Origin of the sequence: Blautia sp. aa_0143 (genome assembly GCF_004167315.1) — a bacterium.
In the GTDB taxonomy this organism is placed as follows: domain Bacteria; phylum Bacillota; class Clostridia; order Lachnospirales; family Lachnospiraceae; genus Blautia_A; species Blautia_A fusiformis.
The window spans coordinates 1-57,671 of record NZ_RCXU01000016.1 but is presented as its reverse complement, the minus strand read 5'-3'; the positions used below and the strand labels follow the sequence as shown (position 1 = coordinate 57,671).

The 57,671-nt window shown below is 43.6% G+C and carries 50 protein-coding genes, 2 pseudogenes and 1 riboswitch (1 of these 53 running past the window's edge); of the genes and pseudogenes, 9 read left to right on the top strand and 43 right to left on the bottom strand.

The annotated features are described in order from the left end of the window. A protein-coding gene (locus tag EAI83_RS09725; RefSeq protein WP_129975227.1) for a D-alanyl-D-alanine carboxypeptidase family protein crosses the window boundary here: on the top strand, positions 1–1,063 show its 3' portion. It extends 227 nt beyond the left edge of the window; 1,063 of the gene's 1,290 nt are visible here — the last part of the coding sequence; the start codon falls outside the window, past its left edge; the stop codon is at positions 1,061–1,063. On the opposite strand, the gene EAI83_RS09720 is transcribed toward EAI83_RS09725, so the two are convergent. The 24 genes and pseudogenes from EAI83_RS09720 to EAI83_RS09600 form a co-directional block, all read right to left on the bottom strand. Next, entirely contained in the window at positions 1,040–1,996 is a 957-nt protein-coding gene (locus EAI83_RS09720; protein WP_021650273.1) for a 3'-5' exonuclease, read from the bottom strand. The two genes, EAI83_RS09725 and EAI83_RS09720, sit on opposite strands and share 24 nt — an antisense overlap. A gap of 113 nt (positions 1,997–2,109) precedes the next feature. Next, on the bottom strand, positions 2,110–3,072 hold the full coding sequence (locus tag EAI83_RS09715) for a nucleoside hydrolase (RefSeq protein WP_129975225.1): 963 nt from the start codon (positions 3,070–3,072) through the stop codon (positions 2,110–2,112). A 489-nt stretch (positions 3,073–3,561) separates the two neighbouring features. Further along, positions 3,562–3,999 carry an Hsp20/alpha crystallin family protein gene (locus EAI83_RS09710; protein WP_015526401.1) on the bottom strand — a complete coding sequence of 146 codons (438 nt, stop codon included), beginning with the start codon at positions 3,997–3,999 and terminating at the stop codon, positions 3,562–3,564. A gap of 418 nt (positions 4,000–4,417) precedes the next feature. Then, positions 4,418–5,164, bottom strand: coding sequence for a YibE/F family protein (locus EAI83_RS09700; RefSeq protein WP_114002476.1), 747 nt, complete (start codon positions 5,162–5,164; stop codon positions 4,418–4,420). Next, positions 5,161–6,261, bottom strand: a complete 1,101-nt coding sequence (locus EAI83_RS09695; RefSeq protein WP_129975223.1) for a YibE/F family protein — start codon at positions 6,259–6,261, stop codon at positions 5,161–5,163. The genes EAI83_RS09700 and EAI83_RS09695 overlap by 4 nt, the downstream gene beginning before the upstream one ends. Before the next feature lie 191 nt (positions 6,262–6,452). Continuing rightward, positions 6,453–7,925, bottom strand: a pseudogene (locus EAI83_RS17870) (PTS transporter subunit EIIC). A gap of 113 nt (positions 7,926–8,038) precedes the next feature. Further along, complete coding sequence (locus EAI83_RS09685; RefSeq protein ID WP_015526406.1) at positions 8,039–8,518, bottom strand: PTS sugar transporter subunit IIA; 480 nt, start codon at positions 8,516–8,518, stop codon at positions 8,039–8,041. Positions 8,519–8,769: 251 nt separating this feature from the next. Beyond that, positions 8,770–9,729, bottom strand: coding sequence for a transcriptional regulator (locus tag EAI83_RS17260; protein WP_173741659.1), 960 nt, complete (start codon positions 9,727–9,729; stop codon positions 8,770–8,772). Between the two features lie 75 nt (positions 9,730–9,804). Continuing rightward, positions 9,805–10,572, bottom strand: coding sequence for a Spy0128 family protein (locus tag EAI83_RS09675; protein WP_110103067.1), 768 nt, complete (start codon positions 10,570–10,572; stop codon positions 9,805–9,807). Between the two features lie 7 nt (positions 10,573–10,579). After that, positions 10,580–11,353 (bottom strand): class B sortase, encoded by a 774-nt coding sequence (gene srtB, locus EAI83_RS09670; RefSeq protein ID WP_022426560.1) that lies wholly within the window; start codon positions 11,351–11,353, stop codon positions 10,580–10,582. A 30-nt stretch (positions 11,354–11,383) separates the two neighbouring features. Next, positions 11,384–12,409, bottom strand: a complete 1,026-nt coding sequence (locus tag EAI83_RS09665) for a DUF7601 domain-containing protein (RefSeq protein WP_129975221.1) — start codon at positions 12,407–12,409, stop codon at positions 11,384–11,386. 104 nt (positions 12,410–12,513) lie between these two features. After that, on the bottom strand, positions 12,514–13,059 hold the full coding sequence (gene lepB / locus EAI83_RS09660; RefSeq protein WP_129975219.1) for a signal peptidase I: 546 nt from the start codon (positions 13,057–13,059) through the stop codon (positions 12,514–12,516). A gap of 42 nt (positions 13,060–13,101) precedes the next feature. Then, a complete protein-coding gene (locus EAI83_RS09655; RefSeq protein WP_129975217.1) occupies positions 13,102–13,431 on the bottom strand; it encodes a hypothetical protein in 330 nt (109 codons plus the stop codon). 11 nt (positions 13,432–13,442) lie between these two features. Beyond that, positions 13,443–15,233 (bottom strand): DUF7601 domain-containing protein, encoded by a 1,791-nt coding sequence (locus EAI83_RS09650; RefSeq protein ID WP_129975215.1) that lies wholly within the window; start codon positions 15,231–15,233, stop codon positions 13,443–13,445. 181 nt (positions 15,234–15,414) lie between these two features. Next, positions 15,415–16,557, bottom strand: a complete 1,143-nt coding sequence (locus tag EAI83_RS09645; RefSeq protein ID WP_022426555.1) for a tyrosine-type recombinase/integrase — start codon at positions 16,555–16,557, stop codon at positions 15,415–15,417. A 359-nt stretch (positions 16,558–16,916) separates the two neighbouring features. Beyond that, positions 16,917–17,885: a PD-(D/E)XK nuclease family transposase gene (locus EAI83_RS09640; protein WP_129975213.1), complete on the bottom strand. Its 969-nt coding sequence runs from the start codon at positions 17,883–17,885 to the stop codon at positions 16,917–16,919. A gap of 302 nt (positions 17,886–18,187) precedes the next feature. Further along, entirely contained in the window at positions 18,188–20,188 is a 2,001-nt protein-coding gene (locus tag EAI83_RS17255) for a CHAP domain-containing protein (protein ID WP_161206357.1), read from the bottom strand. Positions 20,189–20,219: 31 nt separating this feature from the next. Next, positions 20,220–20,741, bottom strand: coding sequence for a cysteine hydrolase family protein (locus tag EAI83_RS09630; RefSeq protein ID WP_129975211.1), 522 nt, complete (start codon positions 20,739–20,741; stop codon positions 20,220–20,222). Between the two features lie 101 nt (positions 20,742–20,842). Beyond that, positions 20,843–21,235, bottom strand: coding sequence for a beta-galactosidase trimerization domain-containing protein (locus EAI83_RS09625; RefSeq protein ID WP_044960345.1), 393 nt, complete (start codon positions 21,233–21,235; stop codon positions 20,843–20,845). 75 nt (positions 21,236–21,310) lie between these two features. Beyond that, positions 21,311–22,606, bottom strand: coding sequence for an aminotransferase class V-fold PLP-dependent enzyme (locus EAI83_RS09620; protein WP_129975209.1), 1,296 nt, complete (start codon positions 22,604–22,606; stop codon positions 21,311–21,313). 540 nt (positions 22,607–23,146) lie between these two features. Then, positions 23,147–23,776, bottom strand: coding sequence for a YczE/YyaS/YitT family protein (locus EAI83_RS09615; RefSeq protein WP_306557266.1), 630 nt, complete (start codon positions 23,774–23,776; stop codon positions 23,147–23,149). A gap of 353 nt (positions 23,777–24,129) precedes the next feature. Further along, positions 24,130–24,762 (bottom strand): L(+)-tartrate dehydratase subunit beta, encoded by a 633-nt coding sequence (ttdB, locus tag EAI83_RS09610; RefSeq protein ID WP_015526421.1) that lies wholly within the window; start codon positions 24,760–24,762, stop codon positions 24,130–24,132. 20 nt (positions 24,763–24,782) lie between these two features. Continuing rightward, positions 24,783–25,688: a L(+)-tartrate dehydratase subunit alpha gene (ttdA, locus tag EAI83_RS09605; RefSeq protein WP_021651209.1), complete on the bottom strand. Its 906-nt coding sequence runs from the start codon at positions 25,686–25,688 to the stop codon at positions 24,783–24,785. A 217-nt stretch (positions 25,689–25,905) separates the two neighbouring features. Continuing rightward, positions 25,906–27,171: an SLC13 family permease gene (locus EAI83_RS09600; protein WP_021977661.1), complete on the bottom strand. Its 1,266-nt coding sequence runs from the start codon at positions 27,169–27,171 to the stop codon at positions 25,906–25,908. Between the two features lie 331 nt (positions 27,172–27,502). On the opposite strand from EAI83_RS09600, the gene EAI83_RS09595 reads away from it, so the two are divergent. Both EAI83_RS09595 and EAI83_RS09590 read left to right on the top strand, forming a co-directional pair. Then, the gene (locus EAI83_RS09595; protein ID WP_022427019.1) at positions 27,503–28,402 is read left to right on the top strand and encodes a LysR family transcriptional regulator; all 900 of its coding nucleotides are present in this window, start codon (positions 27,503–27,505) and stop codon (positions 28,400–28,402) included. 170 nt (positions 28,403–28,572) lie between these two features. Then, positions 28,573–28,680: riboswitch (glycine riboswitch) on the top strand. Between the two features lies 1 nt (position 28,681). Then, positions 28,682–30,094, top strand: coding sequence for an alanine/glycine:cation symporter family protein (locus tag EAI83_RS09590; protein WP_173733168.1), 1,413 nt, complete (start codon positions 28,682–28,684; stop codon positions 30,092–30,094). A 126-nt stretch (positions 30,095–30,220) separates the two neighbouring features. Here the strand turns inward: EAI83_RS09590 and EAI83_RS09585 are convergent, their stop codons facing one another. From EAI83_RS09585 to EAI83_RS09550, 8 genes are all read right to left on the bottom strand, one after another. Continuing rightward, positions 30,221–32,740 (bottom strand): beta-mannosidase, encoded by a 2,520-nt coding sequence (locus EAI83_RS09585; protein WP_092070965.1) that lies wholly within the window; start codon positions 32,738–32,740, stop codon positions 30,221–30,223. A gap of 80 nt (positions 32,741–32,820) precedes the next feature. Continuing rightward, positions 32,821–33,378, bottom strand: coding sequence for a TIGR00730 family Rossman fold protein (locus tag EAI83_RS09580; protein ID WP_015526428.1), 558 nt, complete (start codon positions 33,376–33,378; stop codon positions 32,821–32,823). Further along, on the bottom strand, positions 33,375–33,581 hold the full coding sequence (locus EAI83_RS17395; RefSeq protein WP_199868609.1) for a hypothetical protein: 207 nt from the start codon (positions 33,579–33,581) through the stop codon (positions 33,375–33,377). Before EAI83_RS17395 ends, EAI83_RS09580 begins: the two co-directional genes overlap by 4 nt. Before the next feature lie 214 nt (positions 33,582–33,795). Continuing rightward, the gene (locus EAI83_RS09570) at positions 33,796–35,265 is read right to left on the bottom strand and encodes a S1C family serine protease (protein WP_129975207.1); all 1,470 of its coding nucleotides are present in this window, start codon (positions 35,263–35,265) and stop codon (positions 33,796–33,798) included. A gap of 96 nt (positions 35,266–35,361) precedes the next feature. Continuing rightward, positions 35,362–36,159 (bottom strand): metal ABC transporter permease, encoded by a 798-nt coding sequence (locus EAI83_RS09565; RefSeq protein ID WP_015526431.1) that lies wholly within the window; start codon positions 36,157–36,159, stop codon positions 35,362–35,364. Continuing rightward, the gene (locus EAI83_RS09560) at positions 36,156–36,818 is read right to left on the bottom strand and encodes a metal ABC transporter ATP-binding protein (RefSeq protein WP_015526432.1); all 663 of its coding nucleotides are present in this window, start codon (positions 36,816–36,818) and stop codon (positions 36,156–36,158) included. Before EAI83_RS09560 ends, EAI83_RS09565 begins: the two co-directional genes overlap by 4 nt. Before the next feature lie 38 nt (positions 36,819–36,856). Further along, on the bottom strand, positions 36,857–37,807 hold the full coding sequence (locus EAI83_RS09555) for a metal ABC transporter substrate-binding protein (RefSeq protein WP_021651217.1): 951 nt from the start codon (positions 37,805–37,807) through the stop codon (positions 36,857–36,859). Beyond that, a complete protein-coding gene (locus EAI83_RS09550; RefSeq protein WP_015526434.1) occupies positions 37,804–38,220 on the bottom strand; it encodes a Fur family transcriptional regulator in 417 nt (138 codons plus the stop codon). The genes EAI83_RS09555 and EAI83_RS09550 overlap by 4 nt, the downstream gene beginning before the upstream one ends. Positions 38,221–38,430: 210 nt before the next feature. Here EAI83_RS09550 and EAI83_RS09545 point away from each other — a divergent pair, with 210 nt between their 5' ends. Next, positions 38,431–39,195, top strand: coding sequence for a DeoR/GlpR family DNA-binding transcription regulator (locus tag EAI83_RS09545; protein WP_015526435.1), 765 nt, complete (start codon positions 38,431–38,433; stop codon positions 39,193–39,195). Positions 39,196–39,347: 152 nt separating this feature from the next. On the opposite strand, the gene EAI83_RS09540 is transcribed toward EAI83_RS09545, so the two are convergent. From EAI83_RS09540 to EAI83_RS09520, 5 genes and pseudogenes are all read right to left on the bottom strand, one after another. Next, positions 39,348–40,865 (bottom strand): CoA-acylating methylmalonate-semialdehyde dehydrogenase, encoded by a 1,518-nt coding sequence (locus EAI83_RS09540; protein WP_092070973.1) that lies wholly within the window; start codon positions 40,863–40,865, stop codon positions 39,348–39,350. Positions 40,866–41,528: 663 nt separating this feature from the next. After that, positions 41,529–41,660, bottom strand: a pseudogene (locus EAI83_RS17865) (AzlD domain-containing protein); the annotation flags it as partial. Positions 41,661–41,686: 26 nt separating this feature from the next. Continuing rightward, the gene (locus EAI83_RS09530; RefSeq protein WP_092070976.1) at positions 41,687–41,962 is read right to left on the bottom strand and encodes a hypothetical protein; all 276 of its coding nucleotides are present in this window, start codon (positions 41,960–41,962) and stop codon (positions 41,687–41,689) included. Then, positions 41,950–42,162: a hypothetical protein gene (locus EAI83_RS09525; protein ID WP_015526438.1), complete on the bottom strand. Its 213-nt coding sequence runs from the start codon at positions 42,160–42,162 to the stop codon at positions 41,950–41,952. Before EAI83_RS09525 ends, EAI83_RS09530 begins: the two co-directional genes overlap by 13 nt. 2 nt (positions 42,163–42,164) lie before the next feature. Then, positions 42,165–42,386, bottom strand: coding sequence for a hypothetical protein (locus tag EAI83_RS09520; protein ID WP_015526439.1), 222 nt, complete (start codon positions 42,384–42,386; stop codon positions 42,165–42,167). Positions 42,387–42,692: 306 nt separating this feature from the next. Between EAI83_RS09520 and EAI83_RS09515 the strand changes: the two genes are divergently transcribed. Continuing rightward, the gene (locus tag EAI83_RS09515; protein WP_129975205.1) at positions 42,693–45,512 is read left to right on the top strand and encodes a bifunctional diguanylate cyclase/phosphohydrolase; all 2,820 of its coding nucleotides are present in this window, start codon (positions 42,693–42,695) and stop codon (positions 45,510–45,512) included. A gap of 84 nt (positions 45,513–45,596) precedes the next feature. Here EAI83_RS09515 and EAI83_RS09510 read toward each other — a convergent pair whose 3' ends face one another. Together EAI83_RS09510 and EAI83_RS09505 are read right to left on the bottom strand one after the other, a co-directional pair. Next, on the bottom strand, positions 45,597–46,934 hold the full coding sequence (locus EAI83_RS09510; protein ID WP_161206356.1) for an MATE family efflux transporter: 1,338 nt from the start codon (positions 46,932–46,934) through the stop codon (positions 45,597–45,599). Between the two features lie 31 nt (positions 46,935–46,965). Continuing rightward, the gene (locus EAI83_RS09505; protein WP_129975201.1) at positions 46,966–48,321 is read right to left on the bottom strand and encodes an MATE family efflux transporter; all 1,356 of its coding nucleotides are present in this window, start codon (positions 48,319–48,321) and stop codon (positions 46,966–46,968) included. Between the two features lie 254 nt (positions 48,322–48,575). Here EAI83_RS09505 and EAI83_RS09500 point away from each other — a divergent pair, with 254 nt between their 5' ends. Then, the gene (locus tag EAI83_RS09500; RefSeq protein ID WP_129975199.1) at positions 48,576–50,336 is read left to right on the top strand and encodes a diguanylate cyclase domain-containing protein; all 1,761 of its coding nucleotides are present in this window, start codon (positions 48,576–48,578) and stop codon (positions 50,334–50,336) included. A gap of 60 nt (positions 50,337–50,396) precedes the next feature. Here EAI83_RS09500 and EAI83_RS09495 read toward each other — a convergent pair whose 3' ends face one another. Continuing rightward, a complete protein-coding gene (locus tag EAI83_RS09495) occupies positions 50,397–50,867 on the bottom strand; it encodes a GNAT family N-acetyltransferase (RefSeq protein WP_022427007.1) in 471 nt (156 codons plus the stop codon). 157 nt (positions 50,868–51,024) lie between these two features. After that, positions 51,025–51,717 (bottom strand): Crp/Fnr family transcriptional regulator, encoded by a 693-nt coding sequence (locus EAI83_RS09490; protein ID WP_092070988.1) that lies wholly within the window; start codon positions 51,715–51,717, stop codon positions 51,025–51,027. Between the two features lie 149 nt (positions 51,718–51,866). Here EAI83_RS09490 and hcp point away from each other — a divergent pair, with 149 nt between their 5' ends. After that, positions 51,867–53,441 carry a hydroxylamine reductase gene (gene hcp / locus EAI83_RS09485; protein WP_092070991.1) on the top strand — a complete coding sequence of 525 codons (1,575 nt, stop codon included), beginning with the start codon at positions 51,867–51,869 and terminating at the stop codon, positions 53,439–53,441. A 69-nt stretch (positions 53,442–53,510) separates the two neighbouring features. Here hcp and EAI83_RS09480 read toward each other — a convergent pair whose 3' ends face one another. After that, positions 53,511–54,398 carry an AraC family transcriptional regulator gene (locus EAI83_RS09480; RefSeq protein WP_242872583.1) on the bottom strand — a complete coding sequence of 296 codons (888 nt, stop codon included), beginning with the start codon at positions 54,396–54,398 and terminating at the stop codon, positions 53,511–53,513. A gap of 151 nt (positions 54,399–54,549) precedes the next feature. Between EAI83_RS09480 and EAI83_RS17250 the strand changes: the two genes are divergently transcribed. Together EAI83_RS17250 and EAI83_RS09475 are read left to right on the top strand one after the other, a co-directional pair. Then, positions 54,550–54,702, top strand: coding sequence for a hypothetical protein (locus EAI83_RS17250; RefSeq protein ID WP_021651232.1), 153 nt, complete (start codon positions 54,550–54,552; stop codon positions 54,700–54,702). 3 nt (positions 54,703–54,705) lie between these two features. Then, positions 54,706–55,902, top strand: a complete 1,197-nt coding sequence (locus EAI83_RS09475) for an MFS transporter (protein ID WP_021651233.1) — start codon at positions 54,706–54,708, stop codon at positions 55,900–55,902. A 232-nt stretch (positions 55,903–56,134) separates the two neighbouring features. On the opposite strand, the gene EAI83_RS09465 is transcribed toward EAI83_RS09475, so the two are convergent. Continuing rightward, entirely contained in the window at positions 56,135–57,490 is a 1,356-nt protein-coding gene (locus EAI83_RS09465) for an MATE family efflux transporter (protein WP_129975197.1), read from the bottom strand. Positions 57,491–57,671 lie beyond the last annotated feature (181 nt).

Sequence of the window (57,671 nt, the reverse complement as noted above, 5' to 3'; positions counted from 1 at the left end):
GTGGCCCAAAGGTCCCAGCATCGAAGCACAGGCTGCAGTCCTTATGGACGTAAATACAGAAGCCGTTCTTTATTCCAAAAATGCGGACACACAGCTCTACCCTGCCAGCATCACGAAGATCCTGACTACACTGCTTGCCTGCGAAAATCTGAATACTAAGACAAACATTACCGTATCTGAAAAAGCTTCCACCAGTGTAACTGCCGGAGATTCCAGTATTTATGCTGCTCCCGGTGAAAAATTCACCAGGGATCAGGCCCTGATGGCTGTCATGCTCCAGTCCGCTAATGAAATGTCTGTCGCCGTTGCGGAAGAAGTTTCCGGCTCTGTAAAGAAATTCACAGAGCTCATGAACTGGCGCGCCAAGCTTTTTGGCTGCAAGAACACACACTTTAACAATCCCAACGGTCTTCCGGATGAGAATCATTACACTACAGCCTCCGACATGGCAAAGATCGCCAAATCCGCCTGGCTGAATCCTCTTTTCCGGCGATACTGCACCAAACGTTATTACGAGATCCCGCCTACCAATAAATTTGCGGAAGCCCGCCAGCTACTCAATCATCACAAGATGATGAAAAACGGCGAATATTATTATGAAGGCGTCCGTGGCGGAAAAACAGGCTACACGGATGCATCCGGCAACACACTTGTCACCTACTGCAAACGAGGAAATATAACGCTGGTAGCCGTGATCCTGAATTCTACTTCCGCGGCAAATGCTTACAGCGATACCGCTTCTCTTTTTAATTATGGTTTTGAAAATTTTGAAAAGGTGGATATGAAGGTGTCCATGGAGCCAGTCCCGTTTAAGGTACTCCCTTGTGACAAATATATCCTTAAGAATAACGGAAACACCTATCCGTTTTATTATCAGACAAAGGTTTATGTGACTCTTCCAAAAGATATCAAAAAATCACAGCTTAACAAACGCCAGGCCGTTCTTCAGAATGCTGTCGGCCCATTGCGTCTGAAAAGCAAATATTATTATAAGAAACAAATGGTCGGATGGGGAATGCAATACGAACGAAACATCGTATCAGATCTTCTCCTGACTTCGTAACATTTTCCTGCGGCGGAGAGATTCGTGCTTTTCACGGATCTCATCCGCCGCTTCTGTATCTTCTGCTCTCAGGGTCTTCACCCCGAAATATTTTCCCTCATCGGTTTTTCGGATCCGGATCTTTCCGGCAACAGGTCCATGCTCATGGCAAAGGGCAAGGCTGTAATATACCTTGGAATTGTTGGTACTGAACCAGCGGATCTTCCTCTTGGCAGGGCATCTGCAAATGGGACACATGGTACTTACCATGGTACGGTCCTTCATCAGACGCTCCTTTGATACAAATTCCCTGGACACAAACTTGTCATGGTCTGTATAGGAAATATAGATCTCGCTGTCTCTGGATTTTGGATTCTGATATACATCCAGGGACGGATGGCGGATCATGCAGGCTTCATCGATCTCCAGGAGTATCCTGGCCGTATAGCTGGCGTCTGCCAGTGCCCGGTGAAAATCCCGGTTTTTGGGAAGCTGCAGGTAGTCTGTAGCATATTCCAGGGAACGCCGGGATATTCCATCCTCGAATTTTATGCTGAAAAGTTTCTGCACATCGTAGTAATGCACCGGCCCTGGCATCAGCTTCAGAAGATTATAGTATTTCATATTGCGCTGAAGTTCCATCACATCCTGGTCTCCCCAGGTAAAAAAGCGATACTCCTCCCCGCACCATTCCAGAAATCTGCGGATTGCCCTTGGAAAAGGGATTCCTTTTTCCAGTTCATGATAATCCACGTGGATCACTTCATGGATACTGTCGTGGATCCAGTGGTACACTTTGGGCTTGATCAGGCACTGAAAGGTATCAACGATCTCTCTTTTTTCATTTAATTTTACTGCCCCGATCTCTATGATCTCAAACGGGAGCCGACTATCCGGATGTCTTCTTCCATCCGGATTCTGGTTCCATTCCAGGTCAAATACAATATAGTTCATGGGTTTTCTGTCCTCTTATCTGACAGTGTGCGCAGATATCCTTATAAAGAGCAGGCACTGTGTTCTGCTCCTCTATATCTTATGAACGCAGCTGCTTCATGGTCTGATCCCGGTTATTTCCCGGTTCTGCATTCGGACACAGAATAAATCGCTTCAAACAGCTCCTGCTGGAAGCTTTCTGTATCTGCATCTGTCAGAATCATATCTTTCATTTCGTCTTCTTCGTGTAGCCACCAGCGAAAATCGCATAATGTAGCACCCCGTCCGGCACCGTCTGAACAATCCACATCCAGGAATACTTTTTCTGTTTTAAAGAACTCCGGATGGATGAGATACATAAACGGTACAGCAGCATGGATACTTGCCACGCAGCGATATTTGGAAAAGTTTTCAAGTACGTAGCCAGCCATATCTCCACAGGCTCTGGCTGCCGGATCACCGGACTGGCACAGCTTCATGATCTGGTTTCTGGTAAGATTACATTTCAGGGTAGCATCCAGTCCGCACATGATCAGTGGGATTCCGGAATCGAATACGATCTTTGCCGCCTCCGGATCTGCGTAGATGTTGAATTCTGCTGCCGGTGTGATGTTTCCGCCTTTTGCTGCACCGCCTGTAAATACAATTTTTCTGATCTTATTCTTTATTTCAGGAAAAACCTTCAACAGAAGTGCAAGATTAGTCATTGGTGCAGTTTCGATCATTACTACCTGCTCGCCCTCCGGAATGGCATTCAGAATGTCACGGATAAAAAGCACTGCATTGTCAGAAGCAGCCTCTGATTTTGCTTCCGGCAGTACGCAATGACCAAGCCCTGTCTCTCCGTGAAATTCTTCCGCATAAATTGCCGCTTTCACAAGAGGACGGTCCTGGCCTCCTGCCACCGGAACCTTCAGTCCGTAAAAATCCACCAGCTCCAGTGCATTTTGGGTCACTCTTTCTATCCTGGTACTTCCTGCAGATGTCGTCACTGCAAGCAGCTCCAGTTCATCCTGATGTGCTGCCGCATATGCCAGTGCGATCCCGTCATCGATTCCGGGATCACAGTCCATGATAACCTTGATCTTATCTCCCATATATTCACCTCTGTAAAAACTCTTTCCCCAATTTTATAGTATTGCCGAATTTCCGCTGTTTACCTGTTCCAAGTATAACAGAGTGAGGAAAGAGTGTAAAGTTAATCAGAATTCGTTACTGTTCACTCCGTTCTCAGCAACACTCTTCGCGATGCACAGAATTTATGCTGATCGCATAAATTCGCGCGGTATGTCTCGGGTTTTCTGTGACTTTCGCTCACACAAAACACCTCGCGGAATATTACCAGTAAACAATAATCAAAATTCACCTCTGTACTTCAGGCTGAAACGTAAAGAACCCCTCTGCCGGACATTGGCAGAGGGGTGGAAAAAAGGGGGTTATATTCATTTATATAAACAAATGCAATGTGCAATTTGGAGCTTTAATATTTGCAATATCCGTTTGGGTTGTTCCGGATATTGTTATTATGCTATATTCCATCACCCGGAGCTTGCAATCCAGTACCGGGACTTCACAATAAATGCTGATCAATCAATAGAAACAAATTTCTTCTCTTCTGCTTCTTTCTTGGTCTCTTCCTTCGGGAAGGTTACATGAAGGATTCCGTTCTCATATTTCGCATGGATATCTTCATGCTTAATGCTCGAGCCTACATAAAAGCTTCTGTTGCAGGTTCCTGTATAACGTTCTCTGCGAACATATTTACCTTTATCATCCTTCTCGTCCTTCTTCTCTTCTCTGGTTGCCTGAATGTTCAGATAACCATTCTTCAGCTGGATCTTCACATCCTCTTTCTTAAATCCCGGAAGATCGATCTCCAGTTCATAATTGCCATCTACATCACGGATATCTGTCTTCATCATATCCTTCACCTGAGGATAAGCATTGGCAGCTGCCTGACGGCCTGTCGGATATCCCATAAAATCATCAAATAAATCTTCTCCGAAAATACTTGGCATTAACATAACTCATTCCTCCTGATCTATATTCGCTGCGTGCTGCGCAGGCGTTTTTAATTTACTGTTTCTGAAAACATCTGCAAATTCTGTAAGAACTTTCTCCGGAAGATTTCTTTTTTCTCTCTTCCTTTGTTCTGTATGTACTATAACACGCATTATTAGCACTGTCAATAGGCGAGTGCTAATTTCACACTTTCTTCACATTTTCCGTAATTTTACGATCCATTTTTCCGATACATATGTCTGAAGCGCCGAAGATAGAAGGACTCCCAGGATCAGAAATGGAACTGCCTGTAAAAACACTCCCATAAATACATAAATATAATAACTGCTTTCATAAAAGAGAGCCCACGTCTGCTGAATACAGGAAAGAACATCTGTATCGGGACCATGGATTCCGTATTCAGTGCAGTGGAGATATGCTTCATGAGATCTGTCGAATAATACATCTAATCGATACCGGGACGGTAATAAGGCAGGCTACCGCACCAGATAGCATGACTGCAACATCCTGGAATAGGAACTGGGAATTAAGAATGATCTCCAGGCTATATTGCTGTGTCTGAATGTATGAAAATAATAAAATAGTTCCTCCAAGATAAGCAAACAGCAACGTATTTACCGTTGTACCGATAATTTCTTTCCCAACCTGATAGCCGGAAGCTGTAAGCTCTTTCGCTGTCAGACTGTTTTTATGAGTCCAGACTTCATATACAGAAGATGTTACAGATAATGCTGTATCGATAACAGCCCCAAGAGTACTGAAAACAGTTACAAATATTCCTACATGAAGCATGTTAATATGAAGGTCCGTACTGTAATAATACATAAAATCGTCTTCCGAAATCTGCAGCTCATTTAACCCGTAACTTCCTGATCTCCACGTAATAATATAAATCGGAATAAACAAAAGTAACATTACCAGCAGTGTAGCCAGAAAAGCCGCCCGCGTCTTTGGATTATTTCCGTTCTGATAAAACAGAGAAATATAACAGACACCTGCACCTGCCACCAATATCAGAAGCAGTACAGGAAAACCGGCAGACATCAGCATAATTGAAAAAAACAAAATTACAATATTCCCCGCCAGTGTCATAATTGACATGGCTCCACGCTCTCCGCCAATCAAGATCACCAGAAAAATTAAAATCAATGCAAGAAAAATGATCATTCTCTGACACCCCTTTTCCGTGATGGTATTTTCATAATCGCTGAAGCAATAAAAACAGATACCGGTATTGCCAGTACAATTCCAATACTTTCTATCAGAAAACGACAGATATCATATGGAATGTGGTATCTCACGATCGTTATAAAACTTATATCATTATTCATCTTAAGTATGAACATGGGAATCATGCCGCTTGCCAAAACAAACAGCAGTACATTTATCATGGTTCCCATAATATCATATCCGATTTCACGACCGGAATGTATCAGTCTTCTCAGAGAAACCGATGGATTTTTCCGCACGATCTCTCCTACTGCTGCGCTGATCGTCACCGTCACATCCATAATTGCACCAAGTCCTGTCAGCATAATATCTGCCCAGAATATATCTGCTGAATTGCCTGTACTTCCAAGGTATTCCAGATTGGAATAATCCAGATCTCCGTACATATAAATAGAAAATTCAAACAATGTCATGATCAGAAACAGAACACACAGTGTTGAAAGAACTGAGGAAAATGTTTTTCTATGAATTCCATTTAAGCAGATCAATGTAGTCAGTGAAAAAAGAACTGCGATGACATTACAGATATTTAAAATATTTTTGCCTTCTGTAAAAGCCTGAAATCCATACGCAAATATGACTGTATTCAGTATCAGTGATATGATCGTGTAAAATCCCTGCTTTCCTGTAATGCAGATCAGAAGAAAAAATAATCCTCCTGCCAGTAATGCCAGATACCCATCCCTTTTTACAGAACGTATCGTTTTTCCGGGGCTTTCCTTTGAACCGCTTAAAAGAACGGTGTCTCCTTTATGATATTTCTTGGTCTGAACCTGAGAAGATGTATATTCATTAGAGACCGTTATTTTTTCCCCTTTATGCGAACCGTTTAATATCCGTGCCGTAATATTCTGAGTATAATAATATTCTTTTGAGCCCCTGGTTCCTTCTCTGCTCAGAGTCTGTTTTTCTGTTACGGAACATATTTTTGCCAGCGGTGTATGATAAAATCGGGAATTACAGCAGGTAAACAGAACAAAAATAATATATATGCCGGCTAAAAGATATTTTTTGTGAAATATGCAGGATTTCATTAACTTCATTCCCCCTGTAGAAATATTGCAATTGTAAACGCACTGACCGGTTGCTTTTTATCGAAGTAACATTCTACGCTTTTTGAAAGTATTGGTCAATATAAGGTATACAAAAAACAGCAGCAGAACCGTTTTCACAGTTCTGCTGCCCCCATAATTATTTTAACAAATACCTAACTCCAAAAAAGCCATTATTTACAAAGCGCAGAAAATGCATCTGCAACAAACTGAACCTTGGTTCCGATAATAACCTGTACAGAAGTTTTTCCAGGTTTGATCACGCCTGCAACACCTGCAGATTTGATCACCTTATCATTTACAGCTGTAATATCCTTAACCTCAAGTCTCAGTCTTGTGATGCAGTTATCGATGCTTGTGATGTTCTCTTTTCCGCCACAGCCTTCAAGGATCTTTGCGGCAATAGCAGTATAGTCATCATTTGCAAGCTCAATATTCTTCTCTGCCTCAAGATCATCATCGTCTTCTCTTCCCGGAGTCTTCAGATCAAATTTCTTGATGGCAAAAAGGAATACAACATAGAATACAATGAATGCTGCAATTCCAAGAGGAAGGATGAGCCATGTTTTCTGTGCTGCCGGAAGTGAGGATGAGAAAAGTAAATCCATCGCACCGGCGGAGAAGCTGAAGCCTGCACGGAAGCCAAGAGCAACTGTGATCATGGTAAAGATACCGTAAAGTAATGCATAGATCACATAGAGGCCAGGAGCAAGGAACATAAATCCAAACTCGAACGGCTCAGTTACACCACAGATAAATGCACAGATCGCTGCAGATGCAACAAGACCGATGGCAACTTTTTTCTTTGCAGGTTTCGCACATCTTACCATTGCAAGTGCTGCACCAGGAATACCAAACATCATACATGGGAAGAATCCGGACATGTACATTCCAAGGCTCCAGGATACATCTGCAGAGGTTTCACCTGCCCAGAAGTGCTGAAGATCACCAAGTCCGATGGTGTCAAACCAGAATACATTGTTCAGTGCGTGATGTAATCCGGTAGGGATCAGCAGACGGTTCAGGAATGCATAGATACCTGCACCAACAACATCCATACCTGCAACTGCTTTTCCTAATGCTACAAGTGCACTGAAAAGTAATGGCCACACAAACAGTAATACAGCAGATACGATAATGGAAACCACTCCTGCGATGATCGCTACGCAGCGCTTGCCGCTGAAGAATGACAACCAGTCAGGAAGCTTGGTGCTCTTGAATTTGTTATAGCATGTAGATCCGATGATACCGGCAAGGATTCCGATAAAAGGATTCGCAATTTTGTCAAATGCAAGAGTTTTTGTTGCATTGTCTGCGATTGATGGCATGATGGTTGTAACAAATCCTGTAGAAAGAAGTGTTGTGAGCATCAGCTAGGATGCAAGTGCAGCAATTCCGCCGGTTCCGTCATTCTTTTCTGACATACCGACACCAACACCGATAGCAAAAAGGATTGCCATGTTGTCGATCAGAGCTCCGCCTGCCTTAACCAGAAACAGACCGATCAGATTGGCTGCGCCATGAATGTCTCCACCCTGCATAGTTGCCGGACATAACCAGTATCCGATACCCATGAGGATACCACAGATCGGCAGTACTGCCACCGGAAGCATTAACGCTTTTCCCAGTTTTTGAAGAAATTTCATATATTTCCCCTCCCTTAAAATAAATATATTTGACCGGATCACTCCGGTTATAACACCCCGAAAATTGCTACTATCTCCGGGCTGCTATAAGCCTGTCAGCTGCATGAAGATGATCATGAAAGCTTGAGGACGGCTTCATCCGCCGAAACATCCCCCTCCTTCTGGAGGCTTATCTTTCCGTAATCATCTGTGTTGCAGATCAGAACCGGGATAATCGTGTTTAAACCGGCTTTCTCAATTTTGTCCAGATCAGCCTCTATCAGAAGATCACCCTTTTTAACCTTGTCACCTGCTGCAACGTGGGCTTTAAAGGGTTCGCCCTTAAGTGTGACTGTATCCAGTCCGATATGTATCAGTATTTCTGCTCCCTGAGTGCTTGTCAGCGTAACTGCATGAAGCGTATCAAATACCATTGCCACCTCACCGTCTGCCGGAGCATATATCCTGCCGTCTGCCGGGATCACGGCAAAACCGTCACCCAGTACCTTATCCGCAAAGACAGGGTCCGGAACCTCCGCAAGGGGAACCACTCTACCCTTGCAGGGTGCATAGATTAAATTTCCTTTATCTTTTCCTTTAAAAAATTTCAGCATATTCTCTTCCTCCCGTTATTTCACCACTTCTTCCGGTATTGATATCCGCGATGTCGATTTGTAAATATGTCTATATATTTTTTATCCGTTCCGGGTTTATATTATATATTTCGTATAATTTTCATTTTTTGATTTTTAGGCATGTGTATATATTAACCATTATTTTCGGTTTTGTCCACATTTTTATCGGTATTTTTCAAAAAAATAAGCTGTAGCACATTAACGCGACAGCTTATGTGAGAATATTCAGTTTACTTCAGCAGTTCTTTTTCTTTCATATTCGTTGTCACCTGAAACTCTCCGTTGATCCGTTGGATCTCGTATACCAGGGGATTATTTCTGGCCCAGCCGGGATCTTTTTCTGCCTGCCGGTTCCAGCTGTACCAGGCGCGGACAAAGCCTTCGTGGATGGTAGATTCCGCTTCCTGGCGGGCCTGGACCGCATCCTGATAATCCACAAAAGTTCCGATATAAAATCGTTTCCCCTTGAATCCGATGGTAGCACGGTATTTTCCATTCCGCAGCTGATAGACGCCACGGAATCCGCTGGTATTATCACTGCGGTGCTTTCTTTTTTCCAGCATCTCCACACAGGTTCCATCTACCATATGCAGCTGCCCGGGAAGCTCCTTCCATATCTCCTGTCTCAGACAGCCACAGCTTCTGTAATTACCATGAAGAAGGCCATCCTCTGTCACATCCACTTCATTTCCGCAGTCACACCGACAATGCCAGAACACAGAGCCCTTTTTGCTCCTTTTATCTGTATGATAGAGAGCAGTCAGCCGCCCGAAACGCTGTCCGCTGATGTCGGTGATCCCGCGACCTCTGACATAATGGCCGCAACCGCAGCTGGTACATTTTCCGGCTTTCAGGCTGTGTGCAGTGGAAATATGCATATTCCCGCAGTCACAGCGGCATTCCCACCTGGTCCTGCCGTTTTTACTTTCCAGTTTTTTTACTGCCACAAGTTTCCCGAAACGCCGGCCTGTAAGGTCTTCTGCCACCGGGCCTCTCCTAGAACTGTTTTGCGGAATACATCCACAGTCCTTTACAGTCCCACGCATCAGATGTCTGGTATTTACTTTTATCTCATTTCCACAATCACATCTGCACAGCCATACAACATATCTGTTTTCCCGCTCATCCAGTTTTTTCAGTACCGTCAGATGACCAAATCTCTGACCTTCCAGTTTAAGTCCGTTTGCCATCCTCTGTCCCTCACATTTCGTCAAAAAAAGCGATGCGGTAGAAATTTTTCCTGCCGCACCGCTGTCCGGATCCTGTTATTTATCCGTTTTCTTTTTTCTTCTGACAAATACTGCTGCCAGTAATACCACGCATCCGGAAACGCAGATCACTGCGATCCATTTTGCAATGTTTGTGTTATCTCCTGTTTTTGGCATAGCTTTTACATGACTGGAACCAGTATTTCCTGTATAGGAAGAAGTTCCGGAAGCAGGCGGATTGCTGTCAGGTTTTATCGGCGTGTTCGTTATGGTCGCTGCCGGAGTTCTGGTCGGCACTGCAGTCGGAGTTTTTTCCGGAAGTGGTGTCGGTGTATTTTCCGGTACAGGTGTCGGCGTATCCACAGGATCGTAGGAATTCACAAAGCCGATATCCTGTTTCTCGCTGTTCATCTGTGCATCGGTATGTGCAGCCACAACTGCTTCCAGATCACCGGACTCTCCGTTCGTTACTGTTACTTTCACATAATAAACGGTATTGTCATAATGTCCGTTTTCCAGCTTTCCAGGCTGCTGGGAAACGCTGTAAGTGTATACGCCAGGAACAGCATATTCCACTGCAGGAAATTCTGCTTTCCCCGCACCTGTGATCGTGATCGTATTTTCTTCCGGCATGGGTGCTTCGTCCTCACCCTGAAGAATGATCGTATAAGTTTCGTCCGGAGATGGCTTCTCACCTGACAATTCCACGCTGACAGGAATCTTTACTTCCGCAACTCCAGCTGCCATAGCTGAAATCGGAAAAACTGTCAGGCACAGAACCGCAAGCAGGAGCACTGCCGGAAATTTTCGTATATTCGTCTTCATCCCCTCCTTACGTCTCCGGCGAATAAGGTTTCATTACCGCCAGAAGAACTGTTCTTGCATCTGTAAATTCCGAAGAGCAGGTTGACATTGCCAGTATCTGGGAAAAATCTTCGGACTTTCCAATGTTATCCATTGTCTGCTGATGGACATGTTCCGCGTTTTTTCTGACAAAATCCACAAGTCCGCTGGTGTCCGCCTGCCATTTTCCCGTTGCAAAAATAGAATCCTCAGATGCGGAAACCTGCATACATGCAAAAATTTCCAGCTTGTAGGAACGGTCAGGCAGGATCAGCGTACCTGTGGTGTTTTTGTTGAAAAATTTCTTTTTTCTGTAAAGATCCAGATCTCCGAACATCTTATGCTCTGCCATGTGATGACCATACAGGAGAGAATATTTCCCCTGAAAATTTCTGTCACAGCCGGAATCCAGAAAGATGCTTCCTGACAAAGCAAAATCACCGTATACATCGGTATTGATGTAAGTCAAGTTATCTTCTCCCTGAAGGATCGGATAATCGATCTTTGTGTGGTCCAGTGTGATCCATCCACAGACATCCGGATTGATCTTTCGGAGCTCTTCAAAAGAAGCGCCTCCGTCTTTCTGTTCCGGGTCCGGTTTCAGTTTTAAGAGCTGGGACTGGATGTCGTCCACAGCGCCATAGACCTGTGCGTTATCCCAGAGCGCATACCCGGAATACGCCGCCGCCAGAATCAGAAACAATGCTACAATGGCAGTGACCAGAGAGTTGGCTGCTTTCAGAAAAAACTTAGATGCGTTCATACTGCCTCCTCTCTGCTGCCTGGATGATCATTAGTCTTCGTATTTACGTCTTCTGGTGATGAATGCTGCACCTGCGATTACGATCACACCTGCGAATACGAGGATGTATGGGAGGGTTGTGAGGTTGATGCCGGTGTCGATTTCGCCACCTTTGTTGTTTACAAATGCCTGAGTTGCTTTGTCTGAAGTAGTTGTTCCCTCTGCTTTATTACCATCTTTTCCATTTACCGTTGTTGTATATTTATCAACTGCAGTCTCTGTTACTGTGTAAGTAACATCTTTTGGCAGATTTTCGATAGTGATTGTATCACCATGTTTCAGTTTAAATGTTTCTATTTCACCAACTTTGATAGATGTTGGATTTTTAGCATATGAACCGACTGATACTGTATAACCATTTTCATCATATGCTGTTTTATTATCTTTTCCTGTTAAAGTAATTGTAAAATCGAAATATTTAGACTTGTCACCAAGGTTACCTGTTACCTGTTTAGATACCTCTAATTTATTAGCTGTATAAGTGTTATTAAATGCAGCTTCATCATTTGCAAGTTTGTTTTCATTTTTTGTAAAGGAAACAGAATCTACTTTAAATGTTCCTAATGTCTCACCATTTACTACAGTGACTTTCATTGTTACAGAATCTGTATCGTAGTCTACACCTGCTGTAGTTCCTGCTGTCTCTTTAATTGTGTAAGTATAAACTCCAACACTTTTGTAAGCTGGAAGAGTTACATCAACAGTCTTCTTGTTACCGCCTATAGTAGCACCATCTTCTTTTGTATAAGAAACAGTTCCAACTGTTGGTGTTGGCATATTATCTACATTTACACTCTCTGCTGCATCTGTAACTCCTGCATTCTCAATAGTAAAATTAAATGTTTCTGCAGGTGAGCTTCCTTCACCGCTCAGCTGGTATTCTTTAGTAAACTGAACTATACCTTTTACAGGCGTCTGTGCTTTGTTAACTGTCTCTGCCGCAAACGCCGTACTTCCCATGGTAAACATGGTGGCTGCTGCGATCAAACATGCTAACAGTTTCTTTGTCTTTTTCATAAGAAAATCCTCCTAGAAATATAAATTTTTATTTATAAGCTCATAAAAAGCAGCTTATACATTTGTTGTTATGTTCTCTCAGAAATGGGAGAGCAGTTACTTTTTTACAGTTCCCTTCTTCGAAGTATGGTGATCACTTTTGCTTTTACATCCTCCGTGGAGATGGGGCCAAATTCACGGCTGTCTTTTGCATGGGTTCGGTAATCTCCCAGAATAAATACACTGCCTTCCGGAACTGTATAGGGATATGTGATCCCTTCCTTTGCATATGTAGGAAATGCAATTTCTCCTGTCTGGGCTGTTCCGTTTACGAGAAGCGTTCCTGTGTCATCCATTGTGATCACGTCTGTTTCGCATCCCAGGATACGCCCTACGTGAGTTTTGCCGCCGGCTTCATACACGACAACATCTTCTTTTTCAAGATTCTGTTCCAGCCGATAACCGATGAGAAGATCTCCGGCCTCCACTGCCGGGAACATTTCATTATCCGGTGCCTGGACTATAAGAAAAACCTGTGTAAACAGCAGCCAGCCAACGGCCACGATCAACACGATCCGCCAGAAAAGACGGATGTAGCCTTCCTTTATTTCTGTAGAATATCTTCTTTTTCGGATTGTCTGAGAACAGGTTTGATCTTTTTCAGCACGCATCACCTCCGCACCTCTTCTCTGGAACTATATCCTGTGAACAGATCAGACATTTGTATCCTGTCCGGTAGTCCCTCTTTCAGCAAGTTCCTTATATTTGCGAATCATGGCATCACAGCTTTTCTGATGGTCAGCGATCAGTGCATCGTACCGTGCACGTTCTGCGCTTAAGGATATTTCATAAATCTGGTTTAACTCTTCCAGCTTTTTCCAGAGATGAACTTCATCCACTCCGCCAAACAGCACCTTCCGAAACCTGACCGTCCGGAACCACTCCTTCAGCTTTTCGTGCTCATGATTTAACGCCTCTGTCTGCGGAAACCGCTCTGCTCCAGCATTACAGCTTCCTTTTTTTCCTGACCGTTTCTTCTTCATCACAACCGCCTTCAACTCCAACGCTTCCTGCGCCCGAATAACAGCACACCTGCTCCGGCGACTACGATACCTAATACCAGAATGTATGGTGTTGTATTGAAATCCAACCCAGTGTCCGGGATTGCGTCTTTGTTGTTGGTGAAGATAACTTCGTGAGGAACATCATTATCCCTTCTTGAAATAGATGTTATTTTCGCCTTTCTATTATTCGTACCAGAAGAATTACCGTCTATTGTATAGGAAGGCGTATATCTATCGCTGTTATAATAATCCTTTTCTTCGATTGTTACGGTTGCTCCAACTGGAACCTGTGTCAGTCTTGTTGTCTGCTTATCTGACAGTGTAATTGTCGTTGAACCTGTATACTGTGTCTCACCGATGTTGAATGGAAGCTTAATACTTCCATTTACTACAGAAACTGTAAAGTTAAACTGTTTACTTTTATCTCCCATACTTCCGGTTACAAGTTTTTTGATGTTTACTGATGTATAAAGCGGTGTGTAGTGGGCATAGAAGTTTACGGTACCATTTGCCAACTCTGTATTTTTTGGAGGATATGGCCAAGTTGTAATTTTCTGATCTCCACATGCTCCTCCATCAACATTTTCCGGATACCAGCCATCCAGAACATATGTTATTCCATCGATAACTTTCTCATTCTCACCTTGCTCTGTTTTAATAACAGAATCTCCAGTTTTATAGTTTTTCGCATCAACTTGTGTATACTCTGTATCATTGGGATTTTTCACCCAGAATTTAGCAGTAAATGCTCTTCTACTTTTAATATTCAATGCACAGTCTATATGATATGGATATTTTCCTCCGTTTCCCCGTGAAATTTTACGGGGAGTTAATGTAATTTCAAGAATATCTGATTTGTCAAGACTATTAATATTAATTCCCGTATCTTTACTGATTGCTTTTTTGTAATTCTCCCAGATTGAATCCAATATAAATGTAAAATATGAACCAGTAGTCGTATCTCCATTCTTTACTGTCCAGGTTGTGCCTGTCCTTCCATCCGGCCATGAGAGAATATAATTCGACACATTTTTTCTAATATTTTTATCTTTGTAAACTGTATCTCCTACATAACCATTTTCCCATTCTGCATCAGCTATATTAATTTTTCCTAACATATTACTGGTTTCCCCTGCCGGTGCCCATGCTCCCGTATCATTTGTCCATGGATCTCCTGCAGGATTGGCAAGATAATAAATTGCTGCACTTTTCTCGTAAATGGACCATCGTTCCTGCACCGCTACCAGATCTTGCTCCTGCTCTATATCCTGTACTGTCTGTGCATCCGCCTGCGCTTCCAGCTCCACATCCTGCACCTCATCTACCGATGCATCTGTATCTTCCGCCGGTGTCGCAGTTGGTCCTTCCGGTTTTTCCGTAACTGTTGGCTCTTCCGGCTGTTCGGTCACGGTCGGATCTGCTGGCTGGATTGGCTCTTCGCCAGGCTCTACGGATGGCTCTTCCGGCTGCTCCGGATCCTCAGATGGAGTTTCGATAACATCTGTCGGTTCCTCTGTATTTTCATCTCCGGTTGTCACCGCAGGTTCTTCTGGTTGTGCTTCATCCACCGACTGATCATTTTCCGCTTCTGTGGCTGTCAGCTCTTCTGCATCCTCTGCGGATCCGGACTGTACTGTTTCAATATTTTCATTGGCTGTTTCACTGCTGGCCTCTACCGCAAACGCTGAGATGGAAACACTGCAGATCATTGCGAACGCAATACAGACTGAGAGGACCTTCCTCCACAGACGGTGTTTTCCAGATGAATGATTATGTATCATACTTCAAACCTCCTTCTTGTATGCTATGGCAGTCAAAAACAGGCACTGCTCATTACATGTCCATGCCGGTATTTCTGCTCTTTCGCAGAGCACAATACTCTGTGAAAGATTCCCTGCGATCCGTGTAAATTTAACGGTTCTTTCTTCTCTGACGGCGGTTTTTGACGGTTTATAAAAAAACTCAGGCTCCCGGAAATTCTTTTTCCACGGTATCTGCGATCTTCAGTTTTTCCATATTTTTACGTTTCAGGTTCATGGATGAATGTACATAACATTCCAGTGTGATCCGTGTGCTGGAGTGCCCCAGGATCTCCGAAAGACTGCGGATCTCAAATCCGGCCTCCACACATCGTGTCGCAAAACTATGCCGCAAAGTATGGAAATGAACATTTTTCAGATCACAATCTTTCGTATATTGCCTCATGCGATACTGCAGGGTTCTGGGCTCCAGGAAATACCCTGCTTTTCCGGTCAGAACATATGCTTCCAGATCATCTGCTCTCCATTTGTTACAGAGCTTTTCAATATCCTGGTTCATGGGGATCATCCTTACCGACCTTCCACTTTTAGGAACCCCGGTTATGATCCGGGTCCTTTCTTCACTTGCAGGATTGAGATTTTTCAGGCGCTGCATGGTATGACGTACAAAGATGACTTTATTTTCCAGAGAAATATCTTCCCATTTCAGAGCACATACTTCTCCGATCCGCAATCCTGTCAGCAATGCCAGCAAAACCCCAAATTTACACGGATCCATGTCCCGTAAAAGATATTCCGTAAACCTTTTCTGTTCTTCACAGGTCAGCACACGCATTTCTTTTCGATCCTGCCTGGGGTATACGATATCCACCGGTTTTGCCAGTGGATTCTGCTTTGCTGTATAATTCAGAATGGAATGCAGCACGGAAAGGATATCCCGCACTGTTTTTGGTGACAATCCTCTTTCATGGACAAGCCTGTAGCTGAATTGTTCTACAAGTATTTCTGAAACAGCCTCGGAAAAATACTGCCCAAGGTCAGGCTTGATATATTTTTCCAGGATCGTTGTATATTTTACAAAAGTAGATGGTTTCACGCTGCTTCGTTTCAGATACAGCCATTCATTACAGTAATCTGCAAAGCGATTCCGTTTTCCTCTCACGGGCAGGAGCTGATCATTCATCAGCGCATAACGTGCCTGATTGACCTTATCTCTGACTTCATGATATGTTTTTCCGTAACAGTAGCCATAGTGTATCCTTCCGTTTATCCGATGCTCCTTGATATATCTGGCTTCCCATCGTCCGTCTTTTCTTTTGTAAATGTTTTCTCCTTTTCTGCTCATTGATCTTTCCTCCTGTTATGCCGAATCTTATAGTCTGTTCACAAATAAGAGTTTTTATCCGCCGGTCTTTTATCCTCTGACGACGACACTGACGGCGAATAGTGTCCTTTTTCGGACACCACAATATTTGCGCCCTATATTATCCGTAAAATATGGCGAAAAACCACGATAAAAAAGCCGGTTTTCAGGAACTTGCACCTTGAATTTCCGAAAAATTTATGGTATTTTTATAGAAACAGAGTATTGTGCTCTGTGAAATTTACCAACTATAATCTAAATAAATAAGCCATTTTTAAGCAAAAAAACTCCCTCACATATCAGTTTTTTCTGATATATGAGGGAGTTTCTGATCTTATATTTTATTTCTGTTCTTCAAGCTTTCTTTTTAACATCTGAATTTCTTTTTCCTGAGCTGCAATTTTCTCCTTTTGATTATCAATCTGCTCCTGCATCTGATCAACCATATACTTCACTGTGTTTCTGTCAAGAATCTTTAATTCCTCTGAATACATTTCCATCATCCCTTCCACATTCCGGCATATATTATATATGTGCTCGTACATGACCGTAAACTCCGGATATTTTTTTATTAATTTCACGATTACTTCCGGAGAATCCATACTCAAAAATGCCAGCCATGCATCCAGTTTATCTGTGATACCTTTATTGTGCATATTCTCACGAAAGATGTCAAGCGGAAGAAATACATATTTCTGAAGCAGATTAAGTTCCAATCCTGTATCTGATCTCTGTTGAAAAATATGGCAGTATCTATCTTTATATTTATGAAAATCTCCTGTACTTTTATCAATCAGTACAATTGTATATACACTTTTTATATCCTTATAGGAAAACTTCTCTTTTCTGGTACTTCTGGCATTTTTATATTGCCTTAATAATAGATCAGAAGAATAACATGCGCATCTTTCCCCAGGAAAAGCGTAACCTATTTTTTGCACTTCCACGTTACAATATGAACCATCATCAAATCGTACCAGAATATCCATGATCAACAGAGACTGCTCATCTGCCAGTCTTGTAGAATCTCCTGGTAAAACTTCGATAATTTTCACCTTTCTCTGAAGCAATACTTCAAGAAAATCCTCTAATCTTTCCGGTACTGTTTCCGGATTCATAATTTCCTTAAAAAATGCATCATACAGCATTTTCACCCCCTTCACTCCCGTACAGAAATCCATAAATTCCTCTCTCTGTTCTTCTTTCCAGCTATAAAATCTCTCTGTCAGATTTATGTTCTGCTGAATGTCCCGCAAAATCTCCTCGCGGGTTCTTATCATTGGAAAATAAGCCTTTAATTTCGTATCCAATTAATCTTCTCCTTGTCTGATAAAAAATGGAAATTCCGTTTCAGATCTGAAACATCTGTGAATGCCATACGGCTAGAATAAGTCTTATAAGATACTTATAGAATATCATATTTTTATCTTTCATCCAAGATTTTTCCTTCCTGTTGTTTCTCTGTATTTCGACACAATATTTTATGGCAATCAACCAGATACGGCGCAGACTACAAATATCCTTCTGCAAAAAAACTCCCTCACATATCAGTTTTTTCTGATACATGAGGGAGTTTCTGATTTATGACTGTGATTTATGACTGATCTATGATCTATTTTGCTTTATAACGGTAAACGGTTTTTACTGCTGTGCTGTCTTTACCGGTTGTCCAATCACTTTCGGAGGTTGTGGTCTGAGTCTGGAGTTTTTTGTTCTGGTACTGGTTCATGCGGTACCAGGCCTGGCCTCTGGCTCCGTGGCTTCCGTAGGCGCCGTTACAGGTAGTTCCGCTGGAGCACCATACCCGGCTGCCGTTTCCATTCCAGTTCAGCAAATAATAGGTAATGCTCGGGTCATCTCCATCTGCGCCGGAAGCAGCTACGGTTACCTGACTGGCTGCTACACTGTCAAAATGTACATAAGGGCCCGTCTGTGCGAAGTTTACATTCTGTCCGGTATTCGGTCCGCAGAAATGATAGTAATAATAGCCCACCAGTTGTCTGGAAGCAGATGTCTCCAGTGGTCTTACAGACTCATAAACACCACCATCGTTGACATAGCTGGAGGTTGTTTTCTGATAGGTGTGTTTATACTGGATCATATATTTATCGGAAGTGATATTCTTTGGAAGCGTATCCACATAAACCCAGTTTTTAGGTTTCGCCTTGATCTTAAAGGTCTTTGTTACGGTTCCGCTGTAATTCCCCTTAAACTTCACCGTTACCTTATAAGTACCAACATTTTTTCTTCCACGGGAATATGTCACCTTGTAATTGCCGGAACTGATGGTTTTTTTATTCGCACCGGTTACTTTTACCTTCGGTGTTTTTACTTTTCCGTCATATGTATAGCTTGTGGCAGAAAGCTTTATTGTCTTCGGATAATAGATGGTTTTCTTTCCGGTCACTGCACCGCAGGAGCAAAGATACTGCACATATCCGTTCCTGGATGTAGTTGCTTTCTTCACCTGTTTTTTGTAGCTGTGTTTATGAGCTTTTCCGGTGATCTTAAAGGTTTTTGTAACGGTTCCCGAGTAATTGCCTTTAAACCGAACTGTTACCCGATAAGTTCCAACATATTTTCTTCCGGCAGAATAGGTAACTGTATAGTTGTCTGCACTGATCACCCTGTTGTTGCTGTCTGTAACCTTTACCGTTGGCTTTTTTACTTTTCCATTATAAGTATAGCTTGTTCTGGAAAGCTGTATTTTTTTCGGATAATAGATGATCTGTTTATTCTGTATACTTCCGCATCTGCACTGCTCCTGTGTATATCCGTTGGCAGTGGTGGTTGCCTTTACTGTTACTCTCTGATAGCTATGTGTATGTGTGACCGGAGCTGCCTGGACAGTGAAATTCACAGAATCCGAAAATGTATATGCATACTGTGCATGATTCACAGATGCCACCGCTACCCTGTAATTCCCCGCCGGCAATGTGCAGGACCAGCTTGTTCCATTCACTCCATACTGAACTCGCATCGGATTGGATTCTCCTGCTTTATACACATATACATCATAATATCTGGCATAGCTTGTTGCATTCCAGGAAAACGTTGTGGTCTGATTCGCTTTTCCCGGATTCACGCTCACATATGGCTTGCCCGGTACACGAACGCCCGGATAGATAAAGCCAAGCAACACCTTGTTGGAATCATAAGGGCGCCTTCCTCCGACTGCATTGGTCAGTGTATATCCATATGCAACTCCATGAGAGGATGTCTGATCTTTGTCCGTTCTTCCTCCCTCATCTACCGTAAATCTGTTGTTTCCAAGATTAGCTGTTACATAAGCAACATGTCCGTAATAATCTCCGCTCCATACAGCAATAGAACCGGGAACAGGCTCATTTCCTACTGCATAGCCCTGATTGATAGCATTTTGCCACCAGCCTACCGCATTTCCCCATGCAGGCAATGCGATTCCCTGTCTGTCATACACGCACTGCCATGCAAAGCGTGTGCAGGGGATCTCGTATAAGCCATCTCGATCCACATCCTGTGTTGTAGGATAAGGATTACCTGCTGCTGTTACCGTTGCCACCGGTACCGCACTGAAAGCAGTTACTGCAGACAGCGCAAGGACCATTAATTTTTTCAGAAGCTTCTTTTTCATAGTGTTCTCCTTTCCTGCGGTTTCATCCTTCTTACCGGATGATCCTGATCTGGCACGCCTCCATGGCTTTCAGTGCATTCTCATGACTCTCCGGTGTTACACCTGCGCAGCATGTGGCATCAACACAGATCGGCACTTCCGGAAGGGATGCCTTGATCAGAAGGGCATTGGAGATCACACAGATATCTGTGCAAAGTCCCACAAGAGTAATGCTTCCGATTTCTTCATCCTCATTGAGTGCAACCAGTTCTCCCGCCAGATCGGTGGAGCCGAAGGTTTCTTTATCAATGGGTTCTGTTTTCCTTAAGGCGTCCAGCTCTTCCCGGATCTGCCATCCATCTGTGCCCCGGATACAGTGAGGAACCGGAAGGTTTTTCCCTTCCTGTGTCTCCAAATAATACGTTTCATGGGTATCCCTTGTGAAAAATACCTTTCCTTCAAAATTCCGGATCTTCTCCTCAACCTTCGGAACAATGGCAGCTGCCTCCTTCGTGCCAAGTGCACCGTCGATGAAATCATTTTGCATGTCTACTACAATGAGAATGTTCTGCATGTTTGTCACCCCTTGTTTCATAATTTATTTCTGTACGACAAGTTTATGATACTCTTATTGTGCATACTCTCACGGAAGATGTCAAGGTAAAGAAAAGTCTCTCAGACTTCAACGATCCATACATCCCACGCAGGAATGATCAGCTGTGACTCCGCTTTGATCGTCTCACCGGTAAGTACGTCTTCTCCATCACTGTATTTATACGCAACAGACTGCTCCTTTGCAGAATAATTCAGAAAATACCAGACAGTTTTTCCAAGATCATTCGTTCCTTCACGAACGATCACCGGATATCCGTAACCGGATAACTTTACCCCTGCATCGCCAAGAGCAGCTTTTATCACATTCTGAAGTGTGGCATTATCTGTCATGCATCCCAGATAGTATGCCATACCTTTTCCATACTGGTTTCTGGTTATTGCAGCATATCCTTTCCAGTTATAATGTTCATATTCTGCAAGCACCTCTGCGCCTTCCGGTTTGAGAAGTTCCATAAAAAACCGCCCTTTTCTTCCATGCCAAAACATGAGAAAAGGGCGGTTCCTGTTTCATTTTTTACAAAAACTGTTTTATTTACCTTCAGCAATGTCCTTAGTGATCTTCAGGAATTTATCGATATCATCTGTTCCATGGCAATGGAGCGGAGAAACACGAAGTGCACCCTCAAGACCAAGAGTCTCAACAATACGTTTGGAATACGGGCTGCTCTTTACACGCTCGAACAGAGTAACTCCATGCTCAAGATATCTTCTTGCACACTCTGCAAATTCAATACCCTCGATACCCATGGCAACGATCAGATCCTTATAAGTAAGATCCTCCATATCCACATAAACCTGAACCCCCGGAATATGACGAAGCCCCGGAACCTTATCGGTACCTTCCAGCATACGGTACAGAAGCGCTCTCTCCTGAAGATGAATGTGATTCATACCCTCAACAAAAAGCTCACGCTTATTATATTTCTGTGCGGAATCACCCAGGAAATGCTTACCGATACTGCAAACATAATCAATAACCGCCATCATAGCCGCAAAGTTAGCCGGAGCTGGAGTACCAAGAGCCCATACATTATCATCCTTGCAGGTCAGCTTGATATGCGGCATCACAGCAACACGGTCAGAAACATAAGCATAACCGCAGCCACGTACACCAAAGAACTTATACGGTGCAAGGTTGCAGACATCCACATCCCAGTCCTCAACATCGATCACTGCATGAGGAGCATGCTGAACTGCATCACTTACAATGTAGATATCCGGATTGATCTCTTTTGCACGACGTGCGATCTCCTTGATATCCATGATATTACCGGAAATATTGGAAGCAGCCATAATACTGAGAAGAACCGTATCCTTATCTACATACTTCATGATCTCATCCGGATCAAGGCCACCAGTCACCTTATTAGCCGGAACCTCACGAAACTCTCTGCCGGTCTTTTTACAGTAATACTCAACCGCATCATGAGCAGACGGATGCTCCAGAGCAGAAGTAACTGCGTTCTTACCCCAGTCAACACCTTCCATGATCGTACCAACCGCATGGAACATGGTCTGAGAAGCAGTCAGCTCAGTGATAAGTGCACCACTCTTTGCACCAAAAATAACCTCAAGGATCTCCTGCGTACCATTCTTCACATAATCCGCCAGATCAAAGCCCCTGCCGCGGGCACGCTCCGGACAATCCGGAAATTCCTCAATCGCAGCCTTAGCCTCAACAGCCTTCTTAAGTCTCAGAGAACCACCGGAGTTCTCAAAGAAAAGTCTCGCGCCATACTGTGGATCCTTATCTGCATAATAAAACTGAGACTTCAGCTTCTTCTGATATGTATCTGAAAACAAAACGCCATGATTAAATTCCATAATAATATCCTCTCCTTCATCACATAAGCCCCGGCAACCCGGACAGCCAGCTATTCATGAACACTCTTATTTCATACGACTGTGTTCAGTATATATCTCTCATCAGAAGATAGCATAACACATTTACAAATAGTTATAAAATGAATAATGTAACTGTATTATATTAACATTGTTTATATTTTAACACAGCGTAGCACTGATAGCTCATCCAACTCCCGAGCAGCCACACTACCCTACCGCCCTGAAAAGCCAGCCCGTGAGGCGTGTGCTGCCTGTCGCCGGACTCTGCAGGAGGGGAGCTGATTCTTGGCTGGCGGAAATCTGCGTTGTTTTACAAAAGTCCGCTGTCTGAGCGGCTGCAAGACGCGAGTTCGGACTTTTGTAAAACGCTTTTAGCAGATTCCCGGCAGCCTAGAAGCCAGCCCACGACGAAGCCCCGGCGGCAGGCAGCACACGCCTCACGGGCGTCCCTTTTCACCAAAAAAAGCCGAACCAGCCACATCCCGCAGCCAGTTCAGCTCACCCCATACAACTACAAACTCACTCACCATCAACCCAGGCAAGCAGCTTCCCGGTAAAAACCCTATTAAAGAAATGGATCACCGGTCCCAGCCCAAAAGCCGTCACCAGTGTACCAATACCCACAACACCACCAGTCAGATAACAGATCAGCGCACAAAGCACATCATTAGACATCCTGTGCCAGAAATAAGGAATCTTCGGCCATCTCTCTGTCATGATCAGCGAAAGACTATCATAAGGCGCAACCCCCTCATCCGGCATCTGATACATCGACAGTCCCAGACAGCAGATCACAACACCCACACACAGTGCCACCAAACGTACCGGCAGCGCCACAAGCTCCAATCCAAAAACACCAGTATAAATATTATAAAAGAAAGTAGTAATATAAGCCAGACAAACCGCATTCACAACCGTACCGATCCCAAGGAACCTTCTGCCAAAAGCAATCTCAATGATCAGCAGCACAATATTTACAATCAGCTGGAAATTACCATACGCCATACCAATCATATCCGCAACCGCCATATTCATTCCACTGAACGGATCCGTTCCAAGCCCGGCAAGCTTGAAAATTCCAATCCCCATACCTGCAAAAACATTTCCGATACACATGATCAGAACATGCTTCCAGTTAATATTCTTCAAAAAATCCCCCATAAACCTCATACCTCATCCTCTCTGAAAATATTGTCAGGCAGATATCCACGATCCACCTTCACTGCGCAAGATCCATACCAGATAATACCTTAATAACCAGCCTGCTGCAACGCTTATATTCTATCACACCCCCTCACCCCTGTAAAACACAAAAACCCCAAGAAACAACAAAAAGCAACAAAAAAAGACATCCTGCAGACCACATTATATGATCTGCAGGACATCTCTCTTTTTCATATCACGCTGTTAATTCAATTTCACAATCACCAGTCAATCCCGAAGCTCTCATGGCAGAGCCTCGTTATTTCAGATATCCCGAAAAATTTTTTCAATATCCAATATTATTTAATGAACTTAACCTCAGGATAAATTGCCTGCTTGGCAGCCTCTTTACGCTCATTAAATACAACCTTGTTCTCCTCAAACAGGTTACGTCCCTGTGCATCGATAGATACGATCAGCGGCCCAAATTCTTTAACCTTGTTGCACCATAAAGTCTCAGGCATTCCAAGCTCATCCCAGTGATGCTCAGCAATCTTCTCAACCTCTGTAGCAGCTACAACTGCACAGCCGGCCGGGAAAACACAGTGGATCGCACCGAACTCTTTGCAGGCACGCTCAGTGTTCGGACCCATACCACCCTTACCAACGATCACTCTGACACCAGTAAGCTTGGTAAACTCATACTCGAATTTCTCCATACGCATAGAGGTTGTCGGTCCTACAGAAACCATTTCATAATCATCCTCTGTACCCTCGATCTTGCGAACGATCGGGCCGGCATGGAAAATAGCTTTGTTGCGGATATCATACGGAAGCTCTCTTCCATACTCAACCAGACGACGGTGAGCAACGTCACGACAGGTCATCAGATCTCCGTCCAGCCATACAATATCACCGATTTTGATATCAGCCAGGTCTTCTGCGCTTACAGGTGTAATAAGAACTTTTTTATCTCCTCTGATTTCGATCATGATTTTTCCCTCCGTTTATATTATGCATTAAATTTCCATGTGGAATGAGTATCACAGGTTACTGTAAGATCCGGATTTACAACCAGATGTCCACGACGGTGGGACCAGCATCCAACATTTACTGCAACACCGATGGTAGATGGATGTCGTGCAGTATTCTCAATGTTAACACCCATTACAGAATACTTTCCGCCCATACCCTGCGGTCCAAGGCCGATGGCATTGATACCATCCTCGAGAAGCTTCTCCATTTTTGCTGCGTTTGCGTTATCGTTGTGAGAACCGATCGGACGCATCAGCGCTTTCTTGGAGTTCAGAGCAGCTGTCTCTACAGATGTTCCTACACCAACACCAACAAGAAGTGGAGGACACGCATTCAGTCCGTAGGTTGTCATCTGATCAAGAACGAAATCTGTAATACCTTCATATCCTGCCCCCGGCATCAGAACCATTGCTTTTCCCGGAAGGGTACATCCGCCGCCTGCCATATATGCGTAGATCTCACATTTATCGCTGTTAGGAACAATATCCCACCATACAGTCGGGGTTCCTTTACCAACGTTTTTCTTTGTGTTGTACTCATCAAAAGTCTCAACGGAATTATGTCTTAACGGTGCTGCAAAAGTAGCCTGAACAACAGCATCTTTCAGAAGTGCTTCCAGCTCATTGATATACGGGAAATTTGTTCCGCATTTCAGCCAGAACTGAAGAACACCTGTATCCTGACAGCTTGGACGGTTCAGCTCTACAGCAAGACCCTGGTTCTTTGTCATTGTCTCATAAAGAACCTTTGGAAGTGCAGCTGTTTCCTGTGAACCAAGCTCTTCAAGTTTATTAACTACGTCATCCGGTAATTTTTTTCCAATATGGGCAACAAAATCTGCTACCATGTCTGTTAATACTTTAACTCCATTTTCCTTAGTCATGATTTACCTCCTGATATGGTTCGATGGTTTAATGTTTTTTAGTTACATAGGTTTTTGTTGGTTGTTTCATCATTAATTTTGGCTGATTAATGGTTAAGATGGCTTTTTTGGCTTATTTATCATTTCTCCTTCACTGTATGGTCAGTGCAGAAGGGAATGAACTTAATCAAAAGTGTTGCTGGTCACAAAGTGAACAGTAACTCAAAAGTTTCTCTCCTTACGGATAGAACGGAAACAGGATCGGCAACAGGATCATACAGATCACAAAGGATACCAGGATCAGCGGCAGACCGGATTTCACATAGTCCTTGAATTTGTATCCTCCAAGACCGACTACCATGGTGTTTGCTGGCATACCGATCGGTGTTGCATATGCACAGGAACCTGCGATAACAGTTGCGATAACAACGGCTCTCGGATCTGCTCCGAGGTTGTTTGCAAGAGATACCGCAATTGGAATCATCAGTGCTGTGGTTGCTGTATTTGACATGAAATTTGTCAGCACACAGGTTACAATAAAGATCACCAGAAGAAGAAGGATCGGACTCGGATCTGCTCCAAGAAGTCCTACGATCTTATCTGCGATCAGTTCTCCGGCTCCGGTTGTATCCAATGCTTTTGCAAGTGTCAGAGAACCGCCGAAAAGGAATACAACTTTCAGGTCAATAGATTTCAGTGCTTCTTTTTCGGAAATAACTCCTGTCAAAACCAGGACGATGGCTCCGATACATGCAGAAACCTCAATGCTGATACCGATCTCTTTTTCAAAGATCATTGCAAGGATCACAAGGATCAGAACTACCAGAGAAACCGTCTGTTTCCACTTCGGTACATGGCTGAAATCCTGCTGATCTTCAAGCGCTTCCCCGGCCGCATGGTTTCCATTGGGAAGGAAACGATATCCGATAAAAACAAAATAGAGGATTCCAAGAACAAGCATCGGAACTCCAACCGGCGCATACATAAAGAAGCTTGTGGAAAGCCCCATCTCCTGAAGTGCATTCACACCCATCAGGTTTCCGGGTGCACCGATAATAGAAAGGTTTCCGCCAAGTGCTGCGGCAAATACCAGCGGCATCAGAAGACGGCTTCTGGAATAACCGGACTCATCGGCGATTCCACAGACTACCGGGATCAGCACTGCTGCAGTACCTGTATTGGATAAGAATCCGGACATTACACCTACGATCACCATGATCGCAATGATCAGTGTTTTTTCTGTTCTGGCAAATTTCGTGACCAGTCCTCCGATCTTATTTGCCATTCCTGTTTCGAACAATGCCTGGCCTACTACAAACATGCCAACGCAAAGGATTACGTTACTGTTTACATACTGTGAAAATGTTGTTGTTGCATCCACAACTCCTGTAAGGGTCAGACCGATCGCACAGATCGAAGCCGTCAGACCAAGAGGAATTTTTTCAAGGATGAAACTGATAATGGTGAACACAAGAAACAGCAATGTGATAGTTGTCTGAGACATTTCTGTACTCTCCTTCCATTTGGTTTTTTCCTGAAAAGTATAGGCCGTACACGTTTCTTTTGATGGTTCCATTATAACCGGTGTACATATAAAAAAACAAATTAATGAAACATATATCCGCATAAAAAATATTTATAGTATCAGTTTTTAATGATATTTTTTGTACATTACTAACATAAAATCAGCGTATCAGCAAATGAATCTGGCAAAAATTATATTTCTATGCTATTTTTATGTAGACACCAAAATACTCTGTCACATCTTTTCCGGACAGAAATGAAAAACTTTACTAAAAAATTTAATCTGACAATTCATCGAGAGAAGGTTTATCATGACACTGAATCAACTACGCTATTTCTGCACAGCCAGCCGCTGCCACAGCATCACAAAGGCAGCCGAAGAATTATATGTGACCCAGCCCACCATTTCCATGGCTATCCGCGATCTGGAGATTGAATTCGGGATCAGCCTTTTTTCCAGAAAAGGAAATCAGCTGAGTCTGACCCAGGAGGGAGAGTCCTTCTACAAAAAAGCTACCTATATCCTTCAATATTGTAATGAGCTTCAGGCCGATTACTCCAGCATGTCCAGGATAAAACCGCCTCTTCGCATCGGGATCCCTCCCATGCTGAGTACCGTATTTTTTCCGGAGCTGCTTACGGCGTTTCACGAAAAGCACCCGGAAATTGCCGTAGTACTGGAAGAATACGGATCTGTCCGTGCCTGCAATCTGGTACAGGATGACACCCTGGATGTAGCTTTGGTCAATATGGAACAGTATAATATAGATAAATTTCACAACACCGTCCTGGCCAACGACCAGGTGGTTTTCTGTGTGAGCAACGACCACAGGCTGGCAGAAAAAAAATCAGTCACAACAAAAGATATGGCGAAAGAGCAGCTGATCTTTTTCAATGCTGACTCCGTCCAGAATCAGATCCTGAAAATGCGTTTTGAGATGGATGGCCACACACCCAATATCGTTATGCGGAGCAGCCAGATCTACACCACCCTGCAATTTGTAAAAACCGGAAAATATGGCTGCTTTCTCTACTCCAGCATGACCGATAACTTTTCCACTTCCAATGTTACCGGTATCCCGCTCAATCCACCTGTCCGCATAAAAATCGGCATGGTATGGAAAAAAAGCAAATATATCAGCGGCGATATGCTGACATTTCTGCATTTCACCCGCATGTATTACAAAGAACATCCGCTGATAGAAAAGTAAATCCCAAAACTTCCAATTATATGTCGATTAATTTTTCTAATAAATGCAATTTTTTTTAAAAAACCATTGAAATCCATCAATTCATGTGATACTCTGTGTTACAGTGTTTTTCTACACGAAACGAATGACCGCCACCACCGCACACAAAAGATCCTGGCATCATTCAAAAATAAAAAAACTCAGGAGAGTCTCTTCAAATCAAAAGGGAAGAGCGCCGAAGGTGTACGCAGCACACAAAATGCTGTAAATCTCTCAGGCAAAAGGATGGAGGAAAGAGTAATGTTTACACAAATCAACAACTTTATCACATGGTTTGACGGAGTCGTTTGGGGACTTCCGCTGATCATTCTGATCCTGTTCACAGGAATTCTGTTAACCACTCGGTTAGGTCTTTTACAGGTAAGGCACCTCGGAAAGGCACTGAAATTCATGGTAAAAAATGAAGAAGGCGGCGATGGTGAGGTCACAAGCTTCGGAGCTCTGTGTACTGCGCTTTCAGCAACCATCGGAACCGGAAATATCGTAGGTGTCGCAACTGCTATCGCAGCCGGCGGACCAGGAGCACTTTTCTGGATGATCGTAGCCGCATTCTTCGGAATGGCAACCAAATACGCAGAAGGACTTCTGGCGATCAAGTACCGTACCATTGACAAAGAAGGCCACGTTCTCGGCGGACCTTTCTACTACATCGAAAACGGTATGGGAAAACAGTGGAGATGGCTTGCCAAGATCTTCGCATTTTTCGGAGCAGGTGTGGGACTTTTCGGTATCGGAACCTTTACACAGGTAAACGGTATCTCATCTGCAGTTACCAATTTCTTTGACCCGGATAAAGCACACACAGTAGCACTTTTCGGAAATACATATTCCTGGGCAACTGTAGTTGCATGTCTGATACTTACCGTATGTGTAGGACTTGTCGTTCTCGGCGGAATCCAGAGAATCGCAAAGGTATCCCAGGTCGTTGTACCGTTTATGGCAGTTCTCTATGTTGCACTGGCACTGATCATCGTGATCACAAACATCACTGCAGTACCTACAGCGATCGTAACTATCGTAAAATCTGCTTTCACAGGAAGTGCACTTGCAGGTGGCGCAATGGGAACCATGGTCGTAGCTATGCAGAAGGGTATCGCCCGCGGTATCTTCTCCAATGAGTCCGGTCTTGGTAGTGCCCCGATCGCAGCCGCTGCAGCTCAGACAAAGGAGCCGGTACGTCAGGGTCTTGTATCCATGACAGGTACATTCATTGATACTATCGTTATCTGTACAATGACAGGTCTTTCCATCGTCATTACAGAAACATGGAACACAGGTCTTGAGGGTGTTGCCATCACAACAGCCGCATTCCAGAAAGGACTTCCTTTCCCGCCGGTTGTAGCATCCTTCTCACTGATGCTGTGCCTGGTATTCTTTGCATTCACAACAATCCTTGGATGGGATTACTACGGTGAAAGATGTCTGGAATACCTGTTCAACAGAAACAAAGCCGCAGTTACAACATACCGCTGGCTGTACATCATCTGCGTATTCATCGGACCATATATGACTGTAGCAGCTGTATGGAACATCGCAGATATCTTCAATGCCCTGATGGCATTCCCGAACCTGATCGCTCTTCTTGCCCTGAGCGGTGTGGTTGTAAAGGAAACTAAGGATTTCTTCAAAAGACATAAAAATTACGAATTCTGATCCCAAATATCGTAATCAAATGTAAACACACGCAAACCCATGATGATCCCCTAATATCATATAAAAAAAGACACGAACCTTTTTATCCTCCGATAAAAGGCCGCGTCTTTTTTATTTAAAAGCTTTCTATGCCAGCGTCAGGATCTCCATCTGCTGTGTCAGATCCGCTGCATCCAGAATCTCTCCATTTCGGATATCTTTCTTATCAAGCCGGACACACATTTCCTCTCCATCTGTCATATGGAAAAAATTATCCTCCAGAGTAACATCCGCATCAGTAAATCCAATAGCTGTAAACGGACTGAAGCAGCTGCTTTTTAAATGGATCACAAATGCATCACCTTGCTCCTCCACCTCGGCAGTGATCTCCGGTTTATCCAGCTCCAGATATTTATACGGAACAAGGGTCTCCACATCACAGAGCACATCTCCGTCAGCAAGTGTCACTTCCGCCTCAAGAAAGATCTCATACTTCTTGTCTTCCCATCCGGAAACATCCACCGCCAGGATCGGAGCGGACTCCTGCACACCCACAGTGCCCGTTCCGGTAAGCTTCTCAAGAATCTCACATTCCATATTTTTCACATAAAAGGCAACCTGATATGACTGTGCGTCCATACTTTCATTTGCCAGATACACCTGCATGATATCCCCATCCATGCACATACTCACCGCCTGTGGCCCATAGAATTTTTTTGCCATATAATGAAGTGCCTTCCAACGGCCAAAGTAGTCGATACTTGCCCAGGATGCCACCGGCCAGTTGTCATTGATCTGCCAGTAAAGGGTACCCATACAGCGGCCTCTGTGACGTCTCCAGTGGTCTACTCCATACTTCATGGCCATTCCCTGAAGGATCTGGCTCACATAGAGAAGCTTGCGGAAATTCTCCGGATAACGGAAATTCTCGGAAAGATAATACAGGATCTTTCCGTTAGCTGCAGGATTTTTCTGGTGGTTCTCCATCACCCTGGAAAAAATATTCCTATCTTTCTCTTCCGTAAAGCTCTCCACAGTTTTCAGGCACGGAAAAGACTGGAAGCCAAACTCCGAGCAAAAACGAAAATAATGCTTCTGATAATCTGTAAAAGGCTTCTGACCATGCCATACATCCCAGTAGTGACAGTCTCCTCTGTTCTCATCGTCCGGATCATCAAAGCAGCCTCCGGAGCTTGGGGAAGACTGCCAGAAAAAGGTCTCGCTGTCTGCCGCCCTCACTGCTTTCGGAATCACATACTCAAACATTTTTATGTAGTCCGCACGGAGATATTTCGACTCACTCTGTACCTCCGGCCAGTGATCCCAGGCAGACTCCATCTCATTGTTTCCGCACCACAGGCCAAGGGATGCATGATGACGGAGACGTTTTACATTTTCCGTGATCTCCTTCGTGATATTATCTTCAAATTCTTCTGTAAGATCATAAACATTACATGCGAACATCAGATCCTGCCATACGATCAGTCCCATCTCATCACAAAGATCATAGAAATGATCCGAAGGATAATAACCGCCGCCCCACACACGGACACAGTTAAAATTGGCACGTTTGCAGGATTCCAGAAGATACTTCTGGACCTCCGGTGTGATCCTGGAATAGATGCAGTCCTCCGGAATATAATTTCCCCCCATGGCAAAAATTTTCACGCCATTGACACAGAACGCGAACTCTTTTCCCCAGAGATCTTTTTCCTGGCTGATGGTAAGGGTACGGAGACCGATGCGCTTCGTTATGGTTTCCAGAACTGTGCCATACTCGTCCAGAAGTTCCACCTGAACTTTATATAACGGCTGATCGCCGTAGCCGTTTGGCCACCAGAGCTTCGGGTTGTGGATCGAGGATGTCAGCACTGCTGGATTATTATTCGCTGATACAGTCTCCCCCACTTTGCATACATGGGCTTCCGTTTTTCGGTCGTTAGCACCTGTTCTATGTCCACAGACGCTCTCTGCATCCTCCTGGATCGTCACTCTCACCTGACACTTATCCACAGCATCTCCGCTTACAGCCACAGTTGTACACACATCCACAGCATTATCCCCATGCACCTGTGTGATCTTCACATCCTCAATTCTCGGATGACTGTATGCTTCCAGATAAATATCCCGAAAAATCCCGGCATCAATGGTCTGGGGGCCCCAGTCCCATCCAAACATACAATGAGCCTTCCGGATCAGCTGGTTTCCTTTCATTCCACCGCAGGGAACATAGTGGATCTCTTTATTATCTTCATACTCATAAGCTTCGATATACTTGAATACCGACCGGAATACGATCCGGATCTGATTCTCCCCGGAATGAAGAAATTCTTTCACATCCAGCTTCCAGGTACGATGCATGTTATCTGCAGATCCGGCTTTTTGCCCATTGATATAAATATCTGCAAGAGTATCCAGCCCCTCACAGACCAGAATTATTTTTTCTTCTTTCAGGATATCCTCTGCAGCCACAAATGTTCTGCTGAATTCATAATCCTTCCGGAACAGTTCCCTTGTCACATCCTCATTTGTCCGATAAAAAGGATCTTCGATCTTCCCGGCACCATAGAGCCCGGAAAGCACAGATCCCGGAACCTGTACCTCACATAATCTGTCATTTCCTGCTTCTGCCAGCTCCCACTGGCCATTTAACATTATTTTCCTCATAAAATATATCTTCTCCTGTAAAAATCCCCTTCGCACGATCTTATATACAGGGCTGTTGTATCAGCCGTACTGTATTTTATTTATAGCCTTCCCCCATAATTCCGGTAATTCTCAATATAATCCAGGATCTCCTCCGGGTCTTTCATGAACCGGCACATACCCACAACATCTCTGGACATAAATTTTTCCCCGGCTGTGTATTCCAGGAGTGCCTGCATGCTGTCGTAATATCCCTGAATATTATAAAGAACGATCGGCCTGTCGATCCGTCCCAGACTCTTCAATGTCAGAATCTCAAAAAACTCCTCATAAGTACCAATTCCCCCAGGTACCACGATAGTCGCATCCGAGCGGCTTTCCAGCAGGTGCTTCCTCTCACGCATATTTTCAGTAAAAATAAACTCTGTACAATGCTCATACAACACTCCCGGCTGGTCAAAAAATCTCGGTGCGATACCCAGGATATAGCCTTTTTCTCTGTCAACGCCCCGGGCTGCCGCCCCCATCAGTCCCTCTTTTCCACCTCCGAAAACAAGGCCGTGTCCTCGCTTTCCCATCAGCTGTCCCAGCTCTTCCGTTTTCTCATAATAGATCTTTTTCAGCTCTGCGCTGGACGCTCCATAGATACAAATATTCATAATCCTGTCTCCTTCCCTGCTGCCTCCACAAATGCCCGGAGAAGCTTCAGCTGCTCCAAAGAATCATACATCATCTCCGGATGCCACTGCACAGCTACTGCAAATGGATGATCATTTATCTCTGAATATAACTTTTGCCGGCCTCTGCACATGATACTGGCAAAGACCGGCTTTCCGTCATTTCCGATACATCTGGAGTGCATCCGGAAATGCCTGTTATTTTATTATAATCTGACATACACATGGGGTCAAGCAATTGCCGCTGCCTGAAGCTCCCGTTTTATTATACGAGAACTTTTTCTACTGCGTCTTTCCATCCGCTGTATTTCTGGTTTCTTTCCTGCGGATTCATGGAGGGGATGAACTGATTGCGGTTCTTCACCTCGAAAATGCTCTCCATCTATAATTTAGGACTGATCAGTCATACAAGCCATTCTGCTCAAAATCTCTAAACAGGCTGGCTTCTCCATCATCAGCAAATGCATCTGCATCCCCCTGATCGGAGTCATCCTGTCCTCCCTGGATATCTGGGATATCTGCATCCTGGGAATCCTGGGACATGCTATCCTCAGAGCTGTCCTTGCTATCCTTGCTGGAACTGTCATCTTTACCAAGTTTTACAGTAAGTGTCTTCTCATTATATTCATTACCATCCAGAACTGCAACCGTCACATCGATCTTTTCCTTCGGCTCATAATACTGAAGCAGCTCAACCAGCTGATCGATACTGGTGATCGTTTTACCATCAAACTCTGTAATGACCATATTCTTGGTAATACCTGCATCATCGGCAGGGCCGCCCTCGGTTACCTTCGAAACAAATACACCCTGCGGGATACCATAAATCTGTACTGCCTCCGTACTTACTGTACTGCCTGTGATACCAAGGATACCATGATTATCCACTTTATCTCTTGCCTTGGCATTCATCATGTTCTCAAGAGAATCCGCAACATCAGAAATTGCAATGGCATAACCCATACCTTCAACCTCAGTAGAAGCAAGCTTGGAAGAGTTGATACCAACAACCTCACCATCCATATTCAGAAGCGCACCGCCACTGTTACCGGGATTGATAGCCGCATCTGTCTGGATCAGGTTCACGCCTTTGTTGATACTGCTGCTGTTATCTGTAGAATCACCCTCGATCTGTCCTGATGCATCTGTCTTACGGTTCTTAGCACTGACAATACCAGTAGTAACGGACTGGCCATAGCCAAGTGCATTACCGATGGCAACAACCTGCTCACCGATCTTCAGATCATCAGAGCTTCCGATCTTTGCAACAGAAATTGCATCCATTGTATCATCCGAAACATCCTTCGTTGCAACAGAAACAACTGCAAGATCCTCGCTTTCATCAAAGCCCTTTACCGTAGCCTCATAAGCATTACCATCTGCAAAGGCAACTGACAAGGTATCGGCACCATCCACAACATGATAGTTTGTGGCGATCAGCAGCTCAGAATCTGTTTTTCCGATGATAATACCGGAACCGCTTCCTTCAACTTCCTGCTCCTGGCTCGGCGCATACTGGGAACCAAACATGCTGTAATAATCCTGAACCTCCTGAACAGACTTGGTTGTGATGGCAACTACAGAAGGCATTGCCTTCTCAGCAACATCTGATACATCCAGACTGCCCTTTGTATCGGAGGATTTTGTATCCTCTGTATCTTCGCTGTCTTTATTTGATTTTTTATCAGACTTCATAAGAGTCAGATTCTCGGAGCTGTCGGTTGCCGCCTGTACGGACTGTGCACCGGAGAAATAATTTATACCTTCATATGCACCAACTCCAATGCCGCCGGCAAGTACTGCACACAGGCTGATGGTTGCACCCTTTTTCATCATTTTCTTTATTTTTAATTTTCTGTTATTGTTCATGGTTAAGTCCTCCCTAGGAAAAAATTCTTCTCTGTTTCCTTTTGATGCTTCAAAGTATATGGGTTAATTGTGTTTACTTTGTGGGAAAAATGTGTTTTATTTGTTAAAACTTTTCACTGTCATCACAACTACAAACCACGCAACCTCAAGAAGAACGATCATTCCACCTGGTTTCAGTCCGGCATAATAGGAAAGAAACAGTCCGGCAATGGTGGTACATACCGCCACGATAATGGCACAGATCAGTGTACCCTTATAGCTTTTTGCCATCTGCATCCCACACGCCACCGGAACTACCAGCATGGAGGAAACGATCAGGGTCCCTACTGTACGGGACGCAATGGAAACTGTCAGAGCCGTCAGAATAGTAAAAAGAAAATTAATATTCCGCACGGAAACACCGGAGATCCTTGCCGCATTTTCATCAAATCCGATATAAAACAGTTCCCTGTAAAAAAACAGCACTGCTGCCAGCACCAGCACACTGATCACAACTACCAGCGCCAGCTCTCCTTCACTGATGGACACAATACTTCCGAACAAAAAGCTGTTCAGACTGGCACCGTTTTCCACAAAGCCGGACAGCACACCGGCCAGTCCGATCCCGGCAGACATGACGATGGAGATCGCCACCTCCGAATAACGCGGGATTTTTTTGCGGATAGCCTCAATTCCAAGAGCAGCTACGATGCACATCACTACTGCACCGGCTACCGGATTCACTCCAAGTATCAGTCCCAGCACAACACCGGCCAGTGAAGAATGGGAAAGCGCATCTCCGATCATGGACATCCGTTTCAGAACAATGGTGATTCCGATGCAGGGCGTGATCACAGCCAGAAGGATTCCCACCAGAAAAGCCCTCTGCATAAATCCATACTGTAAAATACTCATACTTCGTCGATCCTCCCCTCTTCCGCTTTAAAGAACCGGTTTGCTCCTTTAAACTCACCGGAATTTCCATGAGTAACCATAAGGATCGTCAGCCCCTGTTCCTCATTCCGCTTCCTCAGAACTTCTGCAAGTGTTTTCACAGAAACCATATCCATTCCTGTGGTAGGCTCATCCAGGATCAGGATCTTCGGTTTTCCTGCCAGTGCACGTGCCAGCATAACCCTCTGCTGCTGTCCTCCGGAAAGATCTCCGATCCTTCTTTTCCAGAACTCTTCCATTTCCATTTCCGCAAGTGCGGCTTTCAAACGCGGGATCTCTTTTTTTGCCCGGAAACGTGCCTTCCAGGAAGAGGAATACACACCTGTCATCATGATCTCTTCCACAGTCGCCGGAAAATTCTGGTTTCTGCTGATACTGTTCTGTGGAACATATCCCAGATCTCCCTTTCCGAATGTGGCAGAAATATCTTTTCCATTTACAGTGATACTTCCCTCCTGCGCCTTCAGTTCGCCCAGAAGAAGCTTCAGAAATGTACTTTTTCCACTTCCGTTTTCACCGGTAAGGATGGCATAATCGCCATCCTTCACCTCCAGGTTCACCTGATCCAGCACAGGTGTCCCTGTATAGTGAAACGAAAGATTTTCTATCAAAATTCCCATAATTTCTCCTTTTTTATTACAGCTGTTGTCCTGCACCTTCAGTTCAATGCCTTCCTGAGTGCCTCCAGATTCTTCCTCATCACAGAAAAATAATCCTCTCCGGCCTCGATATCCTCCTCACTTAATCCCTCGATCGGATTCAACACAGCCGTCACCGCATCCACTTCCTTCGCCACTGTCTTCGCCACCTTGGGACTTGCCAGCTCCTCAAAAAATATGGTATGGATGTCGTATTTTTTCGCATACTCGATCACTTCCTGCATCTTGGCAGGATCAGGCTCTGAATCCGGTGTCAGCCCTTCGATAGCCAGCTGCTTCAGATCATAGGCATTGCACAGATATCCAAAAGCCTCATGCGCCACTATGATATCCCGGCTCTTCGTACCTTTCAGACCATCTCTGAACTCCTGATCCAGCTCATCAAATTCACCGGCATATTTCTCATAATTTGCTTCATAATAATCACCGTTCCCAGGATCAGCCTTTACCAAAGCATCCCTGATATTCTTCATTTCCTGCTTTGCACGCATAGGATCAAGCCAGACATGAGGATCTTTTCCTTCATCACCATGAGCATGATCATGTCCTCCATCCAGAAGCTCCACACCATCCGATGCCACAGACACAACCAGATCCTGATTCTCCAGAGTATCCAGTACATCCTCCGCCCAGTGCTCCAGATCCGCACCATTATAGACAAACACATCTGCATCCTCAAGATTCCGGATATCCGTTGCCGCCGGCTCCCAGTCATGAGGCTCCGTTCCCGCCGGAACCATATCCTTCACCTGAATCCTGTCGCCCCCTACCTTCCGGGCAAAATCATACATGGGATAAAAGCTGGCCATCACCTTCAGTCGGCCATCCTCCACAAATGGCTGTCCCACCGTTCCGGCCCTGTGCAAACCATATCCGGTCACACCGCCCACAACAAGAAGCGTCACCGCCAGAACTGCTGCCGCTATCATCTTCCCTCTGTTAACATTCATTTTTTAAGCCTCCTGCAGCTGTCACAATATCCATAAAAGATCGTCCGGCTCTGATCGATCTCAAATCCGTGTTCATCCAGCACATGTCCCACAAAATGATCGATACATCCACACTGCAGAGGAATCGTATGCCCACATTCCAGACACACAAGCTTACCGTAATTCTTCCGCTCCTCATCACGTATAAAACGATACTGGGCAGGCGCTCCCTCCACAGACGGAACCTTCAGCACCGCTCCCTCCTTCTGCAGCCGCTCCAGTCCTCTGTATACCGTTGTCCTTCCGATCTGGATCTCTTTTCCACGAAGGAGCTCCATAAACTGATCTATGGTATAAAATGTATCTCCATATTCCTGCAGGCATTCCAGAATTATTTTCTGCTGCCTGGTGCTGTATTTCATTTTTTCTTCCATTATATTTCCTACTCTCTTCTATCAACTGCACCTTACATGGCAGATTTGAATTTGAAAACCGTTTTCATATTACATTCAAATAAGAATTTCGTCAAGATATTTTTGAAGGGAAATAATTTTTGGTATGTTCTTATAAAAGCACTTTATCTCTACCTTCTTTTATGATAAAATATAACCAAGACTTAACCAATAGAAAGAAGGTAGACCTCTATGAAATCACAGCGACTGGACATGATCGAAGAATATGTGCTGGAGCATAAGAACGCTTCTCTCGATACATTATGTGAGAAATTCAACGTATCCAAAAACACCATCAGAAGAGATGTCGATATCCTTCTGAAACGTGGCAGTATCATGAAAGTATATGGCGGTGTCGCAGCACTCGAAACTCCACAGACTCTTCCCCTTCTGTCTTACGAAGAGCGTGGCGGACGTTTTCCTGACGAAAAGAAAGAAATCTGCCGCCGTGCCGCAGAGCTTGTGGCAGAAGACGATACCATCTATATCGATACAGGTACAACCTGCCTGAACCTGGTTGATTTTATTGCAGATAAGCACTGTACGATCCTGACCAACAGCCTGCTTATCTTCAACAAGGCAGCATCCTATCCGAACCTGGATATCATTTCCGTTCCCGGAAAGCTGAACCGCAAGACCCTGTCCTTCACAGGACCGGATATCAATGATTATCTGCAGACCTACAACATTTCCATGGCTTTTATGGCCTGCACAGGTGTAACCATGAAGAGCGGACTTACCAATGCCAGCGCCGAGGAATACATCACCAAAAAAGCCATTGCAGAGAATGCCAACAGCATGATCCTTCTTGCAGACCATTCCAAATTCGGCCGGATCTCGCTTATGACCTATTCTTCCATGGAAAAACTGGACGCCATCGTAACCGACCAGCCACTTCCTGAAGAATACGACAGCTTCTGCCAGGAGCACGGCATCCGTGTTATGACGATCGATTAAATCGGATATTGGCCCTAAAAAACGGTGCATCTGCCGGAAATCCAGCAGATGCACCGTTTTTGAATATGCTCATTTCATTAGAGGATTTTATCTGAAAGGCAGATCTTACCCGATCTGCCTTTCAGTGTCATAAATTTATTTATGAAGCTTTCTTAAGCCTCAGTACTTCCTTCCCATGTGCCGACCTTTCTCTTTCCGGCAGCTTCATCGAACCAGTGTGTTGTAACTGTTTTTGCTCTTGTGAAGAAACGATAGCCATCTTTTCCGAGAACGTGCAGATCACCGAAGAAGGAATCCTTGTTTCCGGAGAATGGGAAGTATGCTGTCGGAACCGGGATACCTACATTGATTCCTACCATACCGCCATCTGTCTCCATAGCGAATTTACGGCTGTAATATCCGCTCTGTGTAAAGATACAGGAACCATTTGCAAATGGATTGGCATTCATGACTGCGATGCCTTCCTCGTAATCCTTTACTCGTTTGATACAGGTTACCGGTCCGAAGATCTCACGGTTTCCAACTGTCATCTCCGGTGTTACATGATCAAGAATTGTCGGTCCTACGAAGAATCCGTTCTCATATCCCGGAACTACTACATTACGTCCGTCAAGTACAAGCTCCGCACCCTCATCGATACCCTTCTGGATCCAGTTGCAGATCTTCTCCTTATGACCTGCATTTACAACCGGGCCGAGATCGGTATCTTCATCATATGCACAGCCAAGCTTCATAGCCTCTGCTTTTTTCTTAAGAAGTGAAACAAATTCGTCTGCGATACTATCCTGTACGCATACAACCGGAAGAGCCATACATCTCATACCTGCGCATCCGTATGTAGAGTTGATGATCGCATTAACAGTAGCCTCAAGGTTGCAGTCCTCAAGTACAAGTGCATGGTTCTTTGCCTCACACTGTGCCTGAACTCGTTTGCCATGAGCTGCTGCTTTGGAATATACCTGTTTACCAACACCTGTTGTTCCTACGAATGTAACAGCCTTTACTCTCTCATCTGTAAGAAGGATATCAGCCTCTACACGGCTGCAGGTCACAAGGTTTACAACACCCTTCGGGAATCCGACCTCTGTATAGAAGAGCTCCATGATCCTCATAGCTGTAAGTGGTGTCTGGGAGCTTGCTTTCAGTACTACTGTATTTCCACATGCAATGGAAAGCGGAACCATCCAGCCCCATGGGATCATTGCCGGGAAGTTCATCGGAACAATACCAGCAGTTACTCCAAGTGGTTTGCGATATGTAGCTGTATCATATCCTGTAGTTACCTGCATTGCAGCATCGCCCTGGATCATTGTCGGAAGTGCACATGCCTCTTCTGTAGGTTCAATTGCTTTCTGAACATCTCCTCTTGCCTCTTTGATGTTCTTTCCGAGTTCTTTTGCACAAAGTACGGAAAGCTCTTCCTTATGAGCATAAAGAACATCTCTCCATCTGAACATATACTGCTGTCTCTTTGCAAGAGAAAGTGAGGACCATTCCGGGAATGCAGCCTGTGCGGAAGCGATCGCCTCTTCTACCTCATCCGGTGTACAGCAGGGAACCTGCGCGATCACCTCACCTGTACTGGAATCTGTAACATCCATGTATTTCTCTGCCTTTGACTCTTTCCACTCACCGTTTACACAGTAACCCATTTTTTTGATCTCGGCCATTTTAAGATACTCCTTTCGTGCTTACCTTTTTATTCTTAACTTTATAAAAATTTTAGTCATTCTCGTTTTGTTCTGGTCACAGATTATCATTTATTTTTAATTTTGTCAATATAGTATGGTTATATTTTGAGTATATTTTCCAAAATTATGTGTTAATTTATTCACATTTCATGGTATTCCATGTTCCCTGTATAAACTTTTGAAACGTATGCATTTACAGCCATAAAGCCGCATAGTGTCTTGTCGTTTTTTATTCCATTGTGAGAGCAAAAGTTACTCATTTTTGTTATTTTCATAACACACCATTCCACACACACTATTTATTGCCTCCAGCTACGCTGAGGCTTTTAGACCTGTGCAATCGGATTCACAGACAAGTAAGGGGTATCGTTGTTCTGTTACAATTACAGATTCCTCTGATCCCGGCATATTTCCTCTGTATTTTCCAGGAACAAGGAAATACATCTGTGCGTTCTTCGCGGACGCGCTCATTTTCGCGACCGCTCGCTTCTTTTCACGGCTTATTGCACCTTTACATACAATCCTGTGCCTGCTTATCTGATCTACAGCATTTTCATAAATTACTGCAGCAATCAAAAAAACAGGATACGGTTATCGTATCCTGCCTTAGCTTTTCATTTTCTGTTTTTCGCATATTTCTGCCTAACCAAATATGGTCTGCACCAGCACCATATAAAACACCGTTCCCCCTCCTATGCTGAGCAATGTACTCTTCTTCCATTTATGTAATACCACAATGAACAGTATTGCGATCATCTCCGGCAGTCCGTAATGCGTACTTTCCGGCTATATCCCAACTGTCATGCCTGATATTCTCCTGACTTCTGTATACGTTCTTTTTTTCTCTTCTCCTCATGCTTCTTCATTCCCAGGAAGCATAAAACGATCGATGCCATTGACGGAAGGATAAACTTCCCTCTTCCAAAGATCACCAGGCAGATCACAGAGCATACAATTCCGACCAGCGCCGGCTTATGATCTTGTGCATCTTCCCACTGATCAATGAACATAACCACAAACAGTGCGGTCATGACAAAATCCAATGATGTACGTCCCTTCTGTTTTACAATTTCCACAGCTGATGCTGCCCGTCCATGGTAACAAGATCTCCCTCATTGATATCTCTTTCATAAAGGAGACCGTCATCATGTCGCAGACTTGTTTCATTTCCATTTTCATCTTCCATCAGCACTACTGACATAAGTGCTTCACCCGGCTGCCGCTCTTCACAGCCGAAATCCATGTCTTCTTCTATCTTCAGAACCTTATACTGCATGATCAGATTTCCTCAAGCAGCACATCGTTAACAGCCTCATAAGCGTCCTCAAGCGCATCCAGTGCCTCTGTCAGCGTGTCCATCTTCCGGCTGTCCGCATTTTCTTCCTCATAGGCTTCTATCACTTCAGCCATTACATCCTTCAGCTCCTCCAGTGAATTTGCTATATCCTGCAGCTTCTGATCTTTGTCCTCTTTTGATGTGATATTTACGATCTTACTCATGATCCTTCCTCCTGTCACTTTACTCTCATTCTTTATTCTGATCCTTTATCCTGCATATATCATGCTTTGCATGTCATACTCCACATTTACCCATTGTACCATATCCTGCACGCAGATGCATCGGATATGTTTTCTATCTGCTTTATATAATACCATCGAAATCATAAAAAAATTGGTAAAATCTTACCAAATTACCCGTCTTAGTCTGTTTATACTGATTTTTCCACTCCGGTCTGGTATAATCGATCTAAAGGAGTTTTTCAATTTACAAACCACTCCTTTCCCATTACAAGGAGGCATATTGCCATGAAAGAAAAAACCGAAACCTTTAACCAGGGAAAAAGATATTTCTTTTATATTCTGATGTTCGCCATCCTTGGCTGGTTCATTTTTATGCAGATCTTTGGTGCGGATGAACGTTCTTCCGACACCTCAGCAGCCTCTGTGATCTATTCCGGTACCGTTACCTGGCAGAAACCGGATGGAACCACCCAGGAAATCTCCGTTCCGGGCACCTACAAGGTTCCCGTCGGTGACACGATGGTCCTCACCATCCAGCTTCCCGATGATCTTACAGATACCTGCTTTGCCATCCGTTCTTCCCTGCAGGATGTGGATTTTTATGTAGGGGACGACCTCAGGACCAGCTACTCCACGCATAAAACAAGGCTTGTGGGCAAAAACTCCGCCAGCCGTTATGTTTTCTGCCCGGTTTATGCTTCCGATGCCGGCAAAGAGCTCCGTATTGAACTGACCACCTACACCTCCAATTACACCGGAGTTGTCAATCCTGTTTACTGCGGAAACAAGGCAGATATCTGGATATATATTTTCAGCAGATACGGACTGGAAACCTACATTGCTTTTTTTATCCTGTTTGCCGGAATCGTCACGATCCTGTTCAGTTTCGCTCTGGGATTGGTCTATCATACACGATTTGACATGGAATATCTTGGATGGTGCATGGTTATGGGCGCCGTCTGGATGCTGGGTGAATCCAAGCTCCGTCAGTTCCTGGTCCCCAACGCTTCCGCTCTCGGATCTCTGTGCTTCGTTATGATCCTTTTGTGTCCGCTCCCGATCCTGTTTTTTGCGGACAGTCTCCAGAAAGGGCTGCATCACAGATTTTATGTCTGTCTTGGAAGCATCGCAATGATAAACTTTGCAGTCTGTACGATCCTCACTGCTGCAGGTATCGCAGATTATATCGAAACCATGCCTGTAAGTCACGGAATCCTGGCGATTACCGTTGCCACAATATTTGTACACCTTTTCCAATATATACGCACCGAAAAAAACAAGGCCGACCGGCTTTTGCTCATTGGTCTGCTGGCAGCGATCCTGTGTATTGCCGTTGAGGCAACCTCCGTATACTTTGTCACATTAATGTCCGGACTGTTTGTGGGCGCCGGCATGCTGATCCTGCTCTTTGTCAATATTGTAAGAGCCATCAAAAATGTCCAGGATATAGAACTGAAACGCCAGCAGAGCGAAATCCGCAAAAACCAGGAACAGAATGAAAAAATGTCTCTGCAGATGATACAGACCCTTTCCACCACCATTGAGGCAAAGGATGCGTACACCCGCGGTCATTCCTACCGGGTTGCACAATATGCAGCCTTGATTGCAGAGGAGCTGGGCTGGACACCGGAGGAGATCCTGAATCTGAAACGTGCTACTCACCTTCACGACATCGGTAAGATCGGTATCCCGGATCCGTTCCTGAACAAACCTGCACAGCTGACCGATGATGAATACAACCTTATAAAAAAACACACCGTCATCGGCGCCGAGATCCTGAAGGATATAACCTTGATCCCGCATGCGGCAGAAATCGCAAGAAGTCACCATGAGCGTTATGACGGAAAAGGCTATCCGGACGGGCTGGCCGGAACAGAAATCCCCATCCATGCCCGGATCGTGGCTGTTGCCGACTGCTACGATGCCATGAACTCCCGCCGAATCTACCGTAATGCGCTTCCACCGGAGGTTGTTTACGAAGAATTCCGCAAAAACCGTGGTACACAGTTCGACCCGGAGATCACAGACATTTTTCTGAAACTGCTCAATGAAAAACGGCTGCCTCAGTGGGATCCTTCCCAGGAAGAACCGGACGCCTATAACCTTCCGGATATGCAGCTTACCGTCAGCAAATTCATCTCGGACATAATGGCTACCATAAAAAGCCAGGAAGACGCAAAAAGCTATGATTTCCTTACTGGTCTTCCCATGCGTAACCTGGGCGAACGTCTTACCGCGGAATTTATGCAGACACATGATGGATGTCTGGTATTCCTTGATATGGACAACCTGAAAAAGATCAACGACATCTATGGCCACAAAGCCGGCGACCGTGCACTGAAATGTCTTGGAAAGCTGCTTCAGAAACGGGCAGATCAGGGAATTTCCTGCAGACTTGGCGGAGATGAATTCCTGATGTTCCTTCCGGACACAGATCCTGATTCCCTGTCTCTGCAGATGGACGATCTGTTCCAGAAATTTCATACCATCACTACCGATGATCCGGAGCTCCGGTTTGCCACACTGTCCGCAGGCCTGTGTCTGTGCAGCACCGATGATTCCTTTGAAGACTGCTATTCCAAAGCAGATAAAGCTCTGTATTACGTAAAACAAAACGGCAAAAACCAGTTCTTTTTCTACCAGCAGATCGACCGCAGCACTCTTGCGGCATCCGGTTCCGGAAAGGATCTGGAGCTTGTGGCAGAGTCCCTTCAGAAAAGCGGCATCTATGTAGGTGCTCTTGATCTGAATTACCGGGATTTCGCACGCCAGTATGAATACATGAGCCAGCTTGTCACACGCAGCCAGTGCAGATGTTATCTGGCGATGATCACCATCGAGACACTTGTGGATACAGTTCCTGATATCGAATCCATTGAGCAGGCTCTGGAGTATATGGAACAGGCCATTCGGCAGAATATCCGCCGTGTGGATATCTGTACACGCTACAGTTCCCTGCAGTATCTCATCATACTGTTTGAGCCTGACGAAACGCATATCCCTGACATCATAGAACGTATTTTTACCCAATATTACTGTCAGTGTGACAGCCATGATTTCCAGCCATCCTATGAATACCTGGAAATATCTCCACAGGAGTTATAAATACTCCCATGGCATGATAAAGCCATAACAAAAAAGAGGTCGTACTTGACGGCCTCTTTTTTGTTAAAGTTTTGCAAAATATCATTAAGACGTGGCTCTGGAATTTTCCTGCATGAAACTTTTTCCGTATGTTCGATACAGATAAACCGCCATGAAAATAGTCACGGCTTCTGCCAGCGGCATCGTCATCCAGATGCCTGCAACCCCTATAAGCTTTGGCAGGATCAATATGAACACAGCCACCAGGATCAAAGAACGCATTGATGAGATCAATGCCGAAATAAAACCTTTTCCCAGGGCAGTAAAATATCCGGAAAGAAATACATTTAAACCAATAACCAGGAAAACCGGACTAAACAGCTTCAGGCCATCCCATGTCAATGTAAATACATTTCCCTCCCCAACGAATAAATGGATGATCTGTTTTCCAAATACAAGTGATACCGTGAGGATCAATACTGAACTGATGGCAATCGTAATAAAACTATATCGTGTTATCTCTCTGATCTTGTCATAATTTTCAGAGCCGTAATTATAGCTTATGATCGGAGCCGCTGCAACGGCAATTCCCATATAAAAAGCGATGAAAAAATAGTAAATATACATAATGATCGTCACAGCCGCAACTCCATCTTCACCAAAATATTGCATGATAATAAGATTAAATAAAAATGTAGTGATCCCGGTAGACATCTCCGTCAGCATTTCACTGCTTCCATTGGTGCAGGATTTCAGAAGAACACTCATGTCGGTCTTCGGTCTGCAAAACCTTATATGGCTGTATTTCAGAAAATAGATAAAGCCGATCAACATGCTTACTGTAATGGAGAGAAATGTTCCCCATGCAGCTCCAAGCGTTCCCAGTCTGAATACAGCCACAAAAATATAGTCGAAAACAATATTAAAAGCCAGACCTGTCAGAGACATGATCATTCCGATGTACGATCTCCCATCCGTCCTCACAAGATATTCAAAAAATAGCTTGAATGACATCGAAACTGATCCTAAAAATATGACAAATGCGTATGGCACCACATGCTCCATCAGGCGCTCACTGCTTCCTAAAAAAATACAGATCGGTTTCAGAAAAAGGATTCCCACAGCTGTAAAAGCAACTGAAAGTACGAACAGCACGATCGTGATAAAAGTAAATATCTCATTTGCTTCCTGTTCTCTTTTTTGTCCCATCCTCTCTCCTATGATGGCACCTGATCCCGTTGCAAGCATGACAGATGTTCCGAAAATAACACAGGTGATCGGAATAACAATATTAATTCCTGCAAGCGCGTCAGAGCCTGCATACCGTGATACAAAAAATCCATCTATCGTTGTATAAAATGATAAAAAGATCATGGTCAGCACTGATGGAACCAGATATTTTAAAAATTGAGGATAAGACATTTTTGCCTCAAAGTATTTCATTTCTATAAAAACCTCCTGCTTAGTTACATAATCAGTCAAAATCTCTGGTAATGTTCGTAAGCCATTTATTTCTGAAATAGTGGATGAACACCACAGGCATTTTTTCGAACTCATCCAGGGTCATTATAAAATATACCCAGACAGGCGGCAGTTTTAAAACATATGCTGCAAGGAAGGTGAGAGGAACTGCAACAAGCCACATAAATATGGAATCTACGATCATTCCGAACCTGGAATCGCCACCTCCTCTGAAGCATCCGCATATAAGACAGGTATTAATACCCTCTCCTACAAGACGCCAGGTTGTCATGATTATAAAAATACCAAGATAATAAATGGCTGTCTCTGTCAGTTTATCCCGGTAGAAGTCCAGTATCATAGGGCGGACTGCCAGAATAATGGCACATCCGATGAGACTTACGATAATTGTTATTCTCAGCATACGTTTCCCATATTCTCTGGCTGTGTCCTTGTGATCTTTACCAAGCTCCTGGCTGATAATGATGGTAGTAGCATTGGCAAAACCGCGACAGGCGATGGCACCAATGTTTACCACCATAACAGCAACGGCATTTGCGGCAACCATATCATCGCCAATGTGGCCAAGGATCGCTGCGAACGCTGAACTGGCAAAGCTCCAGACAACATCATTTATCACAGCCGGAGAAGCAATTTTCATAAAGTCCCTGAACAGAATACCGGATTTCGCACAGAAATATTTTATCCGAAATCTGACATCGGAGCTGTTTAATGAATAGATGAGACAGATCAATACCTCTGCGATCCTGGCAATAACAGTACCAAGGGCAACACCGGTAACACCAAGCTTTGGAAGTCCAAACAGGCCAAAGATAAAGGTGACATTACAAAATACATTGACGCAAAGCGATACAATGTATGTAACAGAAGGCAGCATTATTTTTCCGACACTTCGAAGGGCACTCATGAAAACCTGAGAGAAGCCCATAAACATAAAGGAAAATGAGACCACCTTCAAATACTCGCTGCCGGCAGCAATCGTATCCGGACTGTTTGTAAAAATCTTCATGATCGTAGTCGGCATGGAAAAGGAGATAACGAAAAATACAAGAGAAACGATCAGTGAGATCCGCTCCGCCAGGCCGAGAATCTTTTCTACTGTCTTTTTATCACCCTTTCCCCAGTACTGGGCACATAAAACCGAAGTACCTGTAGCCATGCCATAATACAAACAGAAAAGAATAAATGTGTACTGGTTGGCAAGAGATGAAGCTGACATGGCAGTCTGGCTTACATATCCCAGCATTACAGTATCCGCAACATTTACCAATGTTCCGATCAGATTTTGGATCATGATCGGAAATGCTAATTTTGATGCATATTTTAAAAAATCTTTTTTATTCAGCATCGGTCAGATCCTCCGTGAATTCCGATAAGATATTTACTTATAAAGAACAGTATATCATATACCCTACAAAACCGCGAGGTTTTTTCAGTACTCTTTCCAATATAATCCTCAATTGTATACTATATTTCACCCTCTGGTCATATTTCCATTGTACATAAAAAAAACAATATCACTTTAACGCAAAAAATCATTCTATTTTTTCACTTCTATGATATAATATTTTATTGCGAAACTAATAAAACGAGGTGAACCAGGTGAAGAAAAAAACAATTGTACCTCTTATCGTTTTTTTACTGGGCATATGCCTTGTTGGTTTAATTGTATACAAAATAGACTCACATGAAACTGAACAACAACACATAAAAGCACAATTAAATGCAACAACCTACGGCGAACGTATAAAAAATGAGATTACAAATGGAATTGCGATCACAGATACGCTAAAGCAGGTCCTGATCAGTGAAAACGGAAAGATCAGTCAGTTTGACACAATTGCGGAAAATATTATGTCTGACGTTATTGAAAGCATACAGCTTGCTCCAGATGGTAATGTAACAGATATTTATCCTTCTGAGGGAACGGAAGCGAGTAAGATCGATCTGCTCCAGGATAAAGATTGCAGCAAAATTTCCTGTTACGCAAGAGACAATCACGTGATCATTACACAAGGTCCTTTCGATTTAAAACGGGGCGGCTGTGGAATTGCTGTCCGCAATCCAGTCTACCTGAAAGATGAAAACAACCAGGAATATTTCTGGGGATTTACCATTGTTATCCTGCGTGTTCCTGACATTTTTTCAGATGCGATCAGTGCACTTTCGGATTTCGGATATGAATACAGACTCTCAAAAACCGACGCTCCCTGGAGCGATACTTATAAAGTTGTTTATCAGTCAGACGACCAATTAACTCATACTGTTTCTTATGGTTTTACGATAGGGGAAGAGAACTGGAAATTAGAAGTAGCTCCTGAAAGCGGATGGAGAGACCTTAGATTACTGATAATCGTCGGCGGAATGTTTACTACTGTCGTTTTACTTTTCTCAGGTCTTACCCGGGTATGGTTAGTATCGAAAGAAAATAAAAACAAATTTCAAATACTGGCACACACAGATTCTCTCACCGATATTTACAACCGCTATGGATTTGATGAATTAGCCGAAAGGATGATCACTAAAAATCCAAAAACGCATTTTGTGGCCGCACTCCTTGATATTGATGACTTTAAGTTTATTAATGATATTTACGGACATGTCTATGGAGACAGGGCACTAAAGAGTCTTACAGATAGCATGAAGGCTTTTTTCCCAAAAAACACATTACTGGGAAGAAACGGTGGCGATGAGTTCTGCATTCTTCTGCCGGATCATACCTATAAAGAAGCGGGAGAACTGCTGCTGCAATTTACCAAGCTTCCAAAGACATTTTCATGCAAGGGAAAAGAATATCCGTTTTTTATTTCTCTCGGATATGCAGAATATCCAACCTTTGCATCCAGCCGTTCACAGCTTATGCGCTGTGCAGATGCAGCACTTTATGAAATAAAGCTTCACGGAAAAAACGGATGTATGGCTTACAGGGAGGGGCTCCGGTCAGGAGTCCGCAAACAGCTCGGATTTGCATTCAAGGATATCTCTGAACACCTTCCGGGTGCATTTATCATATACAGAGCGGACAAAGATGATGATGAACTCCTGTATGCAAACCATGAGTTCCTTCAAATGACCGGATATAAAAATATAGATGAACTCTTCAGCCTTACAAGGAAAAGCTTCCACAACCTGATCAGGGAAGATGAACAACAGCAGATAGAAACAAGCATCTGGAAACAGATCGATGCCGGCAATAACAATGACTATATCCACTTTCATCTTCGAAAAGCAGACGGCACTTACCTTTCTGTTCTTGATCACGGAAGGATTGTGGACAGCCAGCAATACGGAAGAGTATTTTATGTATTGTTTATGGACTGGGAAGCTATGCATGTTCATTACAGTGATAAATTTTCCGGCTAAGGTACAGACATCTCAGTCTGTATCTTAGCCGGCTGTTTTTTTCCTGAACAATTCAACATCTTATAATATGTATTCCATCTGCCTTTCTTTTGTCCGCATTCCCATTTTTTCATAAAATTTTTCTGCTGAAGTATTTCCTGCCCACACATTCAATGTCACTTCATAGCATCCCAGCTGCTTTGCTTCTTTTTTTACATATTCAAACAGGCTTTCCCCAATATGCTGTCCTCGTGTCTCCTGATCGACACACAGGTCATCTATAAAAAGAGATTTAAACGGTACCATATTGTTTGAAAAAGGCTGCTCCTTTAATTGACAAAATGCATACCCCACACAAACATCAGCCTCATCCGCTGCAACATATACTGGCTTTTCTTCATTTTTCAAAAGCTCTGTCAATTCGTCTGTCGTATATTTTGTTGTGCCCGGAATAAAAATATCAGGCCTTATATCTGCATGGATCTGCAGCACCTGTCCTAACAATTCCAGGATCCTCGGAATATCTTTTTCTTCTGCTTTTCTGATGAACATTTTTTTCCTCCTGTTTTTCAATAACTGATTTCATAGATTCTTTATACATACACCATAATACCATCGTATGAACGCTTATAACAATAAAATCTCTTTAAGCAGTCTCACTTTCCTTTTGCATTATAATGAAAAAGTTTATCGTTTTCCGTGATGTATATCACATTTTTATTCCTGGATCCGTATCATTACAGACAGTCAGCTCAAAATGGTTTCTGTTTGTTTTTATAAGCCCTTCTTTTTGCAGCTTTGATATCTCCGAAGACATTGCCGCACGGTCAATGCAAAGATAATCTGCCAGCTGCTGCCGGTCAAAAGGAATATCAAAGGATAACGATGCCTGTCTGATAGATACCGACGACAGATAGGACAACAGCTTATCCCTTGTCGTTCGCTTGCCAACATGTGTGATCTTATCGTTGAGGATCAGGATCTTATTTGCCAGGACCCCGACCAGGTTACGGATCAGCTTCTGATGATGGTCACATACTGTTGGGCAGGAAACCAGAAGCCTTTGAACATTTAATAAAATAATCTCACAATCTTCGTCTGCTACCACACTGACATTCAGAACAGCTCCCGGACTTGCTGCATATGGTTCACCAAAAAAATCTCCTGCATGACATTTTGACAGAATATTCCGATGTCCCCACAGGTCTTCCTGAATAACAAGAACACAGCCTGACACCACAAGTCCCATTACTTCAGTAGAGTCTCCGGCTCTGAAAATATAAGAATCCCGTTTTCTGGAGATCGTTGCTGCATTTACACAATGCAGTATGGATAATATCTCATTATCAGTAAGACCTTTAAAGAAAGGGCTCGTTCTTAGAATGGGTAAATATTTTTTCAAAATTAATCCTCCTGTTGGAAATCAAACATACACGTTGTAATTATTATACTATACTCCTAACAGAAACCAAGGATAAATACTACTAGTCGAGGATAAAATAATAAGAAAGATCCTTCGAAAAAATCACAGAATAAAAGGAGAATACAATAATGGATAAAAAAATGTTTTGTTTTCAGTGTGAACAGACTGTCGGGTGTACCGGCTGCACCGGAAATGCCGGTGTCTGTGGAAAAAAAGCAGATACAGCGAAATTACAGGATGAACTGACAGGTGCGTTGATCAGTCTGGCTAAAGCTGCCGACAGCACGGAAACTATTTCAAAAAGAACCGGACAGATCATAATCGAAGGACTGTTTACTACAGTTACAAATGTAAGTTTTGACAATGCAGCAATCGAAAACATGATACAAAAAGTCAGAGCTGAAAAAGAAAGACTGGCTCCTGACTGCAGAACAGAGGAATATGATCTTCAGCAGCTGTGGAATGCCAACGAAGATATCCGCTCCTTGAAATCTCTTATTCTCTTTGGTATCCGTGGAATGGCTGCCTATGCCTATCATGCAAATGTTCTGAATTATGAAGATGCCGAAGTGAATCAGTTCTTCTGCGAGGCATTATCTAAGATCGGTTATGAAGAAAGCACAGAAGCACTGCTTTCCACAGTACTCAAAACAGGAGAGATCAATCTGAAGTGCATGGCACTTCTTGATAAGGCAAATACAGAAACCTATGGAACACCAGAGCCAACTGATGTTACACTTACGGTAGAAAAAGGGCCTTTTATTGTCGTAACCGGACATGATCTGAAAGATCTGCAGCTTTTGCTTGAACAGACTGAGGGAAAAGGAATCAATATCTATACACATGGTGAAATGCTCCCTGCCCATGCCTATCCATGCTTAAAGAAATACGCTCACCTGAAAGGCAATTTCGGAACTGCATGGCAGAATCAGCAGAAAGAGTTTGACCATCTTCCGGCCCCGATCCTCTACACTACCAACTGTCTGATGCCTCCAAAAAGCAGCTACGCTGACAGAGTATTTACAACAGAAGTGGTTGCATTCCCGGGAGCTGTCCATATTGACGAGAAGAAAGATTTCACACCGCTTATTGAAAAAGCACTGGAGCTGGGCGGTTACAAAGAAGATCGTATGTTCTCCGGTATCAACGGCGGAAAAAAAGTAACAACCGGTTTTGGTCATGCAGCCATCCTGTCCCATGCAGGTACTGTAGTAGAGGCTGTAAAATCAGGTGCGATCCGCCATTTCTTCCTGGTTGCCGGCTGTGATGGTGCCAAACCAGGTCGAAACTATTATACGGAATTTGTAAAGCAGACACCTTCTGACAGTATCGTTCTCACCCTGGCATGTGGAAAATTCCGTTTCAATGATCTCGATCTGGGAGAGATCGGTGGTCTTCCACGACTGATGGATATGGGTCAGTGTAATGATGCTTATGGTGCGATCCAGGTTGCTGTGGCACTTGCAGATGCATTTGGATGTTCTGTAAATGAGCTTCCGCTTTCCTTCGTACTCTCCTGGTATGAACAGAAAGCAGTCTGTATCCTGTTAACCCTCCTGCATCTGGGTATCAAAAATATCCGTCTTGGTCCTTCTCTTCCGGCGTTCCTTTCTCCTAATATTCTGAACTTCCTGGTTGAAAATTATGGTATTGCACCTATCACCACACCGGAAGAAGATATCAAAGCACTGATGAACCAGTAAAATAAATTTTTCAAAGCCTTTACAAAATCAACAAAGCCGATACAGGATTCCAAAAGTCCTGCATCGGCTTTATTTACAGGTCTGAAGACTCGGATCAGCCGCCAACACTTTTAAACATGTGCAGCGATATTCTGATGGAGTTAAATGATAACGTTTTTTAAACAATCTGCAAAAATAATCAACGTTATGAAATCCGCTTTCATAAGCGATCGTTTTTACTTTTTTATTCGTATTTTTCAATAACCAGGAAGCTGCCTGAAGTCGATATCCTATCAGATAATTAACCGGTGTAGTATGTAAAAAACGGTGGAACAAATTAAGTGCAGTACTTTTGCTGATTCCTATATACGAAGCAATTTCATCCAGAGACAAATTGCGATTATAGTTTTCATGTATATATTGCATGATCAACTGCACTCTTTTCTGTGCAACTTCATCCACTGTCTGTACATCTCCTTTATCAGATAACTTTACATTTTCATAAAAAGTCAGCCATAAATCCTGCAGCAATGCCAAAGTAGCAAGTTCTCTTATTTTCTCATTCCTCTGTATTTCCATTATTTTTATCATAGTTTGTATGATCTTTGTTTGCCATAGTTCATCAGGCTGAAAACGCTGGAAATATATATTCGATGAAATGATTGGCAAGATATATTTCTTATAGATCAGGCTGTTCTCCGGCGCAATAAATTCCGGCATACATACAAAGTTAGGAATGATACCACCTGATGATGCGTAAAAGCGGTGCAATATTTTAGAATTAATAAAAATTGCTTCTCCTTCTGACAATATAATCTGTTTTTCTCCTATTCCGCATGTAACTTGTCCGGACTCGACATATAAAAACTCAAATTCTCTGTGCCAGTGCCACTCAATACAATGAAAATCAAACAATTCCAGATTATCATAATAATACTGGAATGGATAATCACTGCTTCCATGCTGTTTAATTTCCATGAACTCCTCATCTGTAAGTATTTTATTATAATCCATCCCATATCACGTTCTTTCTTTTTTACGATATTATACAGTATTTCTACAATTTAATTCAATGTATATATCTGATATTTGCTATATAATCAAGTAAAAAAAGAAAAGAGGTATTCTTATGATTTTTAAATGGATGAATGAAAGTGAGATCAACATTGAGGGCGACAAAATTGAAATAACCGCACCACCCAGAACAGACTTTTTTGTGAAAGTATTGATGAATGTGAAGATTGAACATAAAACTGTTAAAAACATTCGGAGAGGAAAATAAAAAATGAATGCTGTAAAAAAAACTAACTACCATAAGACAAAAATAGCCTGTTATATGGGATTTATCACACAGGCTATTGCGGCAAACTTCGCACCGCTTCTTTTTTTGAAATTTCACAGTGACTACCATATTTCTCTCGGTAACATTGCTCTGATATCCACTTTCTTCTTTTTCACACAGCTTCTGGTTGATCTGTTCTGTGCCAAATTCGTAGATCATATCGGATATCGTGTGTGCATTGTTGCATCAGAAATATTTGCTGCATTGGGTCTGCTTGGACTGGCATTTTTACCTGATTTTTTACCTGATCCTTTTATTGGAATTATATGTAGTGTTATTGTTTATGCCATCGGAAGCGGTTTAATAGAAGTACTTTGCAGTCCTATTATCGAGGCCTGTCCGTTTGAAAACAAAGAAGCAACTATGAGTCTGCTCCATTCGTTTTACTGTTGGGGAGCTGTTGGGACAATTTTGATTTCCAGCTTATTTTTCCTGATATTTGGAATAGACAGTTGGAAGTGGCTCGCCGTAATATGGGCAATCATTCCTGCAATTAATACTTATAACTTCATGACCTGTCCCATTGAATCTCTGGTTGACAATGGTTCTGGAATGGAAATTAAGGATCTGTTTTCCAAGCCATTTTTCTGGGTTGCAATATGTCTGATGATCTGTTCCGGAGCTTCTGAACTTGCAATGGCTCAATGGGCATCTGCTTATGCAGAATCAGCTCTGGGATTATCAAAAGCTCTGGGAGATCTAACAGGTCCATGTATGTTTGCAGTAACAATGGGAATCAGCCGTATAATTTTTGGTAAATATGGAGAGCAGTTAGATTTAATGAAGTTTATGAGTGGTTCAGGCATATTATGCGTTGTCTGTTATCTGCTTACTGCTTTGTCATCCAACCCGATCATCGGACTGATCGGTTGTATTGCATGTGGATTTTCAGTTGGAATCATGTGGCCTGGAACCATCAGTATTTCCTCAAAAACTTTTCCAACAGGTGGAACGGCTATGTTCTCTCTTCTTGCCATGGCAGGAGATTTAGGTGGCAGCATTGGACCTGGAATTGTTGGTCGTATCACTCAGAATGCTGGAAATAATATTAAGATTGGCATGGGATTCGGACTTATTTTTCCAGTAATTCTATTGTTTATGTTATTCCTGCTGTATCGGAAGAAGATATCAAAGCACTGACTTATTGATTGTAATTATATTTTTTCACTCTGCAAACCCGGAAGCTGTATCATCACTTGTTGCCAGATACTATAGACCTGATACAGCATTGAGCGGAACCTGAAGATTTCTGGTAAAATTGTCATGATTTCCGCATGCCAGCATCTTCATCTGTACCCGCATTGCAAAACTCAGATTTAATATCATCATGATCGCAGTACGTGCCACACGTTCTGTGCTGTATGCCAGGATATTACAAACTGTAATCCCCTTCTTCCGTGCTGCTATCAGTCGGCCATAATCTCCGAAGAGCCACATAGGATATTAAAAAGTTCGCAAACCAACCGGCTGGTACAGCAAGCCAGACAAATACAATGCCAAAACGCGGTGCACAGATCAAAGCAACAGACAGGCGGATCGCCAGGTTCACCATATTTGCAATGAGGAACGGGCGCATGATCCCAAGACCACGAAGAACCCCATCGGTTGCCATTTTGATTCCCATAAAGATGAAAAAGTAACCAAGCCATCTCATATAGCCCTCGGATACCTGATAGGCCAGGGCAGTTCCATCTTTACCAAGGAATAGCGAGGAAATCTGCGTGTGCAGTGTTTCAATGACTATAAAAGCAAGAACTGCAAAACATACATCTAACACCAGTGCAGCGTGATATCCTTTTTTGATCCGTTCAATTTTCTTTGCGCCAAGATTCTGGGAAACATATGGGGAAACCGCATTGCCAATGGATACAAAAATCAATGAAAAAACATTCTCTACCCGCATCGTCGCCGCATACCCCGCAAGTGCCTGTGTACCGAAGGGATTTACAACAGCCTGTACGATCATCATACCGATGGACACTGTAGACTGCTGAAGAACCGAAGGTACAGCAATTTGAAGCATGGAATGTAACTCCTGCCTGTCAAACCAGTCAAAATGACTTTTATATCGACGCATCCGGCTAAGGAAAAGCAAAAGTGAAAACACCGCAGAAATTCCCTGTGCTATAAGAGTCGCAAGGGCTGCACCAAACACACCGAGACCAAGTCCGGCCACCATCCAGAGATCCATAAAAATATTTAAGATTGACGAAAATATCAGGAGCCCCAGCGGGATTTTTGATTCGCCTATGGAAGTAAACATATTGGAAAGAATGTTATACATAAACAGAAACGGAAATCCCACGAAATAGACCCTCAGATATAACACTGCATCATCCAGTATATCGCCAGGGGTTTGTAACACACTCATCATCCAGTGGGAAAAGCAAAATCCAAAAACCCCAAGGACTATACTTAGAATTAAAAAGCTAAACAAGGATGTTGACACGATGGTCTTCATTTTTCCATACTCCCTGGCACCGAAATAGCGGCTCACCAGCACACCGGCACCGACACCTGCCCCCAGTGCCACACAAATAAAAACATTGGTCAGCGCTGCACAGGCCCCGACAGCTGCAAGTGCGGAGGAACCAACAAATTGGCCGACGATGATAGAGTCAGCCATATTGTATATTTGCTGAAAAAAGCTGCCCAAAATCATTGGCATTGCAAAAACCGTCAGCGCTTTAAGAGGCGCATCTGTGATCAAATATTCATCTTTTGACATTATCATATTCCTCCACAGGTTTCATAATTTCACTTATTGCTACACTGCCCGGCGTTATCAGCTGCAGCTGCAATACGATCTTATCACGTAGTGACATGCTCCCACCACTTAAATCTTACGATTTTGAAGTGGGGGCTTCCTGCTCGATTACCCTTTAGGGCAAAGCTAAAACAGGCTATCC

Bases quoted from the DNA above. Each gene is read 5' to 3' on its own strand.
- EAI83_RS09720 (WP_021650273.1), bottom strand. From the start codon at position 1,996: ATGAACTATATTGTATTTGACCTGGAATGGAACCAGAATCCGGATGGA.
- EAI83_RS09570 (WP_129975207.1), bottom strand. From the start codon at position 35,265: ATGAACAATAACAGAAAATTAAAAATAAAGAAAATGATGAAAAAGGGT.
- EAI83_RS09510 (WP_161206356.1), bottom strand. From the start codon at position 46,934: ATGAAATACTTTGAGGCAAAAATGTCTTATCCTCAATTTTTAAAATAT.
- EAI83_RS09515 (WP_129975205.1), top strand. From the start codon at position 42,693: ATGAAAGAAAAAACCGAAACCTTTAACCAGGGAAAAAGATATTTCTTT.
- EAI83_RS09700 (WP_114002476.1), bottom strand. From the start codon at position 5,164: ATGATCATTTTTCTTGCATTGATTTTAATTTTTCTGGTGATCTTGATT.
- EAI83_RS09585 (WP_092070965.1), bottom strand. From the start codon at position 32,740: ATGAGGAAAATAATGTTAAATGGCCAGTGGGAGCTGGCAGAAGCAGGA.
- EAI83_RS09540 (WP_092070973.1), bottom strand. From the start codon at position 40,865: ATGGCCGAGATCAAAAAAATGGGTTACTGTGTAAACGGTGAGTGGAAA.
- EAI83_RS09650 (WP_129975215.1), bottom strand. From the start codon at position 15,233: ATGATACATAATCATTCATCTGGAAAACACCGTCTGTGGAGGAAGGTC.
- EAI83_RS09595 (WP_022427019.1), top strand. From the start codon at position 27,503: ATGACACTGAATCAACTACGCTATTTCTGCACAGCCAGCCGCTGCCAC.
- EAI83_RS17260 (WP_173741659.1), bottom strand. From the start codon at position 9,729: ATGGCAAACGGACTTAAACTGGAAGGTCAGAGATTTGGTCATCTGACG.
- EAI83_RS09550 (WP_015526434.1), bottom strand. From the start codon at position 38,220: ATGGAAGAAAAAATGAAATACAGCACCAGGCAGCAGAAAATAATTCTG.
- EAI83_RS09555 (WP_021651217.1), bottom strand. From the start codon at position 37,807: ATGAATGTTAACAGAGGGAAGATGATAGCGGCAGCAGTTCTGGCGGTG.
- ttdA (WP_021651209.1), bottom strand. From the start codon at position 25,688: ATGACTAAGGAAAATGGAGTTAAAGTATTAACAGACATGGTAGCAGAT.
- EAI83_RS09715 (WP_129975225.1), bottom strand. From the start codon at position 3,072: ATGGGAGATAAGATCAAGGTTATCATGGACTGTGATCCCGGAATCGAT.
- EAI83_RS09625 (WP_044960345.1), bottom strand. From the start codon at position 21,235: ATGGAACTTCTCAAACCGGAAGGCGCAGAGGTGCTTGCAGAATATGAA.
- EAI83_RS17255 (WP_161206357.1), bottom strand. From the start codon at position 20,188: ATGAAAAAGAAGCTTCTGAAAAAATTAATGGTCCTTGCGCTGTCTGCA.
- EAI83_RS09600 (WP_021977661.1), bottom strand. From the start codon at position 27,171: ATGTCTCAGACAACTATCACATTGCTGTTTCTTGTGTTCACCATTATC.
- lepB (WP_129975219.1), bottom strand. From the start codon at position 13,059: ATGCGTGCTGAAAAAGATCAAACCTGTTCTCAGACAATCCGAAAAAGA.
- hcp (WP_092070991.1), top strand. From the start codon at position 51,867: ATGGATAAAAAAATGTTTTGTTTTCAGTGTGAACAGACTGTCGGGTGT.
- EAI83_RS17250 (WP_021651232.1), top strand. From the start codon at position 54,550: ATGATTTTTAAATGGATGAATGAAAGTGAGATCAACATTGAGGGCGAC.
- EAI83_RS09545 (WP_015526435.1), top strand. From the start codon at position 38,431: ATGAAATCACAGCGACTGGACATGATCGAAGAATATGTGCTGGAGCAT.
- EAI83_RS09520 (WP_015526439.1), bottom strand. From the start codon at position 42,386: ATGAGTAAGATCGTAAATATCACATCAAAAGAGGACAAAGATCAGAAG.
- EAI83_RS09620 (WP_129975209.1), bottom strand. From the start codon at position 22,606: ATGGAATTTAATCATGGCGTTTTGTTTTCAGATACATATCAGAAGAAG.
- srtB (WP_022426560.1), bottom strand. From the start codon at position 11,353: ATGAACGCATCTAAGTTTTTTCTGAAAGCAGCCAACTCTCTGGTCACT.
- EAI83_RS09665 (WP_129975221.1), bottom strand. From the start codon at position 12,409: ATGAAAAAGACAAAGAAACTGTTAGCATGTTTGATCGCAGCAGCCACC.
- ttdB (WP_015526421.1), bottom strand. From the start codon at position 24,762: ATGATCGAAATCAGAGGAGATAAAAAAGTTCTTATTACACCTGTAAGC.
- EAI83_RS09630 (WP_129975211.1), bottom strand. From the start codon at position 20,741: ATGCAGAACATTCTCATTGTAGTAGACATGCAAAATGATTTCATCGAC.
- EAI83_RS09675 (WP_110103067.1), bottom strand. From the start codon at position 10,572: ATGAAGACGAATATACGAAAATTTCCGGCAGTGCTCCTGCTTGCGGTT.
- EAI83_RS09645 (WP_022426555.1), bottom strand. From the start codon at position 16,557: ATGAGCAGAAAAGGAGAAAACATTTACAAAAGAAAAGACGGACGATGG.
- EAI83_RS09505 (WP_129975201.1), bottom strand. From the start codon at position 48,321: ATGCTGAATAAAAAAGATTTTTTAAAATATGCATCAAAATTAGCATTT.
- EAI83_RS09560 (WP_015526432.1), bottom strand. From the start codon at position 36,818: ATGGGAATTTTGATAGAAAATCTTTCGTTTCACTATACAGGGACACCT.
- EAI83_RS09590 (WP_173733168.1), top strand. From the start codon at position 28,682: ATGTTTACACAAATCAACAACTTTATCACATGGTTTGACGGAGTCGTT.
- EAI83_RS09685 (WP_015526406.1), bottom strand. From the start codon at position 8,518: ATGCTGAAATTTTTTAAAGGAAAAGATAAAGGAAATTTAATCTATGCA.
- EAI83_RS09710 (WP_015526401.1), bottom strand. From the start codon at position 3,999: ATGTTAATGCCAAGTATTTTCGGAGAAGATTTATTTGATGATTTTATG.
- EAI83_RS17395 (WP_199868609.1), bottom strand. From the start codon at position 33,581: ATGCACTCCAGATGTATCGGAAATGACGGAAAGCCGGTCTTTGCCAGT.
- EAI83_RS09580 (WP_015526428.1), bottom strand. From the start codon at position 33,378: ATGAATATTTGTATCTATGGAGCGTCCAGCGCAGAGCTGAAAAAGATC.
- EAI83_RS09475 (WP_021651233.1), top strand. From the start codon at position 54,706: ATGAATGCTGTAAAAAAAACTAACTACCATAAGACAAAAATAGCCTGT.
- EAI83_RS09480 (WP_242872583.1), bottom strand. From the start codon at position 54,398: ATGGAAATTAAACAGCATGGAAGCAGTGATTATCCATTCCAGTATTAT.
- EAI83_RS09695 (WP_129975223.1), bottom strand. From the start codon at position 6,261: ATGAAATCCTGCATATTTCACAAAAAATATCTTTTAGCCGGCATATAT.
- EAI83_RS09525 (WP_015526438.1), bottom strand. From the start codon at position 42,162: ATGCAGTATAAGGTTCTGAAGATAGAAGAAGACATGGATTTCGGCTGT.
- EAI83_RS09655 (WP_129975217.1), bottom strand. From the start codon at position 13,431: ATGAAGAAGAAACGGTCAGGAAAAAAAGGAAGCTGTAATGCTGGAGCA.
- EAI83_RS09565 (WP_015526431.1), bottom strand. From the start codon at position 36,159: ATGAGTATTTTACAGTATGGATTTATGCAGAGGGCTTTTCTGGTGGGA.
- EAI83_RS09465 (WP_129975197.1), bottom strand. From the start codon at position 57,490: ATGTCAAAAGATGAATATTTGATCACAGATGCGCCTCTTAAAGCGCTG.
- EAI83_RS09495 (WP_022427007.1), bottom strand. From the start codon at position 50,867: ATGTTCATCAGAAAAGCAGAAGAAAAAGATATTCCGAGGATCCTGGAA.